Source organism: Xenophilus arseniciresistens (genome assembly GCF_028023875.1).
GTDB classification, from domain to species: Bacteria; Pseudomonadota; Gammaproteobacteria; order Burkholderiales; family Burkholderiaceae_C; genus Xenophilus; species Xenophilus arseniciresistens.
This window is the reverse complement of record NZ_JAQIPB010000001.1, coordinates 227255-281976: the sequence shown is the minus strand read 5'-3', so window position 1 is coordinate 281976 and position 54722 is coordinate 227255. Positions and strand designations below refer to the sequence as shown.

The following is a 54722-nucleotide window of genomic DNA, read 5'->3' as shown; positions in this document are numbered from 1 at the left end:
GAAGTGAGTGGCCGTTCGATTTCGCTGCGCCTGTATGGGCTGTTCACGCGCATGGCGCAGCCGCTGCTGCGGCGCAAGCTGCGACGGCGCGCGCGCGCCGAGCCCGGCTACGGCGTGGCCGTGGAAGAGCGCTTCGGCCTCTATGACCCGGCGCTGTCGGGCACCGACTGGTGCTGGATCCATGCCGTGTCGCTCGGCGAGACGCGCGCCGCCGGCATCCTGATCGCGCAACTGCGCCGCCAGCTGCCAGGCGTGCCCATCCTGCTGACCCACGGCACGGCCACCGGCCGCGAAGAGGGCGCCAAGTTGCTGGAGGAAGGCGACCTGCAGGTCTGGCAGCCCTGGGACACGCCCGAGGCCGTGGCGCGCTTCCTCGACCGCTTCCGCCCGCGCGTGGGCGTGCTGATGGAAACCGAGGTCTGGCCCGAACTCACGGCCGCCTGCGCCGAGCGGGGCATCCCGCTCACCTTGGCCAACGCGCGGCTCAATGCGCGCTCGCTGGCGCGCGCCGAGCGCCTGGCCTGGCTCTCGCGCCCGGCCTATGCCTCACTGGCCGCCGTGTGGGCGCAGAGCGAAGCCGATGCGCATCGCCTGGTCTCGCTGGGCGCCAAGCTGGGCGGTGTGTTCGGCAACCTCAAGTTCGACGCCGCCCCCGATGCGCGGCAGCTCGCGCATGCCGAGGCGCTGCGCGCGCGCATCGACCGGCCGGTGGTGGTGCTGGCCAGCTCGCGCGAGGGCGAGGAGCGCCAGTTGCTGGAGGCCATCAAGCACTACTGGGTGGTGGCGCCTTCCGAAACGCTGCGCGGCGCCCCGCGGGGTGCCCCGCGCCTGCGCGCCTGCGACGTGCAGTGGATGATCGTGCCGCGCCATCCGCAGCGCTTCGACGAGGTGGCTGCCCTGATCGAATCCGCGGGCTTTGCCTGCGCCCGTCGCAGCACCGCAGACGGCACGCCGCGCGAGAACGAAGTCTGGCTCGGCGATTCGCTGGGCGAGATGGCGCTGTACTACGGCATGGCCCAGGTGGCGCTGCTGGGCGGCAGCTTCGAGCCGCTGGGCGGGCAGAACCTGATCGAGGCGGCCGCCTGCGGCTGTCCGCTGATCCTGGGCCCTTCGACCTTTAACTTCGCTGAGGCCGCCGAACTCGCCCTGGACGGCGGCGCCGCCATGCGCGTGGACGACATGCGCCAGGCCGTGGCCCACGCCCTGGCGCTGGTGGCCGACTGGTCGCGCCATGCCGGCATGGCGCAGGCCGCGCAGGTTTTCTCGGGCGCCCACCGCGGCGCCGCGGAGCGCACCGTGACGGCGCTCCTGCACCTGGTGCAGCAGCGCCCCGACCCCGCGGTGCCGCCGGTGCCTGCGCCGGTGCTGGGCGCCGAGCCCATCGAGCCCACGGTGGCGCAGGAAGAAGAGGTAGCGCAAGGGCGCGATGTTGAGGGGCAGGCCGCGTATGCGCCCGTCCAGCCCGCGCAGGGACACACGCAGCGCATCGAGCCCCGGCTGGACTGAGCGCCTGGCCCCTCCGTTCAGCCCGGCGCGGCTGGGGAAGCCGGCGCGCTGCCCAGCACCGCGTTGATGCCTCGCAGGTCGTCCGCCGTCAGCGAGCCATTGGCCTGCCGCAGCTTGAGCTGGCCCAGCAGCAGGTTGTAGCGCGCCATCGCCAGGTCGCGCCGGGTCTGGAAGAGCTGGCTCTGGGCGTTGAGCACGTCGATGTTGATGCGCACGCCCACCTGGTAGCCCAGCTTGTTCGCATCGAGCGCGCTCTGGCTGGAGGCCTGCGCCGCTTCCAGCGCACGCACCTGGCCCGCGCCCGCCTGCAGGCCCAGCCAGGCCGCGCGCGTGCTTTGCGTGATGCGGCGGCGCGTGTCGTCCAGCGTGGCCTGCGCCTGTTCCTCGAGCGCCAGCGTTTCCTTGATGCGGTTCTCGGTCGCGAAGCCCGCGAACAGCGGCACGTTCAGCTGCAGGCCGGCCTGCGCCGCATGCACGCGCGTGCGGACGGTGGAGTCGATCACGCCCTGCGGGTTGTTGACCACCTGGTAGCCCAGCGTGGCGTCCAGCGTGGGCAGGTGGCCGGCCTTGGCCTTGTCCACCTCAAGCGCGGCCACTTCGCGCGCCAGCTGCGCCTGGCGCAGGGCAGGGTGGAAGGCCTCGGCCTGCGTCAGCCAGGGTTGCAACTCGGCCGGCGTCAGCGCGGGCAGGGCCACGGGCTGGGCCAGGGGCCAGGGCGCGGTGCTGCGGCCGGTCAGCTCGTCCAGCGCGAGCTGCCTGACCTGCAGCTCGTTGCCAGCCGCGATCTCCTGCGCCACCACCAGGTCGTGCAGGGCCTGGGCCTCGTGCGTGTCGGTGATCGTGGCGTTGCCCAGCTCGAAGTTGCGGCGCGCGGCGGCCAGTTGTTCGGCCACCGCCGCCTTCTGCGCCTGCACCAGCGCCAGCGTGTCGCGCGCGCCCAGCACGTCGAAGTAGGCCTGCGCCAGCCGCACGATCAGGTCCTGCTCGGCACCCTGGAGCTGGGCCTGCGCGATCTCGGCCTGGCGCTCGCCCTGGCTGCGCGTGGCCCAGTTGGCCGGCCGGTAGATCGGCTGCGTGGCCTGGATGCCCACCTGCTGGGTGCTGAAGTCGCGCGGGCCCTTGCCGGCATCGGTGCGGATGTCGGCCTCGGTGCGCGAGACGCCGGCCGCCAGCCCCACCTGCGGCAGCACCGCCGCGCGGGCCTGGGCGCCGCGCGCGGTGTTGGCCGCCGCCTGGGCGCGCGCGGCCTGGAAGGTGGCGTCATGCGCGCGCGCGGCCTCGTAGAGCTGCACCAGGTTCTGCGCCTGCGCAGAAGGCAGGGCGGCAAGGCCGATGGCCGTGGCGAGGGCGCACGAAGCCCACCCGCGTGCATGCAGGAACGTTGGCATGTTCAGCAGAGATTGAAGAGGCGAGTCGGCTCAGTAGCGCGGCACCGCAGGGTCCAGCGTGAGCGACCAGGCGTCGATGCCGCCTGCCACGTTGGCCACCTGCGCGAAGCCGTGGTGCTGAAGAAACAGGGCCACCTGCTGGCTGCGTCCACCGTGGTGGCACAGGCAGGCAATGCGCTGCCGGTCGGCATCCAGCTCGGCCAGTCGCGCGGGGATCTCGTGCATGGGAATGGCCAGCAGGGTGCAGCCGTCGGGGCTCACGCTGGCGGTCTGCCGTTCCCAGGGCTCGCGCACGTCCAGCAGCACCGGTTGGGCATCAGCATCTTTCTGGGCAAACCAGGCCTGGAGGTCGGAAGGGCGGACTTGGTCGATCATGGCAACAGCAGGGTGTTGTCAGAAACTGAAGCGCGAAGGCTCAGGGAAGTTCAACAGGCGCGGCGCCACGGTGTCCCAGGGCTGCCGCGTCTCCCACTTGCCTTCGGATTCGCGGGTGATGAAGTGGGCGCGCATCATGGGCTCTTCACCCACGATGGCGGCCAGCCGGCCGCCGATGTTCAGCGAACCCAGCAGGTTCTGCGGCACGCGGGCCACCGAGCCGCTGAGCAGGATCACGTCGAAAGTGGGGCCGCTGGCCAGCGGCTTGGCGCCGTCGGCATGGCGCACTTCCACGTTGGCGACGCCGTTCTCGCGCAGCGTCTGCGTGGCCTGCCGGGCCAGGTTTTCGTCGATCTCCAGCGTCAGCACCTTGGCCGCGCGGTGCGCCAGCAGTGCGGCCATGTAGCCCGAGCCGGTGCCGATCTCGAGCACGCTGTCGGTGGGCTTGATCTGCAGGTCCTGCAGCAGACGGGCTTCCACCTTGGGCGAGAGCATGCACTGGCCGCTCTCGCGGCCGTCGCCCAGCGGCAGTTCCATGTCGAAGAAGGCCAGCGATCGGTGCACGGCGGGCACGTAGTCCTCGCGGCGCACCACCGACAGCAGCTCCAGGATCTGCGGCTCCAGCACGTTCCAGGGACGGATCTGCTGCTCGATCATGTTGAAACGCAGGGCTTCAGGGCTGGTGGGGGCGTTCATGGGGATTCCGGACGGGACTGTGTTGGTAGGGGCAAACCCGGGATTCTAGGAGGCCGGTGGCGAAGACAGGGTCGTGCGCGCGCCCGGGGTGCACAGGCCGCGCAGCACGGTGTCGGACAGGGCCTGCAGGTAGCGCTCGGGGTCCAGCTCCGCGTCCACGCAGGCATTGGCCGAATGGCGCCACAGCATCAGAAAGAGCATGGGCGCGATCACGGCATAGAGGGTGTGGTCCATGTCGTCGATCTCGAACTCGCCGCGCGTCACGCCGCGCTCGAGCATGCGGCGGATCAGCGCCTGCCCGGGCTTGACCACCTCGCGGCGGTAGAAATCGGCCAGTTCGGGGAAGTTGCGGCCTTCGGCCAGGATCAGCTTGGTGATGCCCGAGGCCTGCGTCAGGCCCACGCGCTCCCACCAGGTGCGCATGCAGTAGCGCAGCATCTCGGGCGTGCTGCCCTCGAAGTCCAGGAACTCCTGTTCCCACTGCACGAACAGGCCTGCGATGTTGTGCGTGACCACGGCCTGGAACAGCTCTTCCTTGGTCTTGAAGTACAGGAAGAGCGTGCCCTTGGAAACCCCGGCGCGGGCCGCCACTTCTTCCACCCGCGTGGCCGCGAAGCCCTTGTCCACGAACAGGTCCAGCGCGGCCTGCAGCAGCTCGCCCGGGCGCGCTTCCTTGCGCCGCGCACGCTTGGCGCGCAGGGGGCACAGGAACTCGCTGACGGGACGGTCGGGCATGGGCAAAAAGAAGGAGAAGAAGAGGGCCGGCGCGTGGCGTTTTCTTAATGACTGGCTGGTTAGTAATGTAGCCAGCCGACGCCCCGGGCGTCAACCCGGCACAATGTCGCCCTTTCGCGCGGACAGGCCTGCCTGTTCATGCCGACCCCGGGCCCTCGATGGAGCAATTCATGGCAACGACTGACGACTCTCTGGACACCCTGGTGCTGGGTGGCGGCTGCTTCTGGTGCACGGAGGCGGTGTTCGACCGTGTCGAGGGCGTGGTCGATGTGGAGTCGGGCTACTGCAACGGCCATGCGCACCAGCCCAGCTACGAGCAGGTGTGCTCAGGCAGCACGGGCCATGTGGAGGTGGTGAAGCTGCGCTTCGACCCCGCGCGCGTGAGCCTTCGGCAACTGCTGGAAATCTTCTTCGTGGTCCATGACCCCACCACGCTTAACCGCCAGGGCAACGACGTGGGCACGCAGTACCGCAGCGGCATCTACACCGTGAACGACGCGCAGATGCAGCAGGCGCAGGCGCTGATCGCCGAGATGGCGGCCAGCGGCGTCTATGCGGGCCGGCCCATCGTGACCGAAGTGCTGCCGCTGGCCAACTACTGGCCGGCCGAGGACTACCACCAGGACTACTTCCTGAACCATCCCAACCAGGGCTACTGCGCCTTCGTGGTCGGCCCCAAGGTGCAGAAGTTCCAGCAGACTTTTGCGGCGCAGCTCAAGCGCTGAACCCGCCGAACATCCCCGGTTTCTTCTTGAGCCCCATGTCTTTCGCCCGGCCCTTCGCCGCCGCCTTGCACCGCCCGCAGCGCCTTCGGCAGTGGGCGGCGTGGCTGGTGCTGGCGCTGTGCTTTGCGGGCACGATGGGGCAGATGCACCGGGCCTTGCACGCGCCCGGTCTGCATGCGCTGGCCGCGTCGGCCGCAGCGGCGGCGCAGGCGCATCCCTCGCATGCAGTGGCGCAGGCCGCGCACAGCCACGGCTGGTTCGACCAGCTCTTCGGCGCACACCGCGAGGGCGACGCCGAATGCCGGCTGTACGACCAGCTCAGCGGCGACCCGGCCCTGCTGGCCGTGGCGCCGGTGCTGCTGCCGCTGCAACTTCCCATGGCGCAGCTGCGCCTGCGCGCGGGCGAATTCATCGCCCGCTGGGTCGCGCTTTTCGACGCGCGCGGCCCGCCTCCTGGCGGCCTGTCCCTGTCCGCCTGATTCCCTCTTCTGTCTTGTCTGCGTGATGCGCGGCGCCTGATGAAGGCGCGCGCGGCCGTGCCGTGTGGCGCGGCGGCCATCGATCCCTCACGGCCCAAGCCAGCCCCTGATTCCCGCGCGGACGGCGCGCTGCCCCTGCAGCGCCGCCGGCCTGCGCCTTGTGCTCATTGTTCTGATCATGTCTTCTCCTCTGTCCCGTGGCGCCGTGCGCGCCGCCTCCCTGCAAGCTTCGGCCAGCCCCCTGCGCGTCCATCACGGCGCCGTGGCTGCGGCCGTGCTGGCCCTGCTGCAGCCCGCCTGGGCCCAGCAGGCCGTGGCCGATCCGGCCATCCCCACGCTGGCGCCCGTCACCGTTTCGGCCAGCGGCCTGAACCTGGGCGAAGACGACATGAGCACGCCCGTGAGCGTGCTTGAAGGCCAGGAGCTGGTGCTGCGCCGCGGCGCCAACCTGGGCGACACCCTGGCCGGCGAGCCCGGCGTGAGCGCCTCGCATTTCGGTGCCGGCGCCAGCCGGCCCATCATCCGCGGCATGGATGGCCCGCGCGTGAAGGTGCTGGCCGATGGCGTGGAGATCCACGATGCCTCCAATGTCAGCCCCGACCACGCGGTCACCGCCGAGCCGCTGCTGGCGCGGCAGGTGGAGGTGCTGCGCGGCCCGTCGGCGCTGATCCATGGCGGCGGCGCCGTGGGTGGCGTGGTCAACGTGCTGGACAACCGCATTCCCACGCGCCGGCCCGAGCGCGGCTTCGAAGGCGGCGTGGAGCTGCAGGGCCGCTCCGGCGCGCGCGAGGCCGCCGGTGCCTTCGACCTGACCACCGCCCTGGGCGACAACCTGGTGCTGCACCTGGAAGGCTCGCGCCGCGAGGCCAAGGACTACCGCGTGGGCAAGAACTGGTCGGGCGGCCGGAAGGTGGAAGGCAGCGATGCCGCGTCGGACACCTTCTCGGCCGGCCTTTCGTGGGTGGGCACGCGCGGCTACATCGGGCTGGCCTACAGCACGCAGAGCAGCCGCTACGGCCTGCCGGGCCACAGCCATGAGTTCGAAGGCTGCCATCCGCACGGCGACCACCTGCACTGCGGCGGCCATGACGACCACGGCCATGGCGAGGAAGAAGGCGCGCACGAGGAAGAAGGCCACGGCGAGGCGCATGCCGAGGAAGGCCACGACCACGGGCACGAGCACGAAACGCACGGCACCCCCTGGGTCAAGCTGCGCACCGAGCGCGTGGACCTGCGCGGCGAGTACCTGGACCCGCTGCCCGGCTTCACGCGGGCCCGCGTGCGCGCGGCCGTCACGCGCTACCGCCACGACGAGATCGAGGGCGGCGAGATCGGCACCACCTTCCGCAACAAGTCGCAGGAAGGGCGTGTGGAGCTGGAGCACCAGCCCATCGCGGGCTGGCGCGGCCTGATCGGCTGGCAGGGCTCGCAGCGCCGCTTCAGCGCGCTGGGCGAAGAGGCCTATGTGGCGCCCACCGACACCACGCGCCACGCGCTGTTCGTGCTGGAGCAAAAGCAATTCGGCGACGTGCGCGTGGACGCCGCATTGCGCCACGAATGGCAGCGCATCGACGTGGATTCGCTGACGCAGCGCGACACCAGCCACCGCGGCACTTCCTTCTCGGCCGGCGCGCAATGGCGCTTCCAGCCGGGCTGGTCGCTGGGCGGCACCTTCTCGCACAGCAGCCGCCTGCCCACGGCCGAGGAGCTTTATGCCGACGGCCTGCACCTGGCCACGCGCACCTACGAGATGGGCAACGACCAGTTGCGCAAGGAAAGCTCGCGCAACATCGACCTGACGCTGGCCCGGACGGCCGGCGACACCACCTTCTCGGTCACGGCCTTCCACAACCGCGTGAAGAACTACATCTATGCCGACACGCTGGACGCCCATGAAGGGCTGCAGCTGATCCAGTACGCGCAGCGCGATGCCACCTTCACCGGCCTGGAAGCCAAGCTGCGCCAGAAGCTGGGCCGGCATGCGGGTGTGACGGTGTTTGGCGACTACGTGCGCGCCAAGATCGATGCCGAGTCCGGCGGCAACCGCAACCTGCCGCGCATCCCCGCGCAGCGCGTGGGCGTGCGGCTGGACGGCGACTACCAGGGCTTCGGTGCCTGGGCCGAGGTGGTGCGCACCGCCAGCCAGCGCCGCGTGGCCGACTATGAAAGCGTCACGCCGGGCTACACGCTGCTGAACCTGGGCCTGAGCTACCGGACGCAGGTGCAGCGCCTGGACACGCTGTTCTATGTGCGTGCCGACAACCTGACCGACAAGCTCGCCTTCGCCCACACCTCCTTCATCAAGGACGCCGCACCGCTGCGCGGGCGCAGCGTGACGGTGGGGGCGCGGGTGAGCTTCTGATGCAGGCGCCCGGCAGGCGCGCCCTGCCGGGCGATCCATCGCTGAAGCGCCTTGCCCGCCGGCTATGCTCGGCCGGTGGATTCCCTGGTTCTCTCTTCCCTGCTGCCGGTCGTGCTGCTCATCGCGGCCGGTTACTTCACCGGGCGGCAGGGGTGGGTGGGGGCGGCGGCCGTCAAGGACCTGTCCAACCTCATCTTTCTGCTGCTGGCCCCGGCGCTGCTGTTTCGCACCATGAGCCTGGTGCGCGTGGAAACGCTGCAGTTCAAGCCCGTGGCCGCCTATTTCGCGGCCACGGTGCTGATCTTCGTGCTCTCGCTGCTGCTGCGCGGCTTCAACCGCACCAGCGCCGTGCTGGCGCTGGCCAACACCTTCAGCAACACCGTGATGATCGGCCTGCCGCTGGTGGGCCTGGCCTTTGGCGAGGCCGGCATGGTGGTGCTGCTGACGCTGGTCTCGCTGCACTCGCTGGTGCTCATGACAGGCGCCACGGTGGTGCTGGAGCTGGCCACGGCGCGCGAGCATGCGCGCAGCCACGCCAGCCATGGCGGGCACCGCGCCATGCTGCGGGCGGTGGCCCGCGCGCTGCGCAATGCCATCATCCATCCGGTGCCGCTGCCCATCATGGCCGGCCTGCTCTATGGCCAGACCGGCTGGGGCCTGCCCGAGCTGATCGACAAGCCGCTGGCCATGCTGGGCCAGGCCTTCAGCCCGCTCGCGCTGGTGATGGTGGGCATCACGCTGGCCTGGACCCGCGTGGGCGAGCACCTGCGCGGTGCGCTGGTCCAGTCGCTGGTCAAGAACCTGGTGCATCCCGTGGCCGTGGCGGCCGTGGCCTGGCTGATGGGCGTGCGCGGCCTGCCGCTGGCCGTGATGGTGCTGACGGCGGCCCTGCCCATCGGCGCCAATGTCTTCTTGTTCTCGCAGCGCTACCGCAGCGCTGAAGCGCTGACCACCGCCAGCGTGGTGGTGTCCACGCTGCTGGGGCTGGGCACGGTGTCGCTCACGCTGGTGCTGGTGCGGGGCTGGTACTGAACCTCCGATGCGCAGAAAAGGACTTCCTACGCCGTTTGGCAGGGGCGCCTGCCCAGGCCCTGGCCTTTTGTGGGGATGGCGCGGCCACGGGTGCGAATTACAGTCTGCGCCGATGCGTGACTGGCTTCGTCGCGCCATGCCCGGCTGGGCGTGGCGCATCCCCTTTGGCGTCGGCTTTGCGCCGAGGCCCCGGGGTGTCGTGTGCATGGCCGGCGCTGCCGTGCGGCCAGGAAGGGTGCGCTGAGGTGCGCATGCGGGCCGGGCCGGTGCGGCATGGCGATGCCGCGGTCGGGGCAGTGCTGTTGTTGCTGCTGCTTCTGGCCGGCACAGGCGCGCAGGCGCAGGAGCCGCCTTGCCCCACGCCATGCCTGGCCTTGCCGCCCGCGCCGGCGGTGGCGCCTGCGCCCAGCCCCAAGCCGGCCAGCCCGCCACCGAAGCCGGAGCCCCGGGCGCGGCCCGCGGCGCGCGAGGCCGATGCGGCACCACCGCCGCCGCCGCCTCGCCCCGCGCGCGCGGCCTCGCCACGGTGCATGGCCATCAACCTCAAGGCCCAGGTCGGCGAGCCCGTCTCAGACAGTGATCTGGCCTATCTAAGGAGTGAATGCGGATGATCAAAACGGTTCTTGTGCGTGGGCATGCGGCCCTCTGGGCGCTGATGGCGGCCCTCTTGCTCAGTGCCTGCGCGGCCCGCCCCAGCGGCACCGGTGCGGCCATGCCCTTTGACCAGGCGGTGCAACTGGCCGTCGATGACCTGATGGTGCAGACGCAGAAGCTGCCGGCCTTCCTCGCGCGCGTGGAAGCCCGCATCAAGCCCAACCGCATCGTGATCGACCCGCTGCTCGACGGCGCCTCGGGCCAGCAGACCGAAGTCACGCGCAGTGCCCAGGCGCTGCTGGTCAAGCGCATGCAGGAGCGCTTCACCCAGTTCACGGTGTCGGAGTTCTCCAGCGAGGAAGTGGAGAAGGCCAACTACGTGCTCAACGGCACCTTGTCGCGCAGCCAGGACGGCGGCGGCTACCGGCTGAACCTGGCGCTGACCGAGCTGCGCAGCGGCACCGTGATCGCGCAGGCGGCCGCGCGCATCAGCGACGCCAAGCTCGACACCCGGCCCACGCCCTTCTATCGCGACAGCCCGGTCAACCCCAAGGACCGCACCACCGAGGGCTACATCCGCACCAGCGAAACGCCGGCGGGCCAGCCGGCCGATGCGCTCTACCTGGAGCGGCTGCCTACCTCGGCCGTGCTGCAGGAGGCCATTGCGGCCTACGAAGCCGGCCAGATGAAGGAGGCGCTGGCGCGCTACGAGGCGGCGGCACAGCGCGCCGACGGCCAGCAACTGCGCGTGTACAGCGGCCTGTACCTGGTGCAGGCGCAGATGGGACGCACGGCCGATGCCGAAGCGAGCTTCGGCAAGCTCGCGCGGCTGGGGCTGGAAACCAACAACCTGAGCGTGAAGTTCCTGTTCCGCCCCGGCTCCACCGACTTCCTGGGCGACCCGAAGATCAGCGGCGCCTACCCGATGTGGCTGCGCCAGATCGCGCGACAGGCCACGCAGATCGAGCCTTGCGTGGTGGTCACGGGCCACACCAGCCGCACGGGCTCCGAGCAGATCAACGACCGGCTGTCGCTGCAGCGCGCCGTGGCCGTGCGCACGCGCCTGACGGCCGAGGCCCCGGCGCTGGCACCCAGGCTGCGCGAGGCCGGCAAGGGCTTCCGCGAGAACATCGTGGGCACGGGCGCCGACGACGCCAGCGATGCGCTGGACCGGCGCGTGGAGTTCAAGACGGCGGTGTGCGACGCGGCGGGTTGAGCCGGCGTCTGCTTCTTCTGCTCACGGGGCGAGGCGCTCGCGCACCCACTCGCCTCCGTCGCTTTCCCTGCGGTAGCGCAGCCGGTCATGCAGCCGGCTCTTGCGGCCCTGCCAGAACTCCCAGCGCTCGGGCACCAGCCTGAAGCCGCCCCAGTGGGGCGGGCGCGGGGGCTGCAGCAGGAACCTGGCGCTGTACTTGGCGGCGTTGGCCACCAGGGTGCCGCGGCCGTCGATCACCTGGCTCTGCGGGCTGGCCCAGGCGCCGATGCGCGAGTCCAGCGGCCGGCTCGCGAAGTAGGCGTCGCTTTCGGCCTCATCCACCTTCTGCACCCGGCCTTCGATGCGCACCACGCGCTCCAGCTCCACCCAGTGGAACTGCAGGGCCGCAAAGGGATTGCCGGCCAGCTCCTGGCCCTTGCGGCTGTCGTAGTTGGTGTACCAGACCAGGCCGCGCGCATCGAAGCCCTTGATGAGCACGATGCGCGTGGAAGGCCGCAGGTCCGGGCCCACGGTGGCCAGCGTCATGGCATTGGGCTCGGGCACCTGGCCCGCGATGGCCTCATTGAGCCATTGCTCGAACTGCTGCAGCGGGTCGGCATGCGAGGCGGTTTCGTCGAGTTCGGCGCGCTCGTAGCTCTTGCGCAGCGCGGCGATGGAGGTCTGCAATTCGCTCATATGGCCGGGGATTGTGCCGCTGCTGCGGCGTACCATGGCCCGCGATGACAGAGATGTCCCACATGCCCGCCATGCCCGCGTCGCCCGTCGTGCTGATCCTGGCCTCCGGCCGCGGCGAGCGCTTTTGCGCCTCGGGCGGTGCGGTGCACAAGCTGCAGGCGCTTTTGGCCGGCCAGCCGGTGCTGGCGCACACGCTGGATGCCGTGCGCGCCAGCGGACTGGCCTGGCACATGGAGCAGGCCCCGCATCCCGGCATGGGCGACAGCATTGCCGCCGCCGTGCGCGCCACGCGCAGTGCCGCGGGTTGGCTGGTGCTGCCGGCCGATCTGCCGCTGGTGCTGCCGCAGACGCTGCGTGCCGTGGCGCAGGCGCTGCAGGAAGGCGCATGTTCGGTGGTGCGGCCTGTGTTCGAGGACGCGCGCGGCCATCCGGTGGGTTTTGGCGCAGACTGCGGCGAGGCCCTGGCTGGGCTGGTCGGCGCGCAGGGCGCCGCTGCCATCGTTCAGGCGCAGCACAAGGCCGGGCGGCTCAAGGAGATCGTGGTGCATGACCCGGGCGTCGTCACCGACATCGACACCCTGACGGACCTGGCGCGCGCCGAGGTGCTCTGGCTGGCGCGCAGGCAGGGCCGTTAACGCTATTCGAGGCGGGCCCTGAAATAGCGTGAACAGGCCCTAGATATCCAGCCCGCGCAGGTCGCCCGGTGCTTCGCGCGGATCCGGGTTGCCCTGCAGGCAGTGCTGGCGCAGGCGCACCAGCGCGCGGTACATGGCGTCGCGCTCCTCGGGGGGCAGCACGCGGATCGCCGCGGCCTGCCGGGCCCGCGCAATGGGAATGGCCTCGCGGTGCAGGGCGTCTCCCTGCGGCGTCACCACACACCACATCTTCTTTCGCGGGCCGGCCCCTTCGGCCTCCAGCCGGACCAGTTCGCGTCCTTCCAGCAGCTTGAGCGTGCGGCTGACCAGCGCCTTGTCGGAGGTGGACTGCGTGACCAGATCGGCAAAAGCGATGCGCTGGCTGTGCGCGACCAGCGAGAGCAGGCGCCATTCGGACACCGTGAGCCCGAATTCCTCGGCATAGGGCACCGTGATGGTGCGGCGCAACGCATTGCCCACCTGGCTCATGAGGGTGGTGATGAAGGCGTCGACGGTCAGGCCGGTGCCGTGTTCGTCCAGGTCGGACCAGGGCGTGGCAGAGGGAAATTCAGGCATTTGGCCGCCATTGTTCCATGCAAGCGTCGCCTGTTCACCGGTGAAATGGGGAATCAGAAAATATTCATGTCTATCAGGGTTTGCATCAAGTTGATGCATCAACACAAGGCACAGAATATGCATTGTTCCTTTTGTGGTCGTGTGTTTCTTATGCGAAACACCCTGGCCGCCTTGCAGTTCTCTTTCCTTGTTCAACCTCTGCGCCGCTGCTGCGGCCTGCATCTTGAGGAGCACCCTGATGCCCACGATCCGTCGCCATGTTCTTGCCGCTGCCCTGGCCTGCACCGCCGTGGCCGGCTTTCCGGCCTTCGCCCAGGCCGACTACCCGGCCAAGCCGATCACGATGGTGGTGTCCTATCCGCCCGGCGGCGACACCGATGCCATCGCGCGCCTGTTCGCCGAAAAGCTGGGCCAGCGCCTGAAGCAATCGGTGATCGTGGACAACCGGCCCGGGGCGGGCGGTGCCATCGGCAACGGCTATGTGGGCCGCTCGCAGGCCGACGGCTACACGCTGCTGTTCACGCCCAACCCCTTCACCACCGCGCCGCTGGTGATGAAGCTCTCGGGCGCAGCCGCCTACGACGTGCTGGGCGGCTACGAGGCCGTCATCAACACCGCCACGCAGCCGCTGGTGCTCGTGGCCTTCGCCGGGCTGGGCGTGAAGACGCTGCCCGACCTGGTGGCCGCGGCCAAGGCCGGCAAGCAGGTTTCCTATGCCAGCCCTGGCGCCGGCTCGCCCATGCACATCGCGGGTGCCTGGCTCAACAAGGCCGCAGGCGTGAAGTTCACGCACGTGCCCTACCGCGGGGTGGGTCCGTCGGTGACCGACGTGGTGGCAGGCCATGTGGACACCGCCTGGGTCACGGTGGGCGCAGTGCGCCAGTACCTGAACACCGGCAAGCTGGTGCCGCTGGCGATTGCCGATGCCAAGCGCTCCAAGCTTGCGCCGCAAGTGCCCACGCTGGCCGAGCTGGGCTATGCCGACGTGGTGGTGGGCGCCTGGAACGGTTTCTTCGCGCCCAAGGGCACGCCCGCGCCGGTGGTCAAGAAGCTCAACGAGCACCTCAACGCCATCCTCAAGGAGCCCGAAGTGGTGGAGAAGCTGGCCGTGTTCGGCGCCTTGCCGGCCGGTGGGGCGCCCGAGGTGCTGACCCAGCTCAACCAGCGCGAATACGCCGTGATGGGCAAGGCCATCCGCGACCTGGGCATTTCGGCTGAATGAGGCGCAGGCCATGGTGGCGCGGCGGCCCCGTGAGGGCTGCTGCACCCCGGCCGCTTTGCGCCAGCAAGAGATTCGCATGACACAAACCCACGACAGCTCCATCGCACCCGGCAGCTCCACGCTGGGCGTGGAGATTCCGCAGGTCACGGCGCGCGCCAAGGTGCTGGGCCGCGCCCTGTACGCCGGCGACCTCAAGGTGGCCGGCATGCTGCACGGCAAGGTGCTGCGCAGCCCCTATGCGCATGCGCGCATCGTTTCCATCGACACCACGGCCGCGCGCGCCCTGCCGGGCGTCAAGGCGGTGCTCACCGGCGAGGACGCGCCGGCCCAGCTCTGGGGCGTGCACCACAAGGAACGCGCCGTGCTCGCCAAGGGCGTGGTGCGCTTCTGCGGCGAGGAAGTGGCGGCCGTGGCGGCCGTCAGCGAAGAGATCGCGCGCGACGCGCTGGACCTGATCCAGGTCGAGTACGAAGAGCTGCCCGCCATCCTGAGCGTGGAGGAGGCCATGGACGAGGAGGCGCCGCCCGTCCACCCGGGCCGTGCCAACAACATCGGCCACGAGATCGAGTTCGCGCGCGGCGACGTGGAGGCGGGCTTTGCCGCCGCGCACCTCATCCACGAAGCCACCTACACCACCCACTCGCAGTACCCCGGCTACATGGAGCCCATGGCCACCGTGGCCGCACCGGACCCCGACGGCCGCCTGGTGCTGTGGACATCGACCCAGGCCGTGAACCTGGTGCGCATGCAGGTGGCAGCCACGCTGGGCCTGCCCGTGTCGCGCGTGCGCGTGGTGCAGGCCACCACGGGCGGCGGCTTCGGCGGCAAGATCGTGGAAGACGACAACCAGCTCGTCGCGGGCCTGCTGGCGCTCAAGACGATGCGGCCCGTGCGGCTGGTCAACAGCCGCCTGGAGGACTTCCAGGCCTGCTGCGCCAGCGTGCCCGAGCGCATCACGCTCAAGCTGGGCATGGACCGCGACGGCCTGATCGTGGCCAAGGAGGTGCGCATCGTTGCCGAGTGCGGCGCCTATGCGGGGCTGGCCGGCGACGTGATGCACGTGAGCGCCATGCGCAGCGACAACATGCACCGCAACCCCAACGTGCGTTCGCACGCGACGCTGTACTACACCAACAACCCGCCGCGCGGCGCCTTCCGCGGCTTCGGCGGCACGCAGATGCAGTTCGCGCTCAACAGCCACATCCACACCATGGCGCAGCAGCTGGGGCTGGATCCGGTGCTGGTGCACGAGCGCAATGCGCTCAGGGCGGGCGAGGTGTCGGTGCACGGCTGGCAGATCGGCAGCACGGGCCTGGTCGAATGCCTGCAGCAGGCGACCGAGGCCATCGGCTGGGCCGAGAAGCGGTTGCGCCCCAAGGACACCGGCGTCAAGCGCCGCGGCGTGGGCATGGCCGCGGCCATGCACGTGAGCGGCAACCGCACCATCGGCAACTGGGACGGCTCCACCGTGATCGTCAAGATCAACGAGGACGGCCGCGTCTTCATCATCAGCGGCGAATGCGACATGGGGCAGGGCGCCAGCACCATGATCAGCCAGATCGTGGCGCATGAGCTGGCGCTGCCACTGGCGCATGTGTTCGTGGTGCCGCCCGACACCGACGTGGCGCCCGTGGCCGTGGGCACGCTGGCCTCGCGCGTGACCATGTCGGCCGGCAACGCGGCCATCGTGGCCGGGCGCAAGGCGCGCGAGGCCCTGTTCGCACTGGCCGCTCCGCGCTGGGGCGTGGCGCCCGAGGCGCTGTCGATTGGCGGCGGCGCGGTCTTCGTCACGGCGCAGCCCGAGCAGCGCGCCACGCTGGCCGAGCTGGCACGCCAGTCGGTCTGGCGCCACGACGGCGGCGGCATCCAGGTCGAGGGCCGCTGGGACCCCAAGACCGTGATGCACGACGACGCACTCTTCGGCAACATCGCCGCCGCCTATTCCTATGCCGCGCAGGCGGTGGAGGTGGAGGTGGACACCGAGACCGGCCGCGTGACGGTGCTCGACAGCTACGTGGCCGACGACTGCGGCAAGGCGCTCAACCCCATCGCCATCCACGGCCAGACCAACGGCGCCACCGTGCAGGCCTTCGGCTGGGCGCTGTACGAGCAGTTGCACTACGACGAGAGCGGCCGCCTGGCCAACGGCAACTTCGCCGACTACACCATGGCCACCGCCGACGCCGTGCCCATGCTGCGCGGCGGCTTCGTCGAGAGCATGGACCCCAACGGCCCCTATGGCGCCAAGGGCGCTAGCGAGACGGCCATCCTGCCCGGCGCGCCGGCCATTGCCAATGCGGTGGAAGACGCGGTGGGCATCCGCATCCGCGACCTGCCCATCACGCCCGAGAAGGTGCTGGCGGCGCTGCGCGCCAGGAAGCAAGAGGAGGCGCGCGATGCGTGAGTTCGACTATCTGGAGCCCCGCTCGGTGGAAGAGGCCAGTCGCCTGCTGGCCGAACTGGGCGAGGACGCGCGCGTGATCGCCGGCGGCACCGCGCTGATGCTGGCCATGCGCCAGCGCATGCTGGCGCCGACGCACCTCGTGTCGGTGGCGAGGATCGAAGCGCTGCGCGGCATCCGCTTCGATCCGCAGCTGGGCCTGCGCATCGGCGCGCTGGAGCGGCACAGCGATGTGGCGCGCTCGCCGCTGGTGCAGCAGCACGCGCCCGTGCTGGCCAGCATGGCCGCGCGCGTGGCCAACCCGCAGGTGCGCAACCAGGGCACCCTGGGCGGCAACCTCTGCTATGCCGATCCGTCCACCGACCCGCCGGGCTGCCTGATGGCGCTGGATGCGCAGCTGGTGCTGGGCAGCGCGCGCGGTGAGCGCGTGCTGTCCATCGAAGAGTTCCTGGTCGACTACTACGTGACGGCGCTCGCGCCCGACGAGATCGTGCTCGAGGTGCGCGTGCCGCCGCTGGCCGCCGGCACCGAAGGCGTGTACACGCGCTTCCTGCGCACCGCGGCCGAGCACCGGCCGCTGGCCAGCGTGGCCTTCGTGGCCCGGCGCGAAGGCGCGCTGTGCCGCCAGGCGCGCATCGCCATCGGGGCGTCGGTGCCCATTCCGGCGCGCATGCGGCGGGCCGAGGCCTTCCTCGAGGGCCGCACCGTCACGCCCGCGGTGGCCGCAGAAGTGGCCGACATCGTGGCGCAGGACATCGAGCCGGTGTCCGACCTGCGCGGCAACGCCGACTACCGGCGCGAGATGGTGCGCGCCGCCACGCGCCGCACGGTGGCCGAACTGTTCGGCCTGTCCATCGACGAAGGGATGAGCAAGACATGAGCACGCATCGCATCGAATGCACGGTCAATGGTGAGGCGCACAGCCTGGAGGTGCCGTCGCGCCGGCTGCTGTCGGACTTCCTGCGCGACGACGTGCACCTCACGGGCACCAAGCGCGGCTGCGAGACCGGCATCTGCGGCGCCTGCTCGGTGCTGCTGGACGGCGAGGTGGTCAAGTCCTGCCTCATGCTGGCCGTGCAGGTGGACGGCCGCGCCATCACCACCATCGAGGGTCTGGCGCAGGGCGAAGAGCTGCACCCGCTGCAGAAGAACTTCATGCAATGCGGCGGCCTGCAATGCGGCTACTGCACGCCGGGCTTCATCATGGCCTCGTGCGACCTGCTCAAGAACAACCCCAGCCCGAGCTGCGACGAAGTGCGTCACGGCCTCTCGGGCAACCTGTGCCGCTGCACCGGCTACACGCAGATCGTCGAATCGGTGCTGCATGCCGCCAAGGAGATGAACCCCCATGGAAATTGAAAAGACCCTGACCGTCTCGGCACCGCGCGAACAGGTGTGGGCCCTGCTGCTGGACCCGCAGGTGATGGCCGGCGCCGTGCCCGGCATGAAGTCCATCGACGTGATCAGCCCCACCGAATACGTGGCGCTGATGCACCAGAAGATTTCCTTCATCAGCGCCAAGTTCAAGCTGCGCACGCACATCACCGAGCAGCGCGCGCCCGAATACCTGTGCGCCGAAGGCACGGGCGAGGACGCCTCCGTGGCCAGCTCGCTCAAGCAGCGCAGCGAGGTGTTCCTCAGCCCCACGCCCGAAGGCGGGACCGAGCTGCGCATCAAGGTCAGCGTCGACCTGCTGGGCCGCCTGGGCACCTTCGGCCTGAGCGTGATGAAGACCAAGGCCGACCGGCTGTGGGAGGAGTTCGGCGCCAATCTCAAGGCCAGGATCGAGGCGGGCGGGCTGCCCGCGCCGGTCGTGGCATCGCCCGTCGTGGCGCCTGCGGCCGGCGCGCCGGTGAAGGCCGACCGGCCCGCGGCGGCCGCACCCGCCGCGCAACTGCCGCCGGCGCAGCCTCAACCCGCGGCTGCACCCGCGCTCAGTCGTGCCGCGCCCGTCACACACAGCCCAGCGCCAGCAACGGCGGCGCCAGCGGACGAGGGCGGCTTCTGGTCGCGCCTGCTCGGCGGGCGCGCGCTGCGCCCGGGCGTGCAGGCTTCGGCCTCGGGGCGCAGCATCCGCATCGAAGTGCGGCAGATGGATCGCACCGTGAGCGTGGAATGGCCCGTGGAAGCGGCCGACCAGTGCCGCGACTGGCTGCGCGAACTGGTGAAGTGAGGACGTGACGGCCCGTTGCCGGGGCCGTCACTGCGGCGCGGCTCAGCTGCGCTGGATGATGGCGCAGGCCACGCGCGGGCCCGAGTTGCCGGCCGGCTGCGAGGTGTAGTCGTCGCGGTCGCGGTGCACCACCAGCGCGCGGCCCACCACGTTGTTGGCCGCACCGTCGGTCAGCGAGATCGAATGCACGTCGACGCGGAAGCGCGCGTTGCCCTGGGCGTCGGCCACCAGGCTGGGCAGCTCGCCCGCATGCGTGCCCGGCGATCCGAACATGCCGTGCGTGCCGCCGCCGGGGTTGAAGTGGCCGCCCGAGTTGTTGGCGTTGTTGCCGCAGTCGCCCTTTTCGTGGATGTGGAAGCCGTGCTCCTGGCCCGGCTTGAGGCCCTTGACCTCGCCTTCCACGCGCACGCCGTGGTCCAGGGCCGTCAGGCGCACGGCGCCGGTCACGGTCATGCCCGGCTGCGCGGCCGTTGGCGTGAGTGCAGCGCTGGCGCGTGCCTTGCCGCCGCCCATGGCGGCGCAGCCGGTGGCCAGAACGGCAGCCGCGCTCAGCGCGACGAGGGCATGCAGGCGGGAAGAAGGTGTCATGTGGAACTCCGGCAAGGTTGGAAGCGGCGGGGCCGGCGCCTGTCGGCACGGCTCGGCCCGTGGCCGCGGATGGAAAACGGAAAACAGCAAAGGCCGTGCAAGGGTATAGCAGCGCCGGCCGGTGCCGGCCTGTCAGCGCGGGTCTACATCGCGCAGGGCGGCCAGGCGCATCAGCCGGGCCAGGGCGGCGTCGTGGATGCCGTGGCGCTGCAGTTCCTCGAAGGTCTGGCGCGCGTAGTCCAGCGAGCTGCCGTAGCGGCCCGTGGCGGTGGCGAAGATCTCGCGGTAGCGCGCGTCGCTGAGCGTGCCGGTGAAGTTGGGGCTCTTGCGCGACAGCGTGAAGGCCAGCGCGCGCACCGGCCCGCCCGGCGTCACGCAGTGCAGCCAGCGCGGGTCGTACACGCCGGTGGGCATCTCGCGCAGCCACAGCCGGCCCAGGGTTTCGAGCCCGGCCGAAGCCGGGATGCGGAACACCACGCCGCGGCAGCTGCCGCCCGAGAGCAGGCCGAAGACCAGGCCCGGCACCTCGGGGCTGCCGCGGTTGACGCGGCTCCACATCTTGAGCGCGCGGTGCCAGCCCAGCACCTGGGCCGCACGGCGCTCGGCGAACTCGAAGTCGGGGCGCCAGATCAGCGAGCCGTAGCCGAACAGCCACAGGTCTTCATGCCCGCCCCACTCGGCGATGGTGCGCTCCAGCAAGGGCGCCGGGTCGCGCAGCGGCGGCGGCAGGGCTTGTGCTGACACGGGGGCGCAAGGATCGCCGCCTAGAATTCCTGGGTTATGGCTCACCCGCCCATTATTCAACCAACCCAGCTCCTTTCTGGAGCCCGTCCCATGTCCGCCTATTCCGACGACGACTCCCAGCAACGCTTTGCCCTGGGCTTCCTGTTCATCCTCATTGGCCTGCTGCTGAGCACCGTGATCGGTGTGGTGGTCTACAAGACGGTCCTGGCCGCGCCCGATGCGCCGCAGGCCGCCGCGGCGCCCGCCGTGCCGGCCACCTCCGTCGCGGTGGTCACCGAAACGGCGGTGGCCGTGGTGCCCGAGGGCGCCAGCGTCCAGGTCGGGCAGGGCGTGGTGAACTTCTACTTCGCCACCGGCAGCGTGGACATCGCCCCCGGCGCGGCCGAGGCGCTGGCACTGGTGATCCAGGGCGTGGAAGCGGGCCGCCAGGCGCGCATCTCGGGTTTTCATGACAGCACGGGCGACCGGGCGATCAACGAGCAGCTGGCCAAGACCCGCGCCCAGACCGTGCGCGACGTGCTGATCGGCCTGGCCGTGCCGGCCGAGAAGATCCACCTCGAAAAGCCGTCCGAAACTACGGGCAGCGGCAACAACGCGCAGGCACGCCGCGTCGAGGTGCGGCTGGTCGACTGAAAGGGCTGCGGCCCCGATGAGACACCACAGGGCGCCACGGCGCCCTGTGTGCTTTTTGGCCGATCAAGCCCGCGCGATGGACGCAGGCATGGCGGTGCAGGCCGGAGCGACCTCGCGGCTTGGTACGATGATTGGCGGATATCCGCAGCCGGTGGCGGCCATCGGCGGCAAGCACGGCGCACAGCAGCACCCCCCACCATGAGCACACATCCCATCGTCACCCAAGTCACCGAGCGCATCCGCGCCCGCAGCCAGGACCTGCGCGCCGCCTATCTGGCGCAGATCGCGCAGATGCGCCAGCGCGACCGCGGCTCCGACCGCATGGGCTGCGCCAACGTGGCGCATGCCGTGGCCGGCGTGCCCGGCAACGACAAGCTGCGCATCGTGGCCGAGCGCGCACCCAACATCGGTGTGGTCACGGCGTACAACGACATGCTGTCGGCCCACGCGCCCTTCCAGCACTACCCCGACCTCATCAAGCACGAAGCCCGGCGCCTGGGCGCCACGGCGCAGGTGGCCGGCGGCGTGCCTGCCATGTGCGACGGCGTGACCCAGGGCACGCCCGGCATGGAACTGAGCCTGTTCAGCCGCGACGTGATCGCCATGGGCACGGCCGTGGCGCTCACGCACGACATGTTCGATGCCGCGCTGATGCTGGGCGTGTGCGACAAGATCGTGCCGGGCCTGCTGATCGGCGCGCTGCAGTTCGGCCATCTGCCCATGGTCTTCGTGCCGGCCGGGCCCATGCCCTCGGGCCTGTCCAACAGCGCCAAGGCCAAGGTGCGCGAGCAGGCCGCGCAGGGCCTGGTGGGGCGCGACGGCCTGATGAAGGCCGAGATGGCGGCCTACCACGACCAGGGCACCTGCACCTTCTACGGCACGGCCAACAGCAACCAGATGCTGCTCGAGGCCATGGGCCTGCATGTGCCGGGCACGGCCTTCATCCAGCCCGGCGATTCGATGCGCGAGGCGCTCACGCGCGAGGCCGTGCGCACGGTGCTGGGCAAGGCCGCTGCGCAGCCTTTCGACGTGCCTGCGATCGGCGAGGTGGTCGATGAGCGCTGCATCGTCAACGCCATGGTCGCGCTGCTGGCCACGGGCGGCTCCACCAATCACCTCATCCACTGGGTGGCCGTGGCGCGCGCGGCCGGGATCCTGATCGACTGGAACGATTTCTCCGAGCTTTCGGACGTGGTGCCGCTGCTCACGCGCGTGTATCCCAACGGCAGCGCCGACGTGAACGAGTTCCAGGCCGCGGGCGGCCCGGGCTTCGTGATCGGCGAGCTGCTGGGCGCGGGCCTGATGCATGCCGATGTGCTCACCGTGCGCGCGGGCGGCATTGCCGAATACGCCAACATTCCCCACATGCGCGGCGAGCCCTCGGCCGAAGGCGTGCTGCACTGGGAAAGCGCCGCGCCCTCGAAGAACGAGGCCGTGGCCCGCCCGGCTGCCAACCCCTTCAGCGCCACTGGTGGCCTGAAGCTGCTGCAGGGCAACCTGGGCCGCAGCGTGATCAAGGTGTCGTCGGTGCCCGACGACCGCCATGTGGTGGAGGCGCCCGCGCGCGTGTTCGATTCGCAGGGCGAGCTGCAAAAAGCCTTCGCGGCCGGCGAGCTGGACCGCGACGTGGTCTGTGTGGTGCGCTGGCAGGGCCCGCAGGCCAACGGCATGCCCGAGCTGCACAAGCTCACGCCGCCGCTGTCGGTGCTGCAGGGCAAGGGCTTCAAGGTGGCGCTGGTGACCGACGGGCGCATGAGCGGCGCCTCGGGCAAGGTGCCTGCGGCCATCCACGTCTCGCCCGAAGCCGCGGCCGGCGGCCCGCTGGCCAAGGTGCGCGATGGCGACCTGATCCGCCTGGACGCCGTGGCCGGCACGCTGGCCGTGCTGGTACCCGAGGCCGAGTGGGCCACGCGCACCGCCGATACCATGTCGGCCGAACAGCGCCTGGCCGATGGCCATGGCCTGGGACGCGAGCTTTTCGCCGGCATGCGCCGCAATGCGCGCGCGGCCGAAGAGGGCGCGTGCACCTGGCTCTGACCTTTCTTCTCTTCCCTCTTCTTTCCTGAAAGCCCCTGACATGACCACCGATGCCGCCACACCCCTGACCGCGCTGGACGTGATGCGCGATGCGCCCGTCATCCCCGTCATCGTGCTGCATGACGTGAGAGATGCCGTGCCGCTGGCGCGCGCGCTGGTGGCCGGCGGCATCCGCATGCTCGAAGTGACGCTGCGCACGCGCGAGGCGCTGGAATGCATCGAGGCCATCGCCAAGGAAGTGCCCGAGGCCGTGGCCGGCGCCGGCACCATCCGCAGCGCGGCCGATGCCCAGGCCTCGGCGCTGGCGGGGGCGCGCTTCGGCGTGAGCCCGGGCTACACGCGCTCCGTGGGCAAGGCCTGCCACGACCTGGGCCTGCCGCTGCTGCCGGGCGTGGCCACGGGCAGTGAAATCATGCTGGCCCAGGAAGACGGCTACACCGAACTGAAGTTCTTCCCCGCGGTGCAGGCCGGCGGCATCAACATGCTGCGCGCCTGGGGCGGCCCCTTCAACGACGTCAAGTTCTGTCCCACGGGCGGCGTGCATGCCGGCAATGCCGAGGAGTTCCTCGCGCTGCCCAACGTGGCCTGCGTGGGCGGCTCCTGGATCGTGCCCACCGAGGCCATCGCGGCCAAGGACTGGGCGCGCATCGAAGTGCTGGCACGCGAGGCCAGCCAGCTGCGCCGTTGAGGCCGGCGTCCCAGGGCCCAGGCACCGCGCGGCGCGAAGCGACGAGGCCCTGACCGCGATGGCTGATCCCGATTTCGATCCCTCGGCGCTGAAGGTCATCGCCTTCGACGTCTTCGGCACGGTGGTGGACTGGCACGGCGGCATTGCCGCCGAGGTGGCGCAGCGCCTGCCCGGCGTGGATGCGCAAGCCTTCGCGCTGGCCTGGCGCGCCGGCTACCAGCCGGCCATGCAGCATGTGATGGCGCGCATGGCCGCGGGCGAGGGCGGCTTCACCCTGCTCGACGAACTGCACCTGGGCATCCTCGATCAGGTGCTGCAGGACTTTGGCGTGCGCGGCCTCAACGACGCCGCGCGGCGCGAACTCAACCGCGCCTGGCATCGGCTGCCGGCCTGGCCTGACGCCGTGCAGGGCCTGATGCGCCTCAAGCGCCGCTACACCGTCTGCAGCCTGTCCAACGGCAACCTGGGCCTGCTGACGGCCATGGCCAAACACGCCGGCCTGCCCTGGGACTGCGTGCTCTCGGCCGAGGTCTTCAAGGCCTACAAGCCCGACCCGCGCACCTACCTGGGCGTGGCCGCGGTCTTCGACGTGGCGCCCAGTCAGGTGATGCTGGCGGCCGCGCACCACGACGACCTGGCCGCCGCGCGCGTCTGCGGCCTGGCCACCGCCTACATCGAACGCCCGCACGAGTTCGGCACGCACAAGCCCAAGGACGTGTCGCCGCAGCCCGGCAACGATTTGCATGCGCGCGACATCCACGCGCTGGCCGACCTGCTGGGCTGCTGAGCGATGACGATGCGCGATCAGCCGCTGGAGGGTGATGACGAGGCCGCCGCCGCGCTGCTGCTGACTGAGCTGTGCCGGCGCGAAGACCTCTACCACGCCGCCAGCCCCAATGCCACGCCCGCCGCCTTCGAACAGGTGGTGGCGCCCGAGTTCTGGGAGATCGGCGCTTCGGGCCGGCCCTACACGCGCGCCTTCTGCCTCAAGGTGCTGTCAGAGCGCGGCAGCGCGCCCGCGCGCGCCGGCTGGCAGGTGCGCGACGCGCGCCTGCAGCGACTGGGCCCCGGGCACTGCCTGCTGGTCTACACACTCGACCAGCCCGGCCGCACCACCTTGCGCAGCACCTTGTGGAAACACTCGGCGCAAGGCTGGCTGGCGGTGTTCCATCAGGGGACGGTGGTGCAGCCGTAGGCTGCGGCCCTGGCCGATCAGGCCGCCGCGCGCAGCGGGTCTTCGCCCGTGCCTTTGGCCGCTTCGGTGCGTTGGATCAATTCGATCTTGTAGCCATCAGGGTCCGTCACGAAGGCGATGACGGTGCTGCCGCCCTTGACGGGGCCGGCCTCGCGCGTGACGTTGCCGCCGGCGGCCTTGATCTTCTCGCAGGCCGCATAGGCGTCGGGCACGCCCAGCGCGATGTGGCCGTAGGCGGTGCCCAGCTCGTAGCTTTCGGTGCCCCAGTTGTAGGTCAGCTCGATCTCGGCCTGATCGGGGTTGCCCTTGCCAAAGCCCAGGAAGGCCAGGCTGTACTTGTATTCGGGGTTCTCGCTGGTTCGCAGCAGGTTCATGCCCAGCACCTGGGTGTAGAAGTCGATGGAGCGCTGCAGGTTGCCGACGCGCAGCATGGTGTGTAGAAGTCGCATGGTCCGTTCTTTCGTGGGGCTCGGGAGAAGATCCCGCATTGTCCATCCCGATGCGCGGCAATACCTTGTTCGCGGTACCTTGGCCCTTCGGCCTGGAGCCACAATGGGCCTTTGGCAAGGCAAGACAGCCATGACCCATGTCCTGATCGTCGAGGATGAGCCGGCCCTGCTGCGGCGGTTCACCGACGCCGTGCTGGCGGAGCCGGGCTTTGCGCTGTGCGGTGCAGTCTCTACCGTGGCGGCGGCGCGCGCGCTGCTGGACGCCACCCCCGTGGACGTGGTGCTCATCGACCTGGGGCTGCCCGACGGGCATGGCTCGCAGGTGATCCGGCACGCGGTGGCCCGCTACCCGCAGTGCGACGTGATCGTGGTCACCATGTTCGGCGACGACGCCAACGTCACCGACTGCATCGCGGCCGGCGCCACCGGCTACCTGCTCAAGGACGCGCTGCCCCAGCAACTGGTGGCCGCCATTCAGGAGGTGCGCGAGGGCGGCTCGCCCATCAGCCCGGCGATTGCGCGGCGGATCCTTCAGCGCATCCGCACGGAGGGCGCGCCCGCCGAAACCGTTGCGCCCGCCGAAGCCCTTGCGCCGGCCAGGCCCGCCGCCGCCGTCCCGCCTCCCTCATCGCTGCTGTCGGAGCGCGAGACCGAGATCCTGCGGCTGACTTCCAAGGGCCTGAGCTTCAAGGAAGTGGGGGAGGTGCTGGGCATCTCCGGCCACACGGTCAAGACCCACATCAAGCGCATCTACCAGAAGCTGGCAGTGCACTCGCGCGGCGAAGCCGTGTACGAGGCAGGCCAACTGGGCCTGCTGTAGAGGCACCTGCCGACGGCGCATGACCGCCGCCTTGGGGTGCGCGCTAGCAAAGCCCGCCCCCGACGGCCATCCCGCGAACGCGGTACCCCCGGCACGCAAACAAGGGATGGCGGCGGCCGGCCGTTCTGAAAAAATTTTTATCGAGAGCGGCGGCCCCAGGCAAGGGAAGGCCGATGTCGTCCGTCGCTCTTGTCCGGGCCGCAGCGTCTGCCAGGACGGCCCGAGAAAAATCACTGAACGAGGAGCTCACATGGACATGAAGAAGATCTCTTGCGTGGCACTGCTTGGCGTGGTCTGGTCTTCGTTTGCGTTTGCGCAATGCGAACCGGAGCGCCGGGCCTATGACATTGCCGGCGAAAGCTGCCACAGGAAATGGCGCGCAGCCAACGACATCGCCGAATGCAAGAACGAGGAGAGGGCGGCTGCCGCGGCAAAGCTGCAGCAATGCTTCAGGGACATCAACGCCGGCAAGCGCGAGCGCTGAGAGACCGGCAGCCCCCATCCGTGCGTCGACCCCCTCAATCGATCCGAAAGGCATCCCCATGACCAGACCAGCTTCTTTCGTTTTTCTTCTTCTGGCAGTGGCTTCTTCGCAGGCGGTGGCCAGCAACTGGACGACGGCGATGGACAACAAGCGCAAGTGTGAGACCGCGGCGCACGAGGCGCAGAAAGCCCGCGTGCCGTCCGCCAACCACTATGTGCAGTGCGCCAAGGAGTTCGAGACGGCGGCCAGGTACTTCCGCGAGAACGACCAGTCGTACAACGGCAAGACAGCCTTCCAGCGCGGGCTCGATCAGTACAACAGGGGGAACATGCGCTGAAGGGGCGGGGAGCCCGGCCCGTGGCTCTTGGGGCGTGGGCCGGCTCCGCCCTGATCGACAGTGAGAGCCGGGCCCGGGTGAGAGCCCTGCCATGAAAGGAGCAATGATGAAGGAATTGAAGAAATCATTCAGAGCAGCCCTGGCGCTTGGCTGTTTTTTGGTCCTTGGTGCCTGTTCCACATCCCCTCGCTATTTCCAGGCATCCAGGGAGGTCGACAAGATAGAAAAACTGGCTTCCAGCGGCAAATGCGCTGACGCAATCAAGATCTATGACGAAATAAGAAAAGAATTCACCGATCAACCCTACTACATTGCCAGGGCTGCGACCACCTCGGTTTATGGATTCCCAAAATGCCTGATCGACGCCGGGCGCGCAGAAGAAGTCATCAGCCATTTTGAGCTGGCCTGCCAGCCGGACAGGAAAACTCCTTTCAGCGCCTTGGAGCAGACATACATATGCACCGACTACAACCTGAAAGATGCGGCAGCCGTTGCCTACAAGGCTGCGGGCCGTGAAAATCCGTTCGGGCAAGGCCAGGATGTTGCCAGGCAGATGGCGCGCAACAAGGAGATGGCCGATCTCATCGACAACGAAAGAATCAAGATCTACGGGCGCACTGTCGATCAGTCCAGATATGACGTGGGTACGGCCGCAGGATCCCGTCAATATCACAGGGAGATGAGAGCCGCCGCGATTGCTTCCATTTCATTCATCGACAGGCAGATCCAGAATTGCCAAAACCAGAAAAACTCCTGGTGTTTGAAGTATTTGAGTGAACAAAGAAAGACGGAAGCCACCAACGTAGAAGTTCACAGTCAGTACATCAAGGAATCCGAAGAGGATCATGCCGCCGCTCAGAGAATAGCCAGGGCGGCCCCTGCCATTCTTGGCGCAATTGCTGGCGCGGGGGCGATCTATGCGGGCGCGAATTCCACCCCATCCACTCAGTCCAGGCCAGCGGCTTCCTCCGCAGCTTCCGAGGCCAGCGAAGTCTGCCCCCTGAGCGAGCCCTACAAGTCTCAATGCGATGCGCGCAACGCGGCGCGAAGAGGCCGGGCGCCGGCAATCCAGGCGGGTGGCGCTGCCCACCAGGCCGTGCCCACGCAAGCGCAGGGGCAGTCCGGCGCTGGTGCATCTGCCAACACGAAATATTCGTCCATTCAACAGCAGCAGGTTCAAAGGCCGCAAGGCAGCTCCGACAGCTCAAGAGTTCGACGTGTTCCCGATGCCACCCAGTGCGTCAAAGTCAGATATGACAAGTACGGATCGCGGGAATTTCTGAATACCTGCGACCATGCGATCGAGATTGCCTGGTGCACCGAGGACGGCGTGTCCTTCAAATGCAGCAAGGGCAATTGGGGTTTCGTCGCCATGTGGACCCTTGCGCCAGGAGGCTCCTACCCCACGGGCGGTCAGAAGGGCGCCGTTCACTTTGCCGCATGCGGTGAAAAGAACATGGGGCCCAAGGAAACCGGCCCGAACATGCATACCTGCGACCAGTCTTGATGACCGGCATCACCCGGGCCGGATGGACGAACCGCTTCTTGCCACCTGTGGTGCGGTCCGTCCGCGCTGGTCTGGTTTAAAGATACAAGCGGCACCGGCTCGCGCGGTGCAATTGCCGCGGCTTGCCGTTGTTGGCGCATCCACCCGGCCGCGCGTGGCCCACAATCCCGCCATCCACAGGAACTCAACGCCCGGGAAACTGCAAGTCATCATGAACATCTGGCGCAAGGGATGCTGGCCGTGCATGTGGGTGCTTGCGCTTTTTTGTTGTCTGCTTCATGCCCCGGCCAGCCTGGCCGCCATGCCGCTCGTGGTCCAGACGCTGCCAGCCACGGATGCGCAAGGCCGCCTTGTGCCTCCGGACGGGCCCTGGGCGGATGTCTTGCTGCCGCACGTCGGCTCGGGCGACACCTGGTACCGGGTCTTCTTCGACGCGGAGCCGCGCAACGCCGAAGCCTGGGCCGCCTATGTGCCCTATCTCTATGGCGGCGGGGCGCTCTGGCTCAATGGGGTGGCCTTGAGCCAGATCCCGTCGTCCGGGGCGCAGACCACGGTGCGGTGGGAGCGGCCTTTCCTGTTCACCTTCTCCGATGAACTGCTGCGGCCCGGCCGCAACGAGCTGCTGATACGGGTCTCGGCCTCATCGATCACCCATGCGCGCATGCCCCGGCTCGAGATCGGGCCGTTCTCGACCTTGCACGCCAAGTATGAGCAGCGGCGCTTCTGGGTGCGCACGATGCCGCAGTACACCGTGCTGTCCTGCCTGCTGGTGGGCTCACTGGGGCTGTTTCTCTGGTGGCGTCGGCGCGAAGAGCTGCTTTACGGGCTGTTCGGCCTGGCTTCGATCCTCTGGGGCTGGCGGACCCTCACTTTCCTGGTGGAGACCCTGCCGAGCAACCTGTGGCCGTACTGGCGCGTCCTCTACTACACGACCACCGGCGGCTTCATCATCCTGCTGCTGATCTTCTCGCTGCGGCTGGCGGGCACGGTGCGCCCGCGGATCGAGCGGGCGCTGCTGCTGTACTGGCTGCTGGGGCCGCTGGCCTATGGGCTCAGCGGCGGGTCGGAGAGCCTGGTTGGCAAGCTGTGGCAGGGGGGCACCATCCCGATGGGGCTGGCCATCCTGGTGGCCTGCACGATCGCGGCGCTGCGGCAGCGCACGGGCCCGCTGATTGCGCTGGCGCTGGCCATCGCCATGGCGGTGGCGGCGGGGGTGCACGACTACCTGCTGGCGACCACCCCGATCTCGGGGCACGCCTCGGCGGGCTGGTTCGGGCATCGCATCTACCTGCTGCACTACGGGGCAGACCTGGTGCTGCTGGTGATGGGGGCCATTCTGGCCACGCGCTTCGTGGGCGCCCTGCACACGGTCGAGCAACTGAACCAGACCCTGGAGGCCCGCGTGCAGGACCGCGAGCGGACGCTGCAGGCCAACTACATCCAGATGCATGCGCTCGAACGCCAGCAGGCGGTCAGCGAGGAGCGCCGCCGCATCATGCGCGACCTGCACGACGGCCTGGGCTCGCGGCTGTTCGTGGCCCTGTCGCGCGTGGAGGCCGGAGAGATCGAGCACGAGGGCATGGCGCAGACGCTGCGGGACTGCATTGCCGACATGCGCCTGGCATTGGAGGTGATGAGCCCGGCCGAGAACGACTTCATGGAGGCCTGGGGGAGCTTTCGCTTCCGCTGGGACCGGCAACTGCAGCAGGCGGGCCTGCAGACCCACTGGCGCGTGCGCAGCGAGCGCGAGCCCATGGCGCTGAGCGCCGAGGCCGGCATGCAGCTGCTGCGCATTGCGCAGGAGGCGCTGACCAACGTCCTCAAGCACGCCCGCGCCCGGCAGGTGAACATCGAGCTGCTGTGCACCCAAGCGGATGTGTGCCTGTCGGTGTCCGACGACGGCACCAGCTTCAGCGCGGCGAACTCGGCCTACGGCAGGGGGCTGGCCAACATGCGCGCCAGGGCCCAGAAACTCGGCGGCGGCCTGCATCTCGATGCGGGGCCGGCAGGCACGCGCATCGACCTGCGCTTTCCCTACGTCGAGGCGCCTTCCAGGGCCTGAGCGGGGACAGGCCAGGGCCGTGGGCTGCCGGGCTGGGCGTGCGCCTCCGACGGCTCGGCGACGGCGTTGCGCCAGTGCGTGATGCTGCCGCCGTGCATGGTGCCCACATGGTCGGCCATCACATGCGCCTCGGCCTCGTTGTGGGTGACCAGGATCGCGGTCTGGCCGGCGCTGCGCAGGATGTCGCGCACCTCCACCGTCAGGCGCTCGCGGGTGGCGCCGTCGAGGTTGGAGAAAGGCTCGTCCAGCAGCAGCAGGGCGGGCTCCGGCGCCAGGGCGCGGGCCAGCGCGATGCGCTGCTGCTGCCCGCCCGAAAGCTCGTGCGGGTAGCGCCCGCCTGCGTCGGCCAGGCCCACCAGCGCCAGCAGTTCGGCCACGCGCGCGCGCTGCGCCTGGGCCGGCAGGCGGCGCAGGCCGAAGCCCACGTTCTGCGCCGCATCCAGATGCGGGAACAGGGCGTATTCCTGGAACATCATGCCCACGCGCCGCGCTTCTGGCGGCAGGTGCGTGCCGGGCGACGAGAGCAGCGTGTCGCCCAGGCGGATCTCGCCGGCACGCACGGGCTCGAAGCCAGCCACCGCGCGCAGCACCGTGGTCTTGCCGCAGCCCGAGGGGCCGAGCAGGCAGGCGATGCGGCCCGCTGCCAGCGAAAGGTTCAGGCCGCGCACGACGGCATGGGGGCCGCGCGGCGTGTCGTAGGCCAGGTGCAGGTCGGTCAGCGCAAGGGCGGCGGTCATGGCGAGGCAGGAATGCGGCAGAGCAGGGCGTTCAGGGGTTGGGCAGCACGGCGCCTGCGGCAGCCGCGCCGGCGGCGTCGCTGCTGCGCCCGTCGCGGGCGAACTGGGTGCGCGCCAGCAGGATGACGGGCGCCAGGCCGGCCAGCACGATCAGCAGGGCCGCGATCGCGCCCTCTTCATAGGTGCCGCGCGCGGCTTCGGCGTAGAGCCAGGTGGCCAGGGTGTCGAAGTTGGCGGGGCGCAGCAGCAGCGTGGCGGGCAGCTCCTTCATCGCGTCCACGAACACCAGCAGCGCGCCGGCCGCGATGGCCGGGCGCAGCAGCGGCAGATGGACCCGGCGCAAGGTGCCGCCGACGTTCTCGCCCAGCAGGCGCGAGGCCTGCTCCAGCGCGGGCGGAATGCGCGCCAGCCCGGCCTCGATGCCGCCCACCGGCATGGCCAGGAAGCGGATGGTGCAGGCCACCACGAGGATGACGCCCGCGCCCATCAGCGGCAGCCCGGGCAGCCCGAGCAAGCGGGCCAGGCCGGCGTCGGCCGCCAGCGCCGGCGTGAGCAGGCCGATGGCCAGCACCGTGCCGGGCAGGGCATAGCCCAGCGTGGCGGCGCGTGCAGGCCAGCGCGCGCTGCGGTGGCCCGCGCCCGCGCTCTGGCGCGCGGCCCAGGCCACGACCAGCCCCGCGACCACGGCCAGCGCGGTCACGCCCAGCGCCAGCGTCAGCGTGTTGGCCAGGCTGGTCAGCAGGCCGGGCGACACACCGCCGTTGAGCTGCAGCCGCTTGGCGCTTTCGCGCAGCAGATAGGCCGCAGGCGCCACGAAGCCGATCAGCACGGGCAGCGAGGCCAGCGCCGTGGCACCCCAGCCCAGCGCGCGCGGCAGCCGGCGCGGCGTGATGCCGCGCATGCGCTGCGCGCTGCCGTAGCGCAGGTGGCGCCGGCCGTGGCGCTCCAGCAGCACCAGGAGCACCACCATGCCCAGCATGGCGCAGGCGATCTGCGCCGCGCCGGCCAGGTCCGAGCGCGTGATCCAGGTGGTGTAGACCGACACCGTGAGCGTGTTCACGCCCAGGAATTCGGAGGCGCCGATGTCGTTGAGCGTCTCCAGCAGCGCCAGGCTCAAGCCCACGGCCAGGGCCGGGCGCGCCAGGGGCAGGGCCACGCGCCTGAACGCGCCCCAGCGCCCCTCGCCCAGCGTGCGCGCTGCTTCCAGCAGGTGTGCGGGCTGGGTCATGAACATGGCGCGCGCCGTCATGTAGACGTAGGGGTAGAGCACGAAACCCAGCACGAAGATGGCACCGCCCATGGAGCGCAGGTCGGGCAGGCGCCACTGGCGCGGGCTGTCGTAGCCCAGCAGCGCGCGCAGCGCACCCTGCACCGGGCCGATGGGGTGCAGCAGATCGAGATAGGCAAAAGCCACGATGTAGGCCGGCATGGCCAGTGGCAGCAGCAGGGCCCAGTGCAGCACCCGCCGGCCCGGGAAATCGCAGGCCGTCACCAGCCAGGCGCAGCCCGTGCCCACCACCAGCACCAGCAGGCCCACGCCGCCCAGCAGCACGGCGGTGTTGCGCACGGCGTCGGGCAGCACATGGCGCATCAGGTGCGCCCAGTGCGAGAAATCCGAGCCCAGCGCCAGCCAGGCCAGAGAGAGCACGGGTGCGAGCACGCCCAGCGCGATCAGTACGGCGGCCGCCTGCCACACCGGGCCGACCGGCCGCAGGCCGGGCTGTGTCATTCGCATTGCGGTGCGTGCGGGTTCCATTCCCTCCCCCGCTGGGGGAGGGAGCCAACAGCCATCACCGGCTCAGGCCATCTCAACGGTCAAAGCCCACCTTGTCGACCAAGGCGCTGGCCTGCTTGCGATGCTTGGCGATCTCGGTCAGCGGCAGTGGGTCGATCTTCAGCTCGCCAATGGACTGGGCCACGATCGGGTCCAGCGCCACGCCCTTGCGCACCGGGTGCTCGTAGTTGGCCTGGGCGTACATGTTCTGCGCCGGCTCCGACACCAGGAACTCCAGCAGCTTGACCGCATTGGCGCGGTTGGGCGCGTGCTTGGCCACCGAGGCGCCGCTCACGTTCACATGCGTGCCGCCGCTTTTCTCGTTGGCGAAGGTGGGCTTGATCACCTTGATGGCATCGCCCCACTTGCGCGCGTCGCTGCCTTCCTTGGCGGACTTCATCTGGCCCACGTAGTAGGTGTTGGCAATGCCGATGTCGCAGATGCCGCCCAGGATGTCGCGCGCCACGTCGCGGTCGCCGCCGGTGGCCTTGCGCGCCAGGTTGTCCTTCACGCCGCGCAGCCACTGCTCGGTCTTGGCCTCGCCGTCGTGGGCGATCAGCGCGGCGATCAGGGCCGTGTTGTAGGGGTGCTGGCCGGCGCGGATGCAGACCTTGTTCTTGTACTTGGGGTCGGCCAGGTCTTCATAGCGGAAGCTGCGCAGCGGCAGGCCCTTTTCGGCGTACAGCACGCGTGCGCGCATCGACAGCGAGAACCACTGGCCATCGGCGCCGCGCAGATTGGCCGGAATGGCCGATTCGAGCGCGGCCGACTTCACGGGCTGCGTGACGCCGCCTTCGACCAGGTCGAGCAGGTTGCCCACGTCCACGGTCATCAGCACGTCGGCGGGCGAGCGGGCGCCCTCGGCCTTCACGCGCTCCAGCAGGCCGTCCTTGACGAAGACCGTGTTGACCTGGATCTGCGTCTGGGCCGTGAAGGCTGCCAGCAGCGGCTGGATCAGCCCGGGTTCGCGCGTGGTGTAGAGCGTCAGCTCGTTGGCGGCATGGCTGGGAAGCGAGGCGGCCAGCAGCGTGGCTGACGCCAGGGCGCCGAACAGGGCGCGGCTCGATGGACGGGGCATGTGTCGTTCCTCCGGGGGGTTATGGGTGCTCGCTGCGCGAACCGCCGCCAGGTGGCGGGATTCTTGGCAACGCAAACCATTATCAGTGGCAGAACGGTCACTCTGCGGCGACCGAGCCTTCGGCCAGTCACCAACCGGCCGGCCCGCCGCCCCGGCGGGAGGCTCAGCGCGCCGCAGGCAGATCGAACACCAGGCAGGTGGTGGTCGCGTGCGCATACAGCGTGCCGTCGGGCCCCACCAGCCGGGCCTCGGCGGTGGCCAGCTGGCGGCCGCAATGGATCACCGTGCCGATGGCGCGCACGCGCGACACCTTCGCGGGGTGGATGGCGCGCACCATGTTCACGCCCAGCTCGGCGGTGGTGTAGCCGCGCCCCGGCGGCATCAGCGTGTGGATGGCACAGCCCAGCGCCGAATCGAGCAGCGTGGCGAACCAGCCGCCATGCACCGAGCCCAGCGGGTTGAGGTGGCGCTGCAGCGGCGTGCCCTGGAATACGGCGCGGCCCGGCGCGACTTCGACGATGGTGAAGTCCAGCGTGCGCGCGATCTCGGCATAGGGCAGTTGGCCGTCGATCATGGCCTGCATCACCTCCAGGCCGGTCTTGCCGGCCAGCTGCGCCGGGGCGGCCAGGCCCGGGCCAGGGCCGGCTTCAAGCCGCGCGAGCACGGCGGCTTCGTCGGCCAGCCACTGCGCCAGCTCGGAGGATGAGGGGGCGGAAGACGTGGACGGGGTGGATGAGGGGGTGTCGCTCATGAGGGCTCCTGGGGGCACTGCGTTGATTTTGATTGCATATGCAATTGTTGTGCATACAATCATATGCCATGAAGAGCGCCACACAACCCCAAGGCTGCACCAACTTCAAGTTGCGGCAACTCATGCGACAGGTCGCGCGGCTGTACGACGCCGAGCTGGCGCAGGCCGGCCTCAAGACCACGCAGTACTCGCTGCTCAGCCATGTGCTGCACCTGGGCCCGCTGCGGCCCGTGGACCTGGCGCAGGCCATGGGCCTGACGCCTTCCACGCTCACGCGCAACATGCAGCCGCTGATGGCTGCCGGCTGGATCGAGCTGGGCGAAGGCCCGGACGCGCGCAGCCGCCTGGTGCACCTGACCCCGGCGGGCCGCGAAAAGCGCAGCGAGGCGCAGCGCCGCTGGAAGGCCGCGCAGCTGCAGCTGAATGCGAAGCTGGGCGAGGCGCGCGTGACGGCGCTGCATCTGCTGATCGACGAGAGCGCTGCCCTGCTCGGGCCGCAGGAAGAAATCAACGGAGAAAGCGATGAATAGCGAGACCCGCGCCGCTGCGCTGATGAAGTCGCCCGCCGTCTGGCTGGTGCTGCTGGCTGCGGCCGGCACCTTCGCGCTGACCATGGGCGTGCGCCAGACCATGGGGCTGTTCCTGTCGGCGCTCAATACTTCCACGGGGCTGGGCGTCGGCAGCATCAGCCTGGCCTTTGCCTTCGGCCAGCTGTGGTGGGGCCTCACGCAGCCCTTTGCGGGCGCGGTGGCCGACCGCATCGGCGCCGGGCGCACCCTGTTCGTCGGCGTGCTGCTGGTGGCGCTGGGCACCTTCATCACGCCTTTCATGACCAGCACGGCCGGGCTGATCTTCGCCATCGGCGTGCTGGCCGCGGGCGGTGCGGGCATGGCGGGCCCTTCCGTGATGATGGCCGCCACCATGCGGCTGGTGCCCATGGAGCGGCGCGGCCTGGCCACGGGCGTGGTCAACGCGGGCGGCTCCTTCGGCCAGTTCGCGATGGCGCCCATCGCCGTGGGCCTGATGGCGGCCTGGGGCTGGGCCGGCGCGATGCAGGGCCTGGGCCTGCTGGTGCTGCTGGCACTGCCGGCCGCCTGGGTGCTGCGCGGCAATGCGCGCGCGCTGGCCGCGCAGCAGGCCGCCGCCAGCGGCACGCGGCCGCTGAGCGCGCGCGAGGCCATCGCCCAGGCTTTGGCGCTGCCCAGCTACCGCTACCTGGCCCTGGGTTTTCTGGTCTGCGGCTTCCATGTGGCCTTCCTGGCCACGCACCTGCCGGGCGTGGTCGCGGCCTGCGGGCTGCCGGCCGAGGTGGGCGGCTGGTCGCTGGCCGTCATAGGCCTGTTCAACATCGTGGGCAGCATCGCCATGGGCTGGGCCGTGGGGCGCTGGCGCATGAAGTCGCTGCTGTCGCTGGTCTATGCCACGCGCGCCGTGGCGGTGCTGGTGTTCCTGCTGGCGCCCAAGACCACGGCCGTGATGCTGGTCTTCGCCGCCGTGATGGGCGTGAGCTTCCTGTCCACCGTGCCGCCCACCGCGGGCCTGGTGGCCAAGATGTTCGGGCCGGCCAACATGGCGATGCTCTTCGGCATCGTGATGCTGTCGCACCAGGTGGGCGGCTTCATGGGCGCCTGGCTCGGCGGCTTCATCTTCGAGCGCACGGGCAGCTACGACTGGGTCTGGTACATCGACATCCTGCTGGCCGTGGGCGCGGCGCTGGTGCACCTGCCGATCCGCGAAGCAGCCCCGGCGCGCGCCGGCGCCCGCGCCTGAAGCCCGGAGAAGACGCATGTCCGCAAGCAACGGCGCCAGCCTCGACCCGCGCACCCGCATGCTGCTGGAGGCGCCCATCGTGCCCACGCTGCTGCGGCTGGCCGGCCCCAATGTGGTGGTCATGGTGGCGCAGGCCGCCGCCGGCCTCATCGAAACCTGGTTCGTCGGCAAGCTGGGCACCGACGCGCTGGCCGGCATGGCGCTGGTCTTTCCCATCGTGATGCTGATGCAGATGATCTCGGGCGGCGCCATCGGCGGCGGCATCGCCTCGGCCATCGCACGGGCGCTGGGCGGCGGGCGCCGGGCCGACGCGCAGGCCCTGGTGTGGCACGCGGTGGTCATCGCCCTGCTGTGCGGCCTGGCCTTCACGGCCGTGCTGTGGCTGGGCGGGCGCTGGCTGTACAGCCAGATGGGCGGCACCGGTGCCTCGTTGGCGGCGGCGCTGCTCTATTCGCACTGGGTCTTCGCAGGCGCGGTGCTGGTGTGGCTGTTCAACGCGCTGGCGGCCGTGATCCGCGGCACCGGCAACATGGCGGTGCCCGCGAACGTGACGGTGATCGGCACGGTGGCGCTGGTGCCGCTGTCACCGCTGCTGATCTTCGGCTGGGGCCCGGTGCCCGCGCTGGGCATTGCGGGCGGTGCGCTGGCGCTGCTGCTGTACTACGCGGGCGGCACGCTGGCGCTGTGGCTGTACCTGCGCTCGCCGCGCAGCCTGCTGCGGCCCACCCGCCAGACGCTGCAGCTGCACCGGCCGCTGTTCGTTGACATCCTGCGCGTGGGGCTGATCGGCGCCGTCTCCACGGTGGCCACCAACCTCAGCATCGCCATCGCAACCGGCCTGGCGGGCCAGTTCGGCTCCGGCGCCATCGCGGGCTACGGCACCGCATCGCGGCTCGAATACCTCCTGGTGCCGCTGGTCTTCGGGCTGGGCGCGCCGCTGATCGCGATGGTGGGCACCTGCATGGGCGCAGGCCTGCACGAGCGCGCGCTGCGCATCACCTGGGCCGGCGCAGCCATCGCCTTCACGCTGACCGAGGCCATCGGGCTGGCGGCGGCGCTGTTCCCGCGCCCCTGGCTGCAACTGTTCGGGCAGGACGCGCTGATGCTCGAGGCCGGCACGCGCTACCTGCAGGTGGTGGGGCCGCTGTACGGCTTCTTCGGCCTGGGGCTGGTGCTGTACTTCGCATCGCAGGGTGCAGGGCGCCTGCTGTGGCCGGTGCTGGGCAACCTGGCGCGGCTGGCGGTGGCGGGCATCGGCGGCTGGCTGGCGCTGCGCTGGGGCGGCGAGCTGGTCCATGTGTTCTGGGCCCAGGGCCTGGCGCTGCTGGTGTATGGCGTGGTCATCAGCGCGGCCATCGCAGGCGGCGCCTGGTTCGGTCCGCTGGGCCGCCCGCGCGGCCCGCGTGCGCTCGTCGCGCGCCTGCACAAGGCCTGAAGTACTGAGGAGCCCCCACGCTTGCCCGCTTCGCGAGCTCCGCTGCCCCCCGAGGGGGGCGCTCGCCGCCTTGGGGTGGCCCGGCGGCGGCGAGCTGCCGTCAATACCGGTAAGGGTTGCGCGGCCGGTAGTCGTAGCGGTTGGGCACGCCGTCGCCGTCGTAGTCGCGCATGCCGCGACGGTGCGCACGCCAGGCCTGGCGCTGCTCCCATTCCATCCGGCGGTGGTACTCGCGCTGGGCATGGCGATAGGCGCGCGCCCGGTCGTCCGCGTAGGGGTGGTGGTAGCCCGGGCGGCCGTGGTAGCGGGGGCCCCAATCGTCGTCGGCCTGGGCCGGAGTAGCCAGCATCGTCAAGGACGCGAGGGTGGCCGACAGCGCGGCGGTGAAGGTCAGCTTCTTCATGGCGAGGCTCCTGAAGTTCGGTGCCTTCACTGTCGCGAGACTCTGTAAACGCAGGGTCAAGCGCGCGCGAAATCGCATGAAGAGTTGTGCGGCGCCGTGTGCTTTGGCGCCGCCGCCGTTTCAGCCGCGCGGCCCGGGCTCTGGCAGCAGGCGGCGCAGCGCTTCGAAGAACAGGTCGGACTGTTCGCGCTCGCCCTGGATCTGCGCGGCCACATGGGCCGCGAGCCGGGCGTCCACGGGCTTGAGCGGGCGGCCCGTGCTCTGCGCGATCACCTGGTGCAGGCAGGCGCGCTCCAGGTAGTACAGGTCGTCATAGGCATGGGCGATGCTGTGGCCGGTGACGATCACGCCGTGGTTGGCCAGAAAGGCGACGTCCTTGTTCGCGTTCTCGCCCATCATCGTGCGCGCGATGCGCTCGCCCTCGGCATCGTCCAGCGCCAGGCCGTTGTACTCGGCGTCGATGGCGATGCGGCCCATGTAGCGCATCGCGTTCTGGCTCAGCGTCGGGTCCAGCGCCACGTCGCTGGTCAGCGTGAGCGCGGTGGCGTAGGGCATGTGGCAATGCAGCACCACGGCACGTTGCGTGAGCCGGTGCACGGCGCCATGGATGAACAGGGCCGTGGGCTCCACGCGATGGCGGCCCGCCACCACATTGCCCTGCACGTCGATCAGCACGATGTCATCGGCACCCACCTCGCTCCAGTGCAGGCCGCGGGGGTTGATGAGGTAGAGGTCTTCGCGGCCGGGGAGCATGACGCTGAAATGGTTGCACACGCCTTCTTCGAGCTGATGGTGCGCAGCGGCGCGCAGGGCCAGCGCCAGGTCCTTGCGCAACTGGCGCACCGCAGGGCTTGCATAGAGCGCATCGGCGCTTGGGTCGAAGGCAGGCGGGTGAAGGGCAGCGGTCATGGCGTGTGGGGCAAACGAGGGGAGGGCGGCTGGCCGGTCAATGGTTGTCGCGAGGCACGAAGGCGCCGCGCTTGCCTTGCAGGAAGGCAAGATCCGCGCCTTCATCGGCCTGCAGCACGGTGTCCACGTACAGCTTCCAGTAGCCCGATTCCAGGGGCGGCTTGGGCGGCGTCCAGGCGGCGCGGCGGCGTTCGAGTTCCTCCTCGCTCACATGCAGGTGCAGCTTGCGATTGGGCACGTCGAGCTCCACCAGATCGCCGTTCTGGACCAGTGCCAGCGGCCCGCCCGCGGCGGCCTCGGGCGCGGTGTGCAGCACCACCGTGCCGTAGGCCGTGCCGCTCATGCGCGCGTCGCTGATGCGCACCATGTCGGTGATGCCCTTGCGCAGCACCTTGGGCGGCAGCGGCATGTTGCCCACCTCGGCCATGCCCGGGTAGCCCTTGGGCCCGCAGTTCTTGAGCACCAGCACGCAGTGCTCGTCCACGTCCAGGTTCTCGTCGTCGATGCGCGCATGGAAGTCCTCGATGTCCTCGAACACCACGGCGCGGCCCGTGTGCACCATGAGCGCGGGCGTGGCCGCGCTGGGCTTGATGACGGCGCCGCGCGGCGCCAGGTTGCCGCGCAGCACGGCGATGCCGGCCTTGTCCTTGAAGGGCGCGTCGAAGGTCTTGATCACGCGCGGGTCATAGTTCTGCGCATCGGCGATGTTCTGCGCCACCGTCTGGCCGCTGGCCGTGACGATCTCGGTGTGCAGCAGGTGCTGGATCTCCTTCATCACCACCGGCAGGCCGCCCGCATAGCAGAAGTCTTCCATCAGGTGCTGGCCCGAGGGCTGCAGGTTCACCAGGCAGGGCATCTCGCTGGCCAGGCGGTCGAAGTCCTCCAGCTGCAGCGGCACGCCCAGCCGGCCCGCGATGGCCGTGAGGTGGATCACCGCATTGGTGGAGCCGCCGATGGCCGCCAGGGTGCGGATCGCGTTCTCGAAGGCCTCGCGCGTGAGGATCTGGGAGATCTTGATGTCCTGTTTGACCATGTCGACGATGCGCCGGCCCGCCATGCGCGCCAGCACGTTGCGCCGGCCGTCGACGGCAGGATAGGCCGCATTGCCCGGCAGGCCGATGCCCAGCGCCTCGACCATGCTGGCCATGGTGCTGGCGGTGCCCATGGTCATGCAGTGGCCGTGGCTGCGGTGCATGCAGCTCTCGGCCTCGAAGAAGTCCTGCAGCTTGAGCGTGCCGGCACGCACCTGCTCGCTCATGCTCCACACGCCGGTGCCGCTGCCCAGTTCCTGGCCGCGCCACTTGCCGTTGAGCATGGGGCCGCCGCTGACGCCGATGGTGGGCAGGTCGGCACTCGATGCGCCCATCAGCAGCGAAGGCGTGGTCTTGTCGCAGCCCATGAGCAGCACCACGCCGTCGACCGGGTTGCCGCGGATGCTTTCCTCCACGTCCATGCTCGCGAGGTTGCGGTAGAGCATGGCGGTGGGGCGCAGCAGGGTCTCGCCCAGGCTCATCACGGGGAACTCGAGCGGGAAGCCGCCGGCCTCGTACACGCCTATCTTCACCTGCTCGGCCAGCGTCCGGAAGTGGCTGTTGCAGGGCGTCAGCTCGCTGAAGGTGTTGCAGATGCCGATGACCGGCCGGCCGTCGAACTGGTCATGCGGAACGCCCTTGCCCTTGACCCAGCTGCGGTAGGCGAAGCCGTCCCGGTCCTGGCGGCCGAACCATTGCTGGCTGCGCAGCGTGCGCGGCTTGCTGCCGCCTTTCCCATCATCGTGTTGCTCGCTCATTGGGGAAATTCCTCGGTTGTCAAACATATTATGGTCATACGATTGAAACCGATTTCTCGGTGCAAACCATGACCATCCGCAACGTCCACGGCAGTACGGTAGACCGCATCGGCGGAGACATCGTTGCGGGCCGCTACGCGCCCGGCGCCAGCATTCCGCCCGAGCCGATGCTGTGCGAGGAACTGGGCGTGAGCCGCACCGTGGTGCGCGAGGCCGTGAAGTCGCTGATCGCCAAGGGGCTGGTCAGCAGCGGCCCCAAGGTGGGCACCCGCGTGCTGCCCGCAGACCAGTGGAACTGGTTCGATGCCGACGTGATCGTGTGGCAGACCCGGGTGGGCCTGTCGCCCGAGTTCCTGCGCGACCTGCAGGACCTGCGCCGCGCCGTGGAGCCCGCCGCCGTGCGCCTGGCCGCCGAACGCGCCACGCCCGAAGACATTGCCGGCATGGAAGCCGCCTATGCGCTGATGAAAGACGCCATCGAATTCGGTGGCGACTACGTCACGCCCGACCTGCGCTTCCACCAGGGCCTGATCGCCGCCAGCCACAACCGCATGCTGGTGCAGATGAGCCGCGCGCTGGCGGCGCTGCTGCGCACCAGCTTCGAGATTTCCACGCGGCGCAAGGGCGGGCCGGCCAGCTCGCTGCCGCTGCACCGCGCGGTGCTCGACGCGGTGATCGCACGCAAGCCCGACCGGGCCGAGAAGGCCATCCGCGTGCTCATCGACGGCGCGCGCGAAGACATCGACACCGTGCTGGCTTCGGGCAAGCGCCTGCCGCAGATTCACGAGCCGCCGCGGCGCATCCGGGCCACGGCCTAGGTCCGCCGCCGCACATGGCGTGGGCCGGGGGATGCGGCGTGCAACAAGAGAAAGAAGGAAGGAGACAAAAAGCGATGAAACGCGCCATCGACGCATTTTTCAGACTGCTGGAGTTCCTGGTGGTCCTGTGCATGGCCGCCATGGTGGTCATGGTCTTCGGCAACGTGGTGCTGCGCTACGGCTTCAACTCCGGCATCACGGTGTCCGACGAGATGTCGCGCTACTGCTTCATCTGGCTGACCTACATCGGCGCCATGGTGGCCATGCGCGACGGCGCGCACCTGGGCGTGGACACGCTGATCCGCCGCCTGCCGCGCCTGGGCCGCAAGCTGTGCTTCGCGCTCAACCAGCTGCTCATGCTGTTCTGCAACGTGCTCTTCTTCATGGGCACCTTCGAGATGCACGAACTGCAGCGCACCAACATCTCGCCCGTGGTGGGCATCTCGATGATCTGGGTCTACGGCATCGGCTATGTGGTTTCGGTGGTCATGGGCGTGATCAACCTGCACCGGCTGTGGCAGCTGTTCACCAACCAGCTCAGCGATGAGCAACTGGTGCAGGTGATGGAGTCCGAAGACAACGCGCCGGAGGAAGTCAGCCACGTGGCCGCACCGGGGAGCGCACGATGACCGTGAGCATCTTCGTGTTCTCGCTGCTGGCCGCCATGGCCATCGGCATGCCCATCGCGTATGCGCTGCTGGTGTGCGGCGTCTCGCTGATGGGCTGGCTGGCCTTCACGGGCGTGCTGCCGGCCTTCGACAGCCAGATCATCGCCCAGCGCTTCGTCGATGGCGCCGACAACTTCCCGCTGCTGGCCGTGCCCTTCTTCCTGCTGGCCGGCGAGTTCATGAACGCGGGCGGCCTGTCGCGGCGCATCGTGCAGATGGCGGTGGCCTGGGTGGGTCATTTCCGTGGCGGGCTGGGCTACGTGGCGGTGGTGGCGGCGGTGATCATGGCCGCGATCTCCGGCTCGGCCGTGGCCGACACGGCGGCGCTGGCGGCGCTGATGATCCCCATGATGAACCGCGCCGGCTACGACACCAAACGCTCGGCCGGCCTCATCGCCGCGGGCGGCATCATCGCGCCCGTGATCCCGCCGTCCATCGGCCTGATCGTCTTCGGCGTGGCAGCCAACGTGTCGATCACCAAGCTCTTCCTGGCGGGCATCGTGCCCGGCATCCTGATGGGCCTGGCCATCGGCATCACCTGGTGGGTCGTCGCGCGGCGCGACAACGTCGCCGCGGCGCCGCGCGTGTCCTGGGGCGAGCGCCTCAAAGTCACGGGGCGCGGCAGCCTGGCGCTGTTCCTGCCGGTGCTGATCATCGGCGGCATGAAGCTGGGCCTGTTCACGCCCACCGAGGCGGCCGTGGTGGCGGCCGTGTATGCGCTGGTGGTGGGCATGTTCGTCTATGGCGAACTCAAACTCTCGATGCTGTACCGGCTGACGCTGGCGGCCGGCAAGACCACGGCCGTCGTGATGTTCCTGGTGGCGGCGGCCATGGTCAGCGCCTGGCTGATCACCGTGGCCGACATCCCCGGCGAAGTGGCCCGCCTGCTGGCGCCCTTCATGGACAACCGGCTGCTGCTGATGCTCGTGATCATGGTGCTGGTGGTGGTGGTGGGCACGGCGCTGGACTTCACGCCCACGGTGCTGATCCTCACGCCGGTGCTGATGCCCGTGGTGCTCAAGGCCGGCATCGATCCGGTGTACTTCGGCGTGATGTTCATCCTCAACAACGCCATCGGCCTGATCACGCCGCCCGTGGGCACGGTGCTCAACGTGGTGTGCGGCGTCTCGCGCATCACCATGGACGATGCCTTCAAGGGCGTGCTGCCCTTCTTCATCGCGCACCTGCTGGTGCTGTTCCTGATGGTCCTGTTCCCGCAGATCGTGACCGTTCCACTGTCGTGGTGGATGGCGCGCTAGTTCCCGTTCCCACCCTCGAAGCAAGGAGACAAGAAGCATGTTGAACCGCAGAACCTTCACGGCCGCCGTGGCCGGCTCGGGCCTGGCGCTGGGCCTGCCCGCCTTCGCGCAGTTTGCCGATCGCACGATCAAGTTCACCAATGGCGTGAACGAGGACCACCCCGTGGGCGTGGGGGTCAAGAAGATGCAGGAGATCCTCGGCGCCAAGAGCGGCGGCAAGATGAAAATCTCGGCCTTCTGGGGCGGCTCGGCCGGCGGCGACCTGCAGGCCACGCAGGCCCTGCGCGCGGGCACGCAGGAGATGGTGTGCACCTCCAGCTCGCCGCTGGTGGGCATCGTCAAGGAACTGGGCGTGTTCGATCTGCCCTTCCTCTTCAACAGCGAGAAGGAGGCCGACGCGGTGCTCGACGGCCCGGCCGGCGAGTACTTCAACAAGAAGCTCGAAGCCGCGGGCCTGGTGAACCTGGCCTACTGGGAGAACGGCTTCCGCAACCTCACGAACAGCAAGCGCCCGATCAACAAGGTCGAGGACTTCGAGGGCGTGAAGGTGCGCGTGATGCAGAACAATATCTTCCTGGATTCGTTCAAGACGCTGGGCACCAACGCCGTGCCCATGGCCTTCGGCGAGGTCTTCACCGCGCTGGAGACGCGCACCATCGACGGCCAGGAGAACCCCTTCGTGACCATCGAAACCTCGAAGTTCTTCGAGGTGCAGAAGTACCTGAGCGTGACGCGCCATGCCTACACGCCTTTCCTGGTGCTCTACAGCAAGAAGCTGTGGGACGGGCTCAAGCCCGAGGAACAGGCCCTGCTGCGCGAAGCGGCCAAGGAGGGCCAGAAGGTGCAGCGCCAGGCCAACCGCGACCTGAATGCCAAGTCGCTGGAGACGCTGAAGAAGTCGCTGCAGGTCAACGAGATCAGCGCGGCCGAGCAAAAGCGCATGCTCGACAAGGTCAAGCCGGTGTACGACAAGAACGTGCCCACCATCGGCGCCGAGGCCGTGAAGGTGGTGACGGACGAACTCAAGAAGGTGCGCGGGGGCTGAGCCGGCCGCCACGCACGCGCGGGCCGCACCTTCGGGCGCGGCCCTTTTTTCTTGACCCTCAGAAAGACGGGTGAGCCATGAAGATCACGCAACTCGAAACCATCCGCCTGGGCGAGTTCCCCAACATCCTGTGGGTGCGGCTGCACACCGACGAGGGCCTGGTCGGCCTGGGCGAGACCTTCATGGGCGCCGCGGCCGTGGAAGCCTATCTGCATGAGTGGGCCGCGCCCAAGCTGCTGGGCACCGATCCGCTGGCCATCGAAGCGCGCAACCGCGACCTGACGGGCTACCTGGGCTGGCGCGGATCGGGCGTGGAAACGCGCGGCAATTCGGCCGTCGACATCGCGCTGTGGGACCTGTTCGGCAAGGCTGCCAACATGCCCGTGCACACGGCGCTGGGCGGCGCAAGCCGCGAGGCCATCCGCATCTACAACACCTGCGCGGGCTACCAGTACGTGCGCAGCACCGCCAACCAGAGCAGTTCCAACTGGGGCCTGGGGAACAACGCCGGCCCCTACGAAGACCTGCAGGGCTTCTTGCACCATGCCGACGAGCTGGCCGAATCGCTGCTTTCCGAGGGCGTGACGGCGATGAAGATCTGGCCCTTCGACCCGGCGGCCGAGAAAAGCCACGGCCAGTACATCAGCCCCGAAGACCTGGACCTGGCGCTGGAGCCCTTCCGCAAGATCCGCAGCGCGGTGGGCGAGCGCATGGACATCATGGTCGAGTTCCACAGCCTGTGGCGCCTGCCCATGGCGCAGATGATCGCGCGGGCGCTGCAGGAGTTCAACACCTTCTGGCACGAGGACGCGATCCGCATGGACAGCCTCGATCTGCTCAGGCAGTACGCCGTGGACTGCAAGGCCCTGGTCTGCGCCAGCGAGACGCTGGCCTACAAGTGGGGCTTCAAAGACTATCTGCAAACAGGTGTGGCGGGCGTCGCCATGCTCGATCTGAGCTGGTGCGGCGGCCTGACCGAGGCCCGAAAGATCGCCGCGATGGCCGACGCCTGGCAGTTGCCCGTGGCCCCGCACGACTGCACGGGCCCGGTGGTGTGGGCCGCCTCCACGCACCTGAGCCTGCATGCGCCCAATGCGCTGATCCAGGAAAGCGTGCGCGCCTTCTACACGGGCTGGTACAAGGAACTGGTGACCGAGCTGCCCATCGTGGAGCGCGGCATGATCCGCGTGAGCGACAAGCCGGGGCTGGGGCTGGAGCTGCTGCCTGACCTGCACAAGCGCAAGGACGCGGTGGTGCGCTGCAGCCGCTCTTCCTGACCCGCTCGCACCTTCCTCAGATCACACCTGTCTCGCGCAGTGAGGCCAGCGCTGCCGCATCCAGCCCGAGTGCGCCATAGACCTGCGCGTTGTGCTGACCCGTGGCCGGGCCCGTGTCGGGCGGCACGAAGCGCCGGCCCGCAAAGCGCGGCACCGCCGTTGGCGCCGGCACCTGGCCGAACTGCGGATCGGGCAGGTCGACGAAGGCGCCGCGCGCGCGCATGTGCGGATCCGCGCGCAGGTCGGCGATGGAGTAGACGCGGCTGAAGGGCACCTGCTCGCGCTCGAGGTCTTGCGCCAGCGCCTCGAAAGGACGGCAGGCGCACCAGCCGGCAATGATGGCGTCCAGCGCCTCGAGATGGCGGATGCGGGCCGCGCTGTCGGCGAATCGCGCATCATGCGCGAGCGCTTCCTGGCCCATGGCCCGGCAGATGCGCGCAAATATCGGCGTGCCGGTGCCCACCAGCGTGAACCAGACGCCGTCGGCCGCGCGGTACACGTTCGACGGGGCGGTGTAGGTCGCGCGCGAGCCGGTGCGCGTGCGCACCACGCCGCCGATCTGGTGCTCGGCGGCCAGCGGGTCGAGCAGGCGCATCATGGCTTCGGTGGCCGACAGGTCGATCTCGGCGCCGCGTTGCTGCCCGGGCGGCAGCGCGTTGCGTTCGGCCAGGGCCGTGCTGATCGCAAAGGCGCCGAACAGGCCCGCCACCATGTCGCCCAGCGGAAAGTTCATGTGCTGCGGCGGGCCGTCGGGCTCGCCCGTGAGCTGCGTGAAGCCGCTCATGGCTTCGAAGATGCGGGCAAAACCCGGTCGGCGCGCATAGGGGCCGGTCTGGCCGAAGCCGGTCAGCCGCAGCACGATCAGCCGCGGATTGGCCGCGTGCAGGGTGGCGATGTCCAGGCCCCAGCCGTCCAGCGTGCCGGTGCGGAAATTCTCCACCAGCACATCGACCTCGGGCAGCAGGCGCAGGAAGAGCGCGCGCCCTTCGGGCCGGCGCACATCGAGCGAGATGCCCTTCTTGCCGCGGTTGGCGGTCTTCCAGAACAGCGGCTGGCCCTCATGCACGGGGCTCAGGCCACGCAGCGGGTCGCCGCCCTGCGGCAGTTCGAGCTTGAGCACCTCGGCGCCCATGTCCGCACACAAGGTGGCCGAGAAAGGAGCGGCCAACACCGTGGCCATGTCCAGGATGCGCACGCCGCGAAGCGGCATGTGCTCCTGCTGCGGCAGCGTCGACGAATTGGTGGCGCCCATCAGTTGCTCTTGAGGTCCACGCGGCGCAGCACGGGGTCCCAGGCGCTGCGGTTGTCGGCGATGCGCTTGTCGAAGGCCGCGGGGCTCGGGTCCTGCGGCGCGGCACCCAGCTTGGCCAGCTTGTCCTTGAGGGCGGGCAGCGCCATGGTCCTGGCCAGCGCGCCGCGCAGCGTGCCCAGCACGGCTTCAGGCGTGCCCTTGGGCGCGACGATGCCCACCCACAGCCCGCTGTCCAGGCCTTGCAGGCCCAGTTCCTGGAAGGTGGGTACATCGGGCGCGGAGGGCGAGCGCGTGCGGCCGGTCTGCGCGAGGATGCGGATCTGCCCGCCGCTCATGTAGGGCAGGGTGCCACCCAGGTTGTTGCACATCACCGGAATGTGGCCGGCCACCAGGTCGCTCACGGCCGGCGCGTTGCCCTTGTAGGGCACGTGCTGCATGCGGATGCGGGCCTGGTGGTTGACCATCTCGCACACCAGGTGCGAAGGCGTGGCCACGCCGGCCGAGCCGAAGGCCAGCTTGCCGGGCCTGGCCTGCTCCGCGGCGATCAGCTCGGGCAGCTTCTGGAAGGGCGTCTTGGCATTCACCGCAATCACGTTGGGCAGATCGGCCACCAGTCCGATGGGCAGGAAGTCATCCACGGGATTCCAGTTCAGGCCCTTGTGCACATAGGGCAGGAACACATTGGTCAGGCCCGCCATCAGCAAGGTGTAGCCGTCGGGCGCGGCCCGGGCCACCACCTCGGAGCCGATCAGGCTGCCCGCGCCGGCGCGGTTTTCCACCACCACCGGCTGACCCAGCGCCTGGCCCAGTTCCACCGCCACCTCGCGCGCGACCAGGTCGGTGCTGCCCCCGGCCGGAAAGGGCACCACCAGCTTGAGCGGGCGATCGGGGAAGGCGGCCAGGGCCGCTGTCGTGCCAAGGGTCAGGACGAGTGCGGCCGCCAGGCGCGCGAGGCGCGGCCGATTGGGGAGGGTCTTCATCATGTGTGTTGTCTCCGGCTTGCTGGTTGTGTCAGCGCTGCACACCTTCGCGCAGCGCAAGCTTGGCGATGTTGAGCTGATGGATCTGGCTGGTGCCTTCGTACAGTCGGAACGGCCGCACGTCGCGGTAGTAGCGCTCGATGGGACTGAAGTCGGCCACATAGCCCGAGCCGCCAAACATCTGCACTGCGCGGTCGGCCACACGGCCGCACATCTCGGACGCGAAGTACTTGCACATCGAGGCGCTCAGCGCGACATCCTCGCCACGGTCGCGCGCGCGGGCCGCTTCGAGAACCATCGAGCGCGCGGCATAGATCTCGGTGCGGCAGTCCGCGATCAGCGCCTGCACGAGCTGGAACTCGGCCACCGGCTGGCCGAACTGGCGGCGGCCCTGCACATGCTGCATCGCCAGATCCAGCATGCGGATGGCCGGGCCCGTGCACAGCGCAGCCAGGTGCAGGCGCTGCTTGTTGAGCACCTTCATCACGGTGCGAAAGCCCATGCCTTCCTGCCCGCCGATGAGCTGGTCGGCCGGCACGCGGCAGTTGTCGAAGCGCACGTCGGACACGAAGGAGCCCGCCTGGCCCATCATCCGATAAGGCTCGCCGGTGCTCAGGCCCGGCGAGCGTTCGACCACGAAGGCCGACAGTCCCTGGCTGCCGCGGCTGCCATCCTCGGTGCGCGCGATCACGGTGAACAGGTCGGCCACGGGCGCGTTGGTGATGAAGCGCTTGCTGCCATTGAGCACGTAGAAGTCGCCCTCGCGCCGGGCCGTGGTCTGCAGGGCGCTGGCTTCGGAGCCTGCTTCGGGCTCGGTCAATGCCAGGCAACCCGTGAGCTCGCCGCTGGCCAGACGCGGCAGCCAGCGCTGCTTCTGCGCCTCGGTCCCATCGGCCACGAGCGCTTCGGAGCCAATGCCGGTGTTGGTGCCCACGCGGGCGCGCAGCGCCACCGAGGATTGCGAAAGCTCCATCGCGCACAGCACCAGTTCCTCGGTCGTCAGGCCCAGGCCGCCGTAGGCTTGCGGAATGCTCCACCCGAAGTAGCCCTTGCGCCGCAGCTCATCCACCACTTCGGGTGGAATGTCGTTGGCCCGGCTGACTTCTTCTTCCAGCGGATGCCAGCGCTCGCGCACGAAGTTGCGGATGTCCTCCAGGAGGCGGTCAAGTTGGTCGGTGTCTCTGATCATGGTGGGCCGACTCTAAGAAGCAGCCTGCCAATGCGCCGCATGGTGTTTCAATAGTTGAAATCACGATGCGCGGCACCGGGCGCCGCGCGCCAGAATCCGCAGCCAGCCAGTCAGGGATTGCAGCCATGAAACACCATGACGATCTGCGCCGCGTGCGCGAGCAGGACCCGTACTTTGCCGGCACGCTGGCCAAGGGCCTGCTGATCCTCCAAGCCTTCGTGGGCGACCCACGGCCGCATGCCAACAGCGAGCTGGCGGCCAAGCTGGGCCTCTCGCGGCCCACGGTTTCGCGCCTGTGCCGCACCTTGCAGACCCTGGGCTTTCTGGACCATGACGAGCGGCTGGACCGCTATTTCATCGGCCCGGCCGCCATGGCGCTGGGCTATCCCTATGCCATCAACCTGCCGCAGCTGGGGGCGCTGCGCCCGGCGATGCAGGAGCTGGCCGATCGCATCGAAGGCGCGGTATCGGTGGGCGTCACGCTGGGGCTGGATGTGATCTATGTGGAGACCAGCACGCACGAGCAGGGCACGTTGATGCGCCCGGGCATGGGTGCGGTGCGCAGTGTGGTGGCCACGGCGATGGGTCGGGCCTGGCTGGCGCAGCTGCGGGCCCCCGAACGCCAGAGCTTCATGGCCCGCGTGCGGCGCGAACGGCCGGCCGAGTACGCACGGTGCGCCGAAGCCGTGCGCGAAAGCGTGTCGCAGTATGCGCATCGCGGCTTTGCCATCAACCTGGGCGACGCGGGGCTGAACGTGCTGGCGGTGGGCGTGGCGGCACGCCTGCGCCATGGGCCGCGTCAGCTGCTGTTCAACGGCGCCGTGTCGGGGCTGCGCACGAAGAAGGCCCGCCTGCTGGACAGCGTCGGCCCGGCGCTGGTGCAACTGGTGCAGGCGGCAGACCGGCATTCGGGCCTGCAGCTGTACTGAAACAAAAACCCTCCAGGCCGCTTCGCTGGCGCGCAGCGCCATGGACGCAGCACTCAGCCCTGCTGCGCGTCCATCCGCACGCGCAGCAGCGCCCGCACCAGTCCGTGGTCGGTGCGCGTGCGGTCGCGGCCTTCGTGCAGGTGGTCGTTGAAGTAGTCCACGCGCCGCACGTCGCCGATGGCGCGGCGCGAGCCGACGGCGAATTCCTCGCTCACGAAGATCTGGTCCAGCACTTCGGGGTGGCCCTGGTGGATGTGGGAATAGGCCACGTCCTTCTTGAGCGCCGATTCGCCCTGCATCTCATAGGCGTTGAACAGCGCCACGTCGCGCGCGGCCTTGTCGTAGAAGGCGTCGGAGGTCGCGGCCACCAGTTGCGTGGTCACGCTGTGCGGGTGGTCGTTGAAGTCGCCCATCACCACCAGCGGCACGCGGCTGTCATCGAGCAGGTCGATCACGATGCAGCGCAGGGCCGCGGCCTCGGCCGCGCGCATCAGCAGCGAACGCAGCGAGGCGCGCGCCGCAATCTTGTGGTCGTCGCGGTTTTCCAGCGGCTGGCCCGCGGCGTCGATCAGGAACTTGGGCCGCTTGGACTTCAGGTGCACGGTGAGCACGTTCACGCTCTGGCCGTGCTTCATGCGCAGCCGCGCCAGCAGGGGCGGGCGTTCGAAGCGCACATGACGTCCCAGCTCGGGCACGTCCACCGAGAGGCCCTGCGGGAAGTCGACGAAGGAACGAAGCTCTTCCACCTTCAGCCGCGTGACGATGCCCACGCGCGGCGTGCCCTGCGCACCCTGGGCCGGCGGCGTGCTTTCGGCGCCGGGCACGGCCACGCTGTCGTAGCGCAGGCCGCTGGCGGCAATGGCGTCCTTCAGCGCGGTGTCGTCCCACACTTCCTGCACGGCCAGCACATCCGCATTGAGCATGCGGATGCGCTCGCCCAGCCAGTCGATCTTGCGCTGGTACTCGCGCGGGTCGTAGGGCTCCTGGTTGGCGTAGAACAGGCGCTGCGGCCGCGCCAGGTTCAGTGCATTGCAGGTGGCGACGAAGAGGGTGGCGTAGTTCGGCGGAATCTCATGCATGCCGCCATTGTGGCCAGGGCCCGTGGCAGCCTGTGCGGCGCCTTGCGGCGCGCCGACAGGCAGGCGTGAAAAAGGGCGCCGAAGCGCCCTCGATTCCGGGTGTGGCGATCAGTAACCGCCGCGACGTCCACCGCCGCCACCGCCACCGTAGCCACCGCCACCACTGCGACGGCCACCGCCGCCGCCACCGCCGTTGCGGTTGCCGCCGCCGTAGCCACCACCACCGCCGCCGCCGCCACTGCGACGGCCACGGCCACCGAAGCTGTCCACGCTGGTGCGCAGCGGATCGGGCTGGCCGGCGCCGCCACCACCAAAGCCCTCGGTCTCTGCGCGGCGATGGGCCAGCGCGTCGGCATGCGAGGGGCTGGCCGTGTTGCCGAAGTGCTTGGGCTGGCGCTCGGGGCGCTCGCGGTCTTCGTACAGCGCATGCGGGGTGGCATGCTGCGGGCCGTTGTGATGGCGCTTGGGGCCGTTGCCGTTGTTCTGGCGCGGGGGCTGGCCGCCTTGCACGTTGCGCGGGCCGCGGTTGCCGCCGCCGTTGCCACCATTGCCGCCACCGCCGTTGGCGCCGCGGCCCTGACCGCCGCCCTGGCCGGCCTTCTTGGCACTGCCGCGCTCGCCCTGCGTGGCCTTGTTGTCACGGATGCGCTGCATCATCTCCTGGCGCGCGGCCTTGGCGGCTGCGGCCATGACTTCGCGGCTGGGCGGGCGGCCGGCGCCGCCCCACAGGGTCTGGCGGCCCATGGCGATGGGCTCGGCGATCTCGCCTTCGTCGGGGCCGAAGCCCTCGATCACCTGCACCGGGATCTGCTGCTTGGTGAAGCGCTCGATCTCCTGCATGAAGCCTTCCTCGTCCAGGCAGACCAGGCTCACGGCCTGGCCCTCGCGGCCGGCGCGGCCCGTGCGGCCGATGCGGTGGACGTAGTCTTCGCTGACGTTGGGGACTTCGTAGTTCACCACGTGCGGCAGGTCATCGATGTCGATGCCGCGCGCCGCGATGTCGGTGGCCACCAGGGCGCGGATGTCGCCGCTCTTGAAGCCGGCCAGCGCCTGGGTGCGCGCGCTCTGGCTCTTGTTGCCGTGCAGGGCCATGGCCGTGATGCCGTTCTTCTCGAGGAACTCGGCCACATGGTTGGCGCCGAACTTGGTGCGCGTGAACACCAGCACCTGGCTCCAGTTGTGCTCGTTGATGATGTGCGCGAGCAGCTGCTTCTTCTTGGCGCGGCCCACCGGGTGCACGACCTGCGTGATGCGCTGCACCGTCGTGTTGCGCGGCGTGACCTGGATGCTCTGCGGGTTGCGCAGCAGGCCGTTGGCCAGCTCGCGGATCTCGTCGCTGAAGGTGGCCGAGAACAGCAGGCTCTGCTTGTCCTTGGGCAGCAGGGCCAGGATCTTCTTCACGTCGTGGATGAAGCCCATGTCCAGCATGCGGTCGGCCTCGTCCAGCACGAGGATCTCGACGGTGGACAGGTCCAGGTGGCCCTGCTGCTGCAGGTCGAGCAGGCGGCCCGGGGTGGCCACCAGGATGTCCACGCCGCGCTTGATGCGCTCGATCTGCGGGTTCATGCCCACGCCGCCGAAGATGACGGTGGAGGTGAGCGGCAGGTTCTTGCCGTAGGTGCGCACGGATTCTTCGACCTGCGCGGCGAGTTCGCGCGTGGGCGTCAGCACCAGGGCGGCGATGCCGTCCTTGCCGAACTTGTTGGTCTTGCCCTCGCCCTTGGAAAGCTTGTGCAGCAGGGGCAGGGTGAAGGCGGCCGTCTTGCCGGTGCCGGTCTGGGCGCCGGCCAGAAGGTCGTGGCCTTCAAGCACGGCGGGAATCGCCTGGGCCTGGATGGGAGTCGGGGTTTCGTAGCCTTGCTCGCGCACGGCCTTGAGGATGGCCGGGGCCAGCTTCAGTTCGTCGAAGTTCATTGAGTCAAAAAAGAGCGCCATGCACGGCGCGGTGTTCTTCTTGGGTGTCTGCCCGCCGTGGTTCGCCCTGTTTGTGTGGGGGCGCCTGGGCCAGTCGAGGGCAGATCGGTTGGAGGCGGGAGCCTGGAAGCTCAGAAGTTCCGTCGTCCCCGGCAGGAAAGCCGTGTTGCGGGTGACCGGGCCCGGCAACCGCGCGATTGTCGCACGACTTGCGGCCCGGCAGCAGCGGCGCGCGGCTTTTGCCTGCAGCGCAGGGGCAATCGGGCACATGCAGGGATAATCCACGCTTTTGCGCGCGGCCCGTTCGCGGCCCCGGCACTCCCTGGCAGAGCAGCGGAGTGCCTGCGCGCCTCCTGCTTCAAGAAACCGCACAGAACGCCATGGCCCAGTACGTCTACACCATGAATCGCGTCTCCAAGACCGTGCCGCCCAAGCGGCAGATCTTGAAAGACATTTCGCTGTCCTTCTTCCCCGGCGCCAAGATCGGCGTGCTGGGCCTCAACGGCTCGGGCAAGTCCTCGCTGCTCAAGATCATGGCCGGCGTGGACAAGGAGATCGAAGGCGAAGCCATCCCGATGGCTGGCCTGTCGATCGGCTACCTGGAGCAGGAGCCCAAGCTGGACCCCGAGCACACGGTGCGCGAATCCATCGACGAGGCCATGGGCGAAGTCAATGACGCCAAGAAGCGCCTGGAAGAGATCTACGCCGCCTATGCCGAGGAAGACGCCGACTTCGACGCCCTGGCGGCCGAGCAGGGCCAGCTCGAAGCCGTGATCGCGGCGGCCGGCACCGACTCCGAACACCAGATCGAAATCGCCGCCGACGCGCTGCGCCTGCCGCCCTGGGACGCCAAGATCGGCCTGCTCTCGGGCGGCGAGAAGCGCCGCGTGGCGCTGTGCAAGCTGCTGTTGTCCAAGCCCGACATGCTGCTGCTGGACGAACCCACCAACCACCTGGATGCCGAATCGGTCGAGTGGCTGGAAATCTTTCTGCAGCGCTTCACGGGCACCGTGGTGGCCATCACCCATGATCGCTACTTCCTGGACAACGCCGCCGAGTGGATCCTGGAACTGGACCGCGGCCGCGGCATTCCCTACAAGGGCAACTACAGCACCTGGCTGGAGCAGAAGGGCGAGCGCCTGGCGCAGGAGCAAAAGAGCGAGGAAGCCCACGCCAAGGCCCTGAAGAAGGAACTGGAGTGGTCGCGCCAGAACCCCAAGGCCCGTCAGGCCAAGAGCAAGGCGCGTCTGGCCCGCTTCGAGGAACTGTCCGACGTCGACTACCAGAAGCGCAACGAGACCAACGAGATCTTCATTCCCGTGGCTGACCGCC

General features: G+C 69.4%; 53 protein-coding genes (1 of these 53 cut by a window edge). 32 read left to right on the top strand and 21 right to left on the bottom strand.

The genetic code is table 11. The features are described 5' to 3' along the window. Positions 1–51: 51 nt before the first annotated feature. A complete protein-coding gene (locus tag PGB34_RS01240; RefSeq protein ID WP_271426882.1) occupies positions 52–1506 on the top strand; it encodes a 3-deoxy-D-manno-octulosonic acid transferase in 1455 nt (484 codons plus the stop codon). A gap of 17 nt (positions 1507–1523) precedes the next feature. Here PGB34_RS01240 and PGB34_RS01235 read toward each other — a convergent pair whose 3' ends face one another. Genes PGB34_RS01235 through PGB34_RS01220 form a run of 4 tightly spaced genes read right to left on the bottom strand, consistent with a single transcriptional unit; the run spans position 1524 to position 4700 of the window. Continuing rightward, positions 1524–2894, bottom strand: coding sequence for a TolC family outer membrane protein (locus PGB34_RS01235; RefSeq protein ID WP_271426246.1), 1371 nt, complete (start codon positions 2892–2894; stop codon positions 1524–1526). A gap of 30 nt (positions 2895–2924) precedes the next feature. Then, on the bottom strand, positions 2925–3269 hold the full coding sequence (locus tag PGB34_RS01230) for a rhodanese-like domain-containing protein (RefSeq protein WP_271426245.1): 345 nt from the start codon (positions 3267–3269) through the stop codon (positions 2925–2927). Positions 3270–3287: 18 nt separating this feature from the next. Then, positions 3288–3965 (bottom strand): protein-L-isoaspartate O-methyltransferase family protein, encoded by a 678-nt coding sequence (locus PGB34_RS01225; RefSeq protein WP_271426244.1) that lies wholly within the window; start codon positions 3963–3965, stop codon positions 3288–3290. Positions 3966–4010: 45 nt separating this feature from the next. Further along, positions 4011–4700: a TetR/AcrR family transcriptional regulator gene (locus PGB34_RS01220; RefSeq protein ID WP_271426243.1), complete on the bottom strand. Its 690-nt coding sequence runs from the start codon at positions 4698–4700 to the stop codon at positions 4011–4013. 170 nt (positions 4701–4870) lie between these two features. Between PGB34_RS01220 and msrA the strand changes: the two genes are divergently transcribed. The 5 genes from msrA to PGB34_RS01195 all read left to right on the top strand — a co-directional run bounded on the left by msrA (position 4871) and on the right by PGB34_RS01195 (position 11108). Further along, on the top strand, positions 4871–5425 hold the full coding sequence (gene msrA, locus PGB34_RS01215) for a peptide-methionine (S)-S-oxide reductase MsrA (protein WP_271426242.1): 555 nt from the start codon (positions 4871–4873) through the stop codon (positions 5423–5425). A 35-nt stretch (positions 5426–5460) separates the two neighbouring features. After that, complete coding sequence (locus PGB34_RS01210; protein WP_271426241.1) at positions 5461–5904, top strand: hypothetical protein; 444 nt, start codon at positions 5461–5463, stop codon at positions 5902–5904. Positions 5905–6082: 178 nt separating this feature from the next. After that, entirely contained in the window at positions 6083–8266 is a 2184-nt protein-coding gene (locus PGB34_RS01205; RefSeq protein ID WP_271426240.1) for a TonB-dependent receptor domain-containing protein, read from the top strand. Positions 8267–8341: 75 nt separating this feature from the next. Next, the gene (locus PGB34_RS01200; protein ID WP_271426239.1) at positions 8342–9298 is read left to right on the top strand and encodes an AEC family transporter; all 957 of its coding nucleotides are present in this window, start codon (positions 8342–8344) and stop codon (positions 9296–9298) included. A gap of 607 nt (positions 9299–9905) precedes the next feature. Next, on the top strand, positions 9906–11108 hold the full coding sequence (locus tag PGB34_RS01195) for an OmpA family protein (RefSeq protein ID WP_271426238.1): 1203 nt from the start codon (positions 9906–9908) through the stop codon (positions 11106–11108). Positions 11109–11129: 21 nt separating this feature from the next. Here PGB34_RS01195 and pdxH read toward each other — a convergent pair whose 3' ends face one another. Next, the gene (pdxH, locus tag PGB34_RS01190) at positions 11130–11783 is read right to left on the bottom strand and encodes a pyridoxamine 5'-phosphate oxidase (protein WP_271426237.1); all 654 of its coding nucleotides are present in this window, start codon (positions 11781–11783) and stop codon (positions 11130–11132) included. Between the two features lie 62 nt (positions 11784–11845). Between pdxH and PGB34_RS01185 the strand changes: the two genes are divergently transcribed. Then, the gene (locus PGB34_RS01185) at positions 11846–12418 is read left to right on the top strand and encodes a nucleotidyltransferase family protein (protein WP_271426236.1); all 573 of its coding nucleotides are present in this window, start codon (positions 11846–11848) and stop codon (positions 12416–12418) included. 39 nt (positions 12419–12457) lie between these two features. On the opposite strand, the gene PGB34_RS01180 is transcribed toward PGB34_RS01185, so the two are convergent. Then, on the bottom strand, positions 12458–12994 hold the full coding sequence (locus PGB34_RS01180; RefSeq protein WP_271426235.1) for a MarR family winged helix-turn-helix transcriptional regulator: 537 nt from the start codon (positions 12992–12994) through the stop codon (positions 12458–12460). 238 nt (positions 12995–13232) lie between these two features. On the opposite strand from PGB34_RS01180, the gene PGB34_RS01175 reads away from it, so the two are divergent. The 5 genes from PGB34_RS01175 to PGB34_RS01155 all read left to right on the top strand — a co-directional run bounded on the left by PGB34_RS01175 (position 13233) and on the right by PGB34_RS01155 (position 18790). Further along, positions 13233–14216: a Bug family tripartite tricarboxylate transporter substrate binding protein gene (locus PGB34_RS01175; protein WP_271426234.1), complete on the top strand. Its 984-nt coding sequence runs from the start codon at positions 13233–13235 to the stop codon at positions 14214–14216. Positions 14217–14292: 76 nt separating this feature from the next. Then, entirely contained in the window at positions 14293–16620 is a 2328-nt protein-coding gene (locus PGB34_RS01170; RefSeq protein ID WP_271426233.1) for a xanthine dehydrogenase family protein molybdopterin-binding subunit, read from the top strand. Next, a complete protein-coding gene (locus tag PGB34_RS01165) occupies positions 16613–17497 on the top strand; it encodes an FAD binding domain-containing protein (RefSeq protein ID WP_271426232.1) in 885 nt (294 codons plus the stop codon). Before PGB34_RS01170 ends, PGB34_RS01165 begins: the two co-directional genes overlap by 8 nt. Further along, complete coding sequence (locus PGB34_RS01160; RefSeq protein ID WP_271426231.1) at positions 17494–17976, top strand: (2Fe-2S)-binding protein; 483 nt, start codon at positions 17494–17496, stop codon at positions 17974–17976. Before PGB34_RS01165 ends, PGB34_RS01160 begins: the two co-directional genes overlap by 4 nt. Beyond that, entirely contained in the window at positions 17966–18790 is an 825-nt protein-coding gene (locus PGB34_RS01155; protein WP_271426230.1) for a CoxG family protein, read from the top strand. Before PGB34_RS01160 ends, PGB34_RS01155 begins: the two co-directional genes overlap by 11 nt. Positions 18791–18832: 42 nt before the next feature. Here PGB34_RS01155 and PGB34_RS01150 read toward each other — a convergent pair whose 3' ends face one another. Next, a complete protein-coding gene (locus tag PGB34_RS01150; RefSeq protein WP_271426229.1) occupies positions 18833–19378 on the bottom strand; it encodes a superoxide dismutase family protein in 546 nt (181 codons plus the stop codon). Between the two features lie 132 nt (positions 19379–19510). After that, positions 19511–20122 carry a gamma-glutamylcyclotransferase gene (locus PGB34_RS01145; protein WP_271426228.1) on the bottom strand — a complete coding sequence of 204 codons (612 nt, stop codon included), beginning with the start codon at positions 20120–20122 and terminating at the stop codon, positions 19511–19513. Between the two features lie 90 nt (positions 20123–20212). On the opposite strand from PGB34_RS01145, the gene PGB34_RS01140 reads away from it, so the two are divergent. The 5 genes from PGB34_RS01140 (at position 20213) to PGB34_RS01120 (ending at position 24675) form a co-directional block, all read left to right on the top strand. Beyond that, complete coding sequence (locus tag PGB34_RS01140; RefSeq protein WP_271426227.1) at positions 20213–20755, top strand: OmpA family protein; 543 nt, start codon at positions 20213–20215, stop codon at positions 20753–20755. 198 nt (positions 20756–20953) lie between these two features. Further along, positions 20954–22792: a phosphogluconate dehydratase gene (edd, locus tag PGB34_RS01135; protein ID WP_271426226.1), complete on the top strand. Its 1839-nt coding sequence runs from the start codon at positions 20954–20956 to the stop codon at positions 22790–22792. Between the two features lie 40 nt (positions 22793–22832). After that, complete coding sequence (gene eda, locus PGB34_RS01130; protein WP_271426225.1) at positions 22833–23480, top strand: bifunctional 4-hydroxy-2-oxoglutarate aldolase/2-dehydro-3-deoxy-phosphogluconate aldolase; 648 nt, start codon at positions 22833–22835, stop codon at positions 23478–23480. Positions 23481–23538: 58 nt separating this feature from the next. Beyond that, positions 23539–24267, top strand: coding sequence for a haloacid dehalogenase type II (locus PGB34_RS01125; protein ID WP_271426224.1), 729 nt, complete (start codon positions 23539–23541; stop codon positions 24265–24267). Positions 24268–24270: 3 nt separating this feature from the next. Next, positions 24271–24675, top strand: coding sequence for a nuclear transport factor 2 family protein (locus tag PGB34_RS01120; RefSeq protein ID WP_271426223.1), 405 nt, complete (start codon positions 24271–24273; stop codon positions 24673–24675). 17 nt (positions 24676–24692) lie between these two features. On the opposite strand, the gene gloA is transcribed toward PGB34_RS01120, so the two are convergent. Beyond that, complete coding sequence (gloA, locus tag PGB34_RS01115; RefSeq protein WP_271426222.1) at positions 24693–25124, bottom strand: lactoylglutathione lyase; 432 nt, start codon at positions 25122–25124, stop codon at positions 24693–24695. A gap of 130 nt (positions 25125–25254) precedes the next feature. Here gloA and PGB34_RS01110 point away from each other — a divergent pair, with 130 nt between their 5' ends. From PGB34_RS01110 to PGB34_RS01090, 5 genes are all read left to right on the top strand, one after another. Next, on the top strand, positions 25255–25944 hold the full coding sequence (locus tag PGB34_RS01110) for a response regulator transcription factor (protein ID WP_271426221.1): 690 nt from the start codon (positions 25255–25257) through the stop codon (positions 25942–25944). 250 nt (positions 25945–26194) lie between these two features. Next, positions 26195–26428, top strand: coding sequence for a hypothetical protein (locus PGB34_RS01105; RefSeq protein WP_271426220.1), 234 nt, complete (start codon positions 26195–26197; stop codon positions 26426–26428). 58 nt (positions 26429–26486) lie between these two features. Beyond that, positions 26487–26765, top strand: a complete 279-nt coding sequence (locus tag PGB34_RS01100) for a hypothetical protein (RefSeq protein WP_271426219.1) — start codon at positions 26487–26489, stop codon at positions 26763–26765. 103 nt (positions 26766–26868) lie between these two features. Continuing rightward, positions 26869–28272: an outer membrane protein assembly factor BamD gene (locus PGB34_RS01095; protein ID WP_271426218.1), complete on the top strand. Its 1404-nt coding sequence runs from the start codon at positions 26869–26871 to the stop codon at positions 28270–28272. 382 nt (positions 28273–28654) lie between these two features. Continuing rightward, complete coding sequence (locus PGB34_RS01090; RefSeq protein WP_271426217.1) at positions 28655–30334, top strand: sensor histidine kinase; 1680 nt, start codon at positions 28655–28657, stop codon at positions 30332–30334. On the opposite strand, the gene PGB34_RS01085 is transcribed toward PGB34_RS01090, so the two are convergent. From PGB34_RS01085 to PGB34_RS01070, 4 genes are all read right to left on the bottom strand, one after another. After that, complete coding sequence (locus PGB34_RS01085; protein ID WP_271426216.1) at positions 30307–31071, bottom strand: ABC transporter ATP-binding protein; 765 nt, start codon at positions 31069–31071, stop codon at positions 30307–30309. The genes PGB34_RS01090 and PGB34_RS01085 overlap by 28 nt on opposite strands. Before the next feature lie 31 nt (positions 31072–31102). Continuing rightward, positions 31103–32806, bottom strand: a complete 1704-nt coding sequence (locus PGB34_RS01080; protein WP_408647805.1) for an ABC transporter permease — start codon at positions 32804–32806, stop codon at positions 31103–31105. 73 nt (positions 32807–32879) lie between these two features. Continuing rightward, complete coding sequence (locus tag PGB34_RS01075) at positions 32880–33923, bottom strand: Fe(3+) ABC transporter substrate-binding protein (protein ID WP_271426215.1); 1044 nt, start codon at positions 33921–33923, stop codon at positions 32880–32882. A gap of 163 nt (positions 33924–34086) precedes the next feature. Beyond that, the gene (locus PGB34_RS01070) at positions 34087–34674 is read right to left on the bottom strand and encodes a PaaI family thioesterase (RefSeq protein ID WP_271426214.1); all 588 of its coding nucleotides are present in this window, start codon (positions 34672–34674) and stop codon (positions 34087–34089) included. A 68-nt stretch (positions 34675–34742) separates the two neighbouring features. On the opposite strand from PGB34_RS01070, the gene PGB34_RS01065 reads away from it, so the two are divergent. Genes PGB34_RS01065 through PGB34_RS01055 form a run of 3 tightly spaced genes read left to right on the top strand, consistent with a single transcriptional unit; the run spans position 34743 to position 37879 of the window. Then, positions 34743–35204, top strand: coding sequence for a MarR family winged helix-turn-helix transcriptional regulator (locus PGB34_RS01065; RefSeq protein WP_271426213.1), 462 nt, complete (start codon positions 34743–34745; stop codon positions 35202–35204). Continuing rightward, complete coding sequence (locus tag PGB34_RS01060) at positions 35197–36444, top strand: MFS transporter (RefSeq protein ID WP_271426212.1); 1248 nt, start codon at positions 35197–35199, stop codon at positions 36442–36444. The genes PGB34_RS01065 and PGB34_RS01060 overlap by 8 nt, the downstream gene beginning before the upstream one ends. 16 nt (positions 36445–36460) lie before the next feature. Then, positions 36461–37879 (top strand): MATE family efflux transporter, encoded by a 1419-nt coding sequence (locus PGB34_RS01055; RefSeq protein ID WP_271426211.1) that lies wholly within the window; start codon positions 36461–36463, stop codon positions 37877–37879. A gap of 100 nt (positions 37880–37979) precedes the next feature. Here PGB34_RS01055 and PGB34_RS01050 read toward each other — a convergent pair whose 3' ends face one another. The 3 genes from PGB34_RS01050 to PGB34_RS01040 all read right to left on the bottom strand — a co-directional run bounded on the left by PGB34_RS01050 (position 37980) and on the right by PGB34_RS01040 (position 40980). Further along, the gene (locus tag PGB34_RS01050) at positions 37980–38312 is read right to left on the bottom strand and encodes a hypothetical protein (RefSeq protein ID WP_333909002.1); all 333 of its coding nucleotides are present in this window, start codon (positions 38310–38312) and stop codon (positions 37980–37982) included. 90 nt (positions 38313–38402) lie between these two features. Then, a complete protein-coding gene (locus PGB34_RS01045; RefSeq protein ID WP_271426210.1) occupies positions 38403–39191 on the bottom strand; it encodes an aldolase in 789 nt (262 codons plus the stop codon). A 37-nt stretch (positions 39192–39228) separates the two neighbouring features. After that, positions 39229–40980, bottom strand: coding sequence for an IlvD/Edd family dehydratase (locus PGB34_RS01040; RefSeq protein WP_271426209.1), 1752 nt, complete (start codon positions 40978–40980; stop codon positions 39229–39231). Positions 40981–41048: 68 nt separating this feature from the next. Here PGB34_RS01040 and PGB34_RS01035 point away from each other — a divergent pair, with 68 nt between their 5' ends. The 5 genes from PGB34_RS01035 to PGB34_RS01015 all read left to right on the top strand — a co-directional run bounded on the left by PGB34_RS01035 (position 41049) and on the right by PGB34_RS01015 (position 46047). Further along, positions 41049–41798 carry a FadR/GntR family transcriptional regulator gene (locus PGB34_RS01035; RefSeq protein WP_271426208.1) on the top strand — a complete coding sequence of 250 codons (750 nt, stop codon included), beginning with the start codon at positions 41049–41051 and terminating at the stop codon, positions 41796–41798. A gap of 74 nt (positions 41799–41872) precedes the next feature. Continuing rightward, on the top strand, positions 41873–42427 hold the full coding sequence (locus PGB34_RS01030; RefSeq protein WP_271426207.1) for a TRAP transporter small permease: 555 nt from the start codon (positions 41873–41875) through the stop codon (positions 42425–42427). Continuing rightward, positions 42424–43725, top strand: a complete 1302-nt coding sequence (locus PGB34_RS01025; RefSeq protein ID WP_271426206.1) for a TRAP transporter large permease subunit — start codon at positions 42424–42426, stop codon at positions 43723–43725. Before PGB34_RS01030 ends, PGB34_RS01025 begins: the two co-directional genes overlap by 4 nt. A gap of 37 nt (positions 43726–43762) precedes the next feature. Next, on the top strand, positions 43763–44770 hold the full coding sequence (locus tag PGB34_RS01020) for a TRAP transporter substrate-binding protein (protein ID WP_271426205.1): 1008 nt from the start codon (positions 43763–43765) through the stop codon (positions 44768–44770). Positions 44771–44847: 77 nt separating this feature from the next. Then, entirely contained in the window at positions 44848–46047 is a 1200-nt protein-coding gene (locus tag PGB34_RS01015; RefSeq protein ID WP_271426204.1) for a mandelate racemase/muconate lactonizing enzyme family protein, read from the top strand. A 16-nt stretch (positions 46048–46063) separates the two neighbouring features. Here the strand turns inward: PGB34_RS01015 and PGB34_RS01010 are convergent, their stop codons facing one another. The 3 genes from PGB34_RS01010 to PGB34_RS01000 are packed head-to-tail and all read right to left on the bottom strand — an operon-like array spanning position 46064 to position 49468. Continuing rightward, positions 46064–47299, bottom strand: coding sequence for a CaiB/BaiF CoA transferase family protein (locus PGB34_RS01010; protein WP_271426203.1), 1236 nt, complete (start codon positions 47297–47299; stop codon positions 46064–46066). After that, positions 47299–48282, bottom strand: a complete 984-nt coding sequence (locus tag PGB34_RS01005) for a Bug family tripartite tricarboxylate transporter substrate binding protein (protein ID WP_271426202.1) — start codon at positions 48280–48282, stop codon at positions 47299–47301. Before PGB34_RS01005 ends, PGB34_RS01010 begins: the two co-directional genes overlap by 1 nt. A 28-nt stretch (positions 48283–48310) precedes the next feature. Further along, on the bottom strand, positions 48311–49468 hold the full coding sequence (locus PGB34_RS01000) for an acyl-CoA dehydrogenase family protein (protein WP_271426201.1): 1158 nt from the start codon (positions 49466–49468) through the stop codon (positions 48311–48313). Between the two features lie 125 nt (positions 49469–49593). On the opposite strand from PGB34_RS01000, the gene PGB34_RS00995 reads away from it, so the two are divergent. After that, positions 49594–50397: an IclR family transcriptional regulator gene (locus tag PGB34_RS00995; protein WP_271426200.1), complete on the top strand. Its 804-nt coding sequence runs from the start codon at positions 49594–49596 to the stop codon at positions 50395–50397. 53 nt (positions 50398–50450) lie between these two features. Here the strand turns inward: PGB34_RS00995 and PGB34_RS00990 are convergent, their stop codons facing one another. Together PGB34_RS00990 and PGB34_RS00985 are read right to left on the bottom strand one after the other, a co-directional pair. Further along, positions 50451–51476 (bottom strand): endonuclease/exonuclease/phosphatase family protein, encoded by a 1026-nt coding sequence (locus PGB34_RS00990; protein WP_271426199.1) that lies wholly within the window; start codon positions 51474–51476, stop codon positions 50451–50453. A gap of 108 nt (positions 51477–51584) precedes the next feature. After that, complete coding sequence (locus PGB34_RS00985) at positions 51585–53390, bottom strand: DEAD/DEAH box helicase (protein ID WP_271426198.1); 1806 nt, start codon at positions 53388–53390, stop codon at positions 51585–51587. A 380-nt stretch (positions 53391–53770) separates the two neighbouring features. On the opposite strand from PGB34_RS00985, the gene ettA reads away from it, so the two are divergent. Further along, positions 53771–54722, top strand: partial view of an energy-dependent translational throttle protein EttA gene (ettA, locus tag PGB34_RS00980; RefSeq protein ID WP_271426197.1) — the 5' portion only. It continues 710 nt past the right edge of the window; only the first 952 of its 1662 coding nucleotides appear in the window; its start codon is at positions 53771–53773; its stop codon lies beyond the right edge, outside the window.

What these genes read in the sequence shown, in the direction of transcription:
- PGB34_RS01170 (WP_271426233.1), top strand. Translation starts at nt 14,293, where the DNA reads ATGACACAAACCCACGACAGCTCCATCGCACCCGGCAGCTCCACGCTG.
- PGB34_RS00985 (WP_271426198.1), bottom strand. Translation starts at nt 53,390, where the DNA reads ATGAACTTCGACGAACTGAAGCTGGCCCCGGCCATCCTCAAGGCCGTG.
- PGB34_RS01060 (WP_271426212.1), top strand. Translation starts at nt 35,197, where the DNA reads ATGAATAGCGAGACCCGCGCCGCTGCGCTGATGAAGTCGCCCGCCGTC.
- PGB34_RS01055 (WP_271426211.1), top strand. Translation starts at nt 36,461, where the DNA reads ATGTCCGCAAGCAACGGCGCCAGCCTCGACCCGCGCACCCGCATGCTG.
- PGB34_RS01005 (WP_271426202.1), bottom strand. Translation starts at nt 48,282, where the DNA reads ATGATGAAGACCCTCCCCAATCGGCCGCGCCTCGCGCGCCTGGCGGCC.
- PGB34_RS01020 (WP_271426205.1), top strand. Translation starts at nt 43,763, where the DNA reads ATGTTGAACCGCAGAACCTTCACGGCCGCCGTGGCCGGCTCGGGCCTG.
- PGB34_RS01045 (WP_271426210.1), bottom strand. Translation starts at nt 39,191, where the DNA reads ATGACCGCTGCCCTTCACCCGCCTGCCTTCGACCCAAGCGCCGATGCG.
- PGB34_RS01140 (WP_271426227.1), top strand. Translation starts at nt 20,213, where the DNA reads ATGTCCGCCTATTCCGACGACGACTCCCAGCAACGCTTTGCCCTGGGC.
- PGB34_RS01010 (WP_271426203.1), bottom strand. Translation starts at nt 47,299, where the DNA reads ATGGGCGCCACCAATTCGTCGACGCTGCCGCAGCAGGAGCACATGCCG.
- PGB34_RS01185 (WP_271426236.1), top strand. Translation starts at nt 11,846, where the DNA reads ATGCCCGCCATGCCCGCGTCGCCCGTCGTGCTGATCCTGGCCTCCGGC.
- PGB34_RS01160 (WP_271426231.1), top strand. Translation starts at nt 17,494, where the DNA reads ATGAGCACGCATCGCATCGAATGCACGGTCAATGGTGAGGCGCACAGC.
- PGB34_RS01165 (WP_271426232.1), top strand. Translation starts at nt 16,613, where the DNA reads ATGCGTGAGTTCGACTATCTGGAGCCCCGCTCGGTGGAAGAGGCCAGT.
- eda (WP_271426225.1), top strand. Translation starts at nt 22,833, where the DNA reads ATGACCACCGATGCCGCCACACCCCTGACCGCGCTGGACGTGATGCGC.
- PGB34_RS01080 (WP_408647805.1), bottom strand. Translation starts at nt 32,806, where the DNA reads ATGCGAATGACACAGCCCGGCCTGCGGCCGGTCGGCCCGGTGTGGCAG.
- PGB34_RS01085 (WP_271426216.1), bottom strand. Translation starts at nt 31,071, where the DNA reads ATGACCGCCGCCCTTGCGCTGACCGACCTGCACCTGGCCTACGACACG.
- PGB34_RS01110 (WP_271426221.1), top strand. Translation starts at nt 25,255, where the DNA reads ATGACCCATGTCCTGATCGTCGAGGATGAGCCGGCCCTGCTGCGGCGG.
- msrA (WP_271426242.1), top strand. Translation starts at nt 4,871, where the DNA reads ATGGCAACGACTGACGACTCTCTGGACACCCTGGTGCTGGGTGGCGGC.
- PGB34_RS01210 (WP_271426241.1), top strand. Translation starts at nt 5,461, where the DNA reads ATGTCTTTCGCCCGGCCCTTCGCCGCCGCCTTGCACCGCCCGCAGCGC.
- PGB34_RS01240 (WP_271426882.1), top strand. Translation starts at nt 52, where the DNA reads ATGGCGCAGCCGCTGCTGCGGCGCAAGCTGCGACGGCGCGCGCGCGCC.
- PGB34_RS01175 (WP_271426234.1), top strand. Translation starts at nt 13,233, where the DNA reads ATGCCCACGATCCGTCGCCATGTTCTTGCCGCTGCCCTGGCCTGCACC.
- gloA (WP_271426222.1), bottom strand. Translation starts at nt 25,124, where the DNA reads ATGCGACTTCTACACACCATGCTGCGCGTCGGCAACCTGCAGCGCTCC.
- PGB34_RS01195 (WP_271426238.1), top strand. Translation starts at nt 9,906, where the DNA reads ATGATCAAAACGGTTCTTGTGCGTGGGCATGCGGCCCTCTGGGCGCTG.
- PGB34_RS01025 (WP_271426206.1), top strand. Translation starts at nt 42,424, where the DNA reads ATGACCGTGAGCATCTTCGTGTTCTCGCTGCTGGCCGCCATGGCCATC.
- PGB34_RS01065 (WP_271426213.1), top strand. Translation starts at nt 34,743, where the DNA reads ATGAAGAGCGCCACACAACCCCAAGGCTGCACCAACTTCAAGTTGCGG.
- PGB34_RS01000 (WP_271426201.1), bottom strand. Translation starts at nt 49,468, where the DNA reads ATGATCAGAGACACCGACCAACTTGACCGCCTCCTGGAGGACATCCGC.
- PGB34_RS01070 (WP_271426214.1), bottom strand. Translation starts at nt 34,674, where the DNA reads ATGAGCGACACCCCCTCATCCACCCCGTCCACGTCTTCCGCCCCCTCA.
- PGB34_RS01150 (WP_271426229.1), bottom strand. Translation starts at nt 19,378, where the DNA reads ATGACACCTTCTTCCCGCCTGCATGCCCTCGTCGCGCTGAGCGCGGCT.
- PGB34_RS01040 (WP_271426209.1), bottom strand. Translation starts at nt 40,980, where the DNA reads ATGAGCGAGCAACACGATGATGGGAAAGGCGGCAGCAAGCCGCGCACG.
- PGB34_RS00990 (WP_271426199.1), bottom strand. Translation starts at nt 51,476, where the DNA reads ATGCATGAGATTCCGCCGAACTACGCCACCCTCTTCGTCGCCACCTGC.
- PGB34_RS01205 (WP_271426240.1), top strand. Translation starts at nt 6,083, where the DNA reads ATGTCTTCTCCTCTGTCCCGTGGCGCCGTGCGCGCCGCCTCCCTGCAA.
- PGB34_RS01105 (WP_271426220.1), top strand. Translation starts at nt 26,195, where the DNA reads ATGGACATGAAGAAGATCTCTTGCGTGGCACTGCTTGGCGTGGTCTGG.
- PGB34_RS01075 (WP_271426215.1), bottom strand. Translation starts at nt 33,923, where the DNA reads ATGCCCCGTCCATCGAGCCGCGCCCTGTTCGGCGCCCTGGCGTCAGCC.
- PGB34_RS01220 (WP_271426243.1), bottom strand. Translation starts at nt 4,700, where the DNA reads ATGCCCGACCGTCCCGTCAGCGAGTTCCTGTGCCCCCTGCGCGCCAAG.
- PGB34_RS01225 (WP_271426244.1), bottom strand. Translation starts at nt 3,965, where the DNA reads ATGAACGCCCCCACCAGCCCTGAAGCCCTGCGTTTCAACATGATCGAG.
- PGB34_RS01230 (WP_271426245.1), bottom strand. Translation starts at nt 3,269, where the DNA reads ATGATCGACCAAGTCCGCCCTTCCGACCTCCAGGCCTGGTTTGCCCAG.
- PGB34_RS01180 (WP_271426235.1), bottom strand. Translation starts at nt 12,994, where the DNA reads ATGCCTGAATTTCCCTCTGCCACGCCCTGGTCCGACCTGGACGAACAC.
- PGB34_RS01120 (WP_271426223.1), top strand. Translation starts at nt 24,271, where the DNA reads ATGACGATGCGCGATCAGCCGCTGGAGGGTGATGACGAGGCCGCCGCC.
- PGB34_RS00995 (WP_271426200.1), top strand. Translation starts at nt 49,594, where the DNA reads ATGAAACACCATGACGATCTGCGCCGCGTGCGCGAGCAGGACCCGTAC.
- PGB34_RS01015 (WP_271426204.1), top strand. Translation starts at nt 44,848, where the DNA reads ATGAAGATCACGCAACTCGAAACCATCCGCCTGGGCGAGTTCCCCAAC.
- PGB34_RS01035 (WP_271426208.1), top strand. Translation starts at nt 41,049, where the DNA reads ATGACCATCCGCAACGTCCACGGCAGTACGGTAGACCGCATCGGCGGA.
- PGB34_RS01095 (WP_271426218.1), top strand. Translation starts at nt 26,869, where the DNA reads ATGATGAAGGAATTGAAGAAATCATTCAGAGCAGCCCTGGCGCTTGGC.
- edd (WP_271426226.1), top strand. Translation starts at nt 20,954, where the DNA reads ATGAGCACACATCCCATCGTCACCCAAGTCACCGAGCGCATCCGCGCC.
- PGB34_RS01155 (WP_271426230.1), top strand. Translation starts at nt 17,966, where the DNA reads ATGGAAATTGAAAAGACCCTGACCGTCTCGGCACCGCGCGAACAGGTG.
- PGB34_RS01235 (WP_271426246.1), bottom strand. Translation starts at nt 2,894, where the DNA reads ATGCCAACGTTCCTGCATGCACGCGGGTGGGCTTCGTGCGCCCTCGCC.
- PGB34_RS01125 (WP_271426224.1), top strand. Translation starts at nt 23,539, where the DNA reads ATGGCTGATCCCGATTTCGATCCCTCGGCGCTGAAGGTCATCGCCTTC.
- pdxH (WP_271426237.1), bottom strand. Translation starts at nt 11,783, where the DNA reads ATGAGCGAATTGCAGACCTCCATCGCCGCGCTGCGCAAGAGCTACGAG.
- PGB34_RS01030 (WP_271426207.1), top strand. Translation starts at nt 41,873, where the DNA reads ATGAAACGCGCCATCGACGCATTTTTCAGACTGCTGGAGTTCCTGGTG.
- PGB34_RS01100 (WP_271426219.1), top strand. Translation starts at nt 26,487, where the DNA reads ATGACCAGACCAGCTTCTTTCGTTTTTCTTCTTCTGGCAGTGGCTTCT.